Raw genomic sequence first — 49,087 nt, forward strand, 5'->3', positions numbered from 1 at the left:
CCCAATGCCCCATGCCCCATGCCCAGACCTTGCTTTACAATCCTATAAGCAAAATTCGCTCTTTCTTTTTTTTATGGACTGTATTGATGTTACGGGGATTCGTGCTTATGGTTACACTGGGTATCTAGCAGAGGAACAGGTGCTGGGACAATGGTTTGAGGTGGATGTGAAGTTATGGTTGGATTTGACTTCAGCAGCCAAAAGTGATGCGATCGCAGATACTGTAGACTACCGTCAAGTGATTAATTTGGTTCAACATCTGATTAAGACCTCAAAGTTTGCTTTGATTGAAAGATTGGTAGCTGTAATTGCAGATTCTATTTTGCAGGAGTGCGATCGCCTTACGCAAGTTCAAGTCACCCTGACTAAACCCGCTGCACCCATCCCAGATTTTGGTGGCAAAATCAGCATTTGTGTGACTAGAACTAGGTAATACCATTTTGGATTTTGGATTGGGAAACTCTTTGGTGCATAAGAGTTTTGTAAGTCCATCTGTCGCATTCTTTTTTAAAATTGGTATAAGATTATATTTATACCAAAATATGTGTCAAAACAAATCCCTATTTTTCCAAAGAAATTGGGGATTTGTGTGTTTGAAGTTTCATCAATCAAATATGCTCGCTATATTTTATTAGCTTGATATTGAATGCATATGTTGATGATTTCTGGTTAATTAAAAGTTAATATAATGGTAGTTTTACATATTAATAAAAAGAAGAATAACTATTTCAGTTAATTAAGACACAGTAATATAGGCAATTTACTATGATAGGATTACGGTCTTCCAAGCTAATCTATCATCGATAATAAATTCGCTCCAATAGAACTGGTAATTTTAGTATGAACGCCCCAAAAATCCTAGTTATTGAGGACAAAGAAATTATTGCTGTAGATATTAAAAAAAGTTTAATAAAGCTAGGATATCATGTTCATAAGATTGCTAATTTGGTTGAAGACGCTATACAAAGTATTGTAGAAATTAAACCAAATGTAGTATTAATTGATATCTGTTTAGCAGAAGAAATAGACGGTGTACAAGTAGTAGAGATTATTCAAGATAATTTTAAAATTCCAGTACTATATTTAACAGACTGTTTAGACTGTCAAATATTAAATAAAAATAAATTACAAGAGCCTTTTAGCTATATTGCTAAACCTTTTGCTGAGAAAGATTTATATAATGCAATTGAAATGGCTCTTTATAAAGATAAAATTCAAAAACAGTTGCAACGTGAAAATCAAAGACTACTGACGGTGATTAATAGTATGGGCTGTGCAGTAGTAACGACAGATATTAGTGGTTACATCCAAATGATGAATCCGCTAGCAGAAATACTGACTGGTTGGGAGCAAAAAGCAGCGTTAGGAAAATTTTTGAAAGAAGTTTTAAATTTAGTTGATAAAGACACCGGAGAAGATATTGTTCATATTGCAACACAAGCAATAAAAGCAGGTGTAGTTTTGCAGCTACCAGAAAACTGTATTCTTATAACTAGAAATGGAACAAAAATTCCGATTGGGGATACTGTGTCGCCAATTCGTGATCATATGAGCGTGATTACAGGTGCTGTGATTGTTTTTCAAGATATTACTGAACGCAAGCAAAAAGAAGCACAACTAGTTCGCAATGCTTTTTATGATGGACTGACAGCATTACCTAACCGAATATTATTTTTGGATAGGCTAAAACAAGCATCAGAACGTTGCAAAAGACGCCTGAATTATCATTTTGCGGTTTTGTTTTTAGATTTAGATGGCTTTAAAATCATTAACGATCGCTTTGGTCATAAAATAGGTGATGATTTATTGGTAGCGATCGCTCGACGTTTGGAATCATGCTTGCGTAGTGGTGACACTGTTGCTAGATTTGGCGGGGATGAATTTGCAGTGTTGTTAGAGGATATTAAAGACGTTAGCGACGACGCTATCAACATTGCTAAACGCCTTCAAGAAACTTTAAGTTTACCTCTTCACCTCAATGGACAGGAAATATCTACAACAGTTAGCATCGGGATTGCTTTAAGTACTAATGGTTACGAAGAATCAACTAATTTATTACGGGATGCAGATATAGCAATGTATCGCGCCAAAGAAAAAGGAAAGGCTAAATATATTGTTTTTGATAAAAATTTTACAGATTAGATGAGACCCAGATCCCCGACTTCTACAAGAAGTCGGGGATCTTGAATCCTAAATAATAAAAAAGATTACGTTTTTTGTTAATTTTCTCCTAACCACTTAACAATTAATCAAATTACCTGCTTTTTCAGAGTAAAGTGAATACTTGACTGTTTAGCCAACAAAGCTAATGGTAAAAGTTCTCACAAAGTTTAAATGGTTAACAGTAATTTTTGTTTTGGTATTGTTGGGTGTTCTATTTATATCTATTCCTTCTGCTCAAACCCAACAGCCAGTAGTCCTCAATTTGTTGATGACAGCTCCTGATGCTCAACCTTGGAAAGAGGGGATTATCAAAGATTTTGAGAGTAAAAATCCTGGTATTCGCATCAATATAATTGAAGGACCAAACGCCACTAATTTACTTGAAGACCTGTATACATCAGCTTTTATTTTAGGTGATTCTCCATACGACCTCATCAATATGGATGTAATTTGGACACCTAAATTTGCTGCGGCTGGGTGGCTGTTAGATTTAACAGATAAGATTACAAAATCAGAATTGACAGCATTTTCACCCAGAGATGTCGAAGGAGGTCGTTACAAAAGTAGACTGTATCGAATTCCCATGCGGAGTGATGTGGGAATGCTTTATTATCGGGAAGATTTACTCAAGCAAGCGGGGTTTAATCCACCAGAAACTTTTACAGATTTAATCAAGATTTCCCAAAGTTTAAAACAACAAGATCAGGTAAATTGGGGATATGTTTGGCAAGGTCGCCAATATGAAGGTTTAGCGGCGATGTTTGTCGAAGTTCTCGAAGGTTTCGGCGGATTTTGGGTCAATCCTAATAACCTAGAAGTAGGATTAGATAAACCAGAAACCTTAAAAGCGATCGCTTTTCTTAAAGAAACAATTCAAACAGGGATTTCTCCCCCTGGTGTCACCACATACCAAGAAGAAGAAACCAGACGCATTTTTCAAAGTGGACAAGCGGCTTTTTTACGTAGCTGGCCTTATGTTTGGCCTTTAGCTAATGCCAAGGATTCCCCGATTAAAGGTAAAATAGCTATCAAACCAATGGTTAGCACCTCTGCTAAAAGTGGAGGAGCTTGCTTAGGTGGATGGGGTTTAGGAATTTCTAAAACTACCAAGCATCCCCAAGAAGCTTGGAAAGCAATTCAATACTTTACCAGCGAAGAAGCACAGCGTCGATTTATTCTCAAAGCTGGTTTTGTACCCAGCAGACGTTCACTATTTACAGATCCGCAAATCGTCGCCACCTATCCCTACTATCCCCAATTACTAGAAGTAGTAGAACAAGCAGTTTTGCGTCCACCCATCGCCCAATATGCTCAAACATCAGATATTTTGCAACGTTACCTGAGTGCAGCATTAACAAATCGCATGATACCAGAAGCAGCGATGAAAGCAGCAGCACAGGAGACAAGGCGATTGTTGGGAAATGCGTGAGGAGGGACAAGGGAGACAAGGGGGACAAGGGGGACAAGGGAGAAAAACTAATGACAATTGACAATTGACCAATGACAAATGACCATTGACAAATGACCAATTTAAGTAAAATCCGTAGTCGAGAACAGAGAACAGCGTGGCTTTTTTTATTACCTGCGCTGCTGTTGTTGTTGTTAGTATTTGGTTATCCGATTCTGCGGGCTTTTTGGTTGAGTTTGTTTGCTAAGAATTTGGGAACTCAGCTAGAAGCTAATTTTGCTGGTTTGGATAATTATGTGCGGATGGCTGGAGATGGGCGTTTTTGGCAAAGTTTCTGGATTTCATCTGTATTTACAACTGCATCGGTGATTTTTGAGCTGTTGTTAGGGTTGGGAATTGCTTTAGTTCTCAATCAACGATTTTTTGGACGAGGTGCGGTACGTACGATCGCGATCATACCTTGGGCTTTACCCACTGCTTTGATTGGTTTGGCGTGGGCGTGGATTTTTAATGATCAATTTGGGGTGGTAAATGATATCTTGCTAAGGTTGGGTGTGATTCAAACTGGTATAAATTGGCTGGGAGAACCCACTCTAGCAATGGTTGCAGTTGTGTTTGCAGATGTGTGGAAGACTACGCCATTTATTAGTATTTTGTTGCTGGCTGGCTTGCAGTCAATTTCCTCAGATTTGTACGAAGCACATGCAATTGATGGGGCTACGCCTTGGCAAAGTTTTTATAAAATTACCTTACCACTGTTGATGCCGCAAATTTTGATCGCAATGTTGTTTCGGTTTGCCCAAGCTTTTGGGATTTTTGATTTAATTGCTGTGATGACGGGCGGTGGGCCTGGTGGCGCTACGGAAGTTGTATCTATATATATCTACTCGACAATCATGCGTTATTTAGATTTCGGTTATGGAGCGGCGCTAGTAGTAGTGACATTTTTATTATTGATTGCAGCTGTCGCGATCGCAAGTTGGTTGTTGAAAAAATCTCGTTTAACGGTGTAGGGGATTGGGGATCGGGGATCGGGGATCGGGGATCGGGGATCTATTGGCGGAGTAAGTAAGTCGGCGCGAAAAAACCAAACTATGTAAAGATAAGTAAACAGGCAAAATACACCTACCGAGGTTATTGAAATATGGGCGCTCGTTTAAGGGTCTTTCTGACTCGTAAACAAGATCAAACCTTGTTAAACCTGAGAAAAGAAGATGTACCACAGAAAGTCAAAGACCGAGCAGAAGTGATTAGATTAAATGCACATGGCTGGTATGTTGAAAAAATAGCTGCTCACTTTGCCTGGACTTCAGAAACAGTGAGAGAAGTTTTACATAAGTGGCAAAAGCTGGGTATAGAAGGACTTTGGGATAAACCAGGTAGAGGCGGGAAAACAAAGTATAAGGAAGAAGACATAGTTTTTTTGGAAGAATGCCTCAAAAAAGAACCTCGTACATACAACAGTCTTCAACTAGCTCAAAAATTTTATTGCGATCGCAAAATTAAATTGAGTCCCGACAGGTTAAGACGGGTACTCAAAAAAAGGGGGTCATTTGGAAGCGAGCAAGAAAAAGTCACAAAGGTAAGCAAAACCGAAAAACCAGAGAAATAAAGCAAGCAGACTTAGATATGCTGGAATTGTCTGCTGCCACTGGAGAAATAGACCTGAAGTATTTAGATGAATCGGGTTTCTGCATGTGGAGTGAACCAAGTTATACTTATTACCAACGAGGAGAGCAAAAATCCTTAGAACAAACCAAGCGTCGTGGTCGTAGATTAAGTATTATTGGACTTCTTCAACCTTTAATCAGCTTTGTTTACGGTTTAGTGATTGGCGGTGTTAATCGTAAGTCTTATATCCAAATGATGGAGCAAGAAGCGGCTGATGCAGAAAGGATTGGACGTATTAGAGTAATCGTGCAGGATAACGGTCCAATACACCGATGCCACGAAGTTCAACAGCTATGGTCAAAGTGGGAAAGTCAGGGTTTATACATCTTCTTCCTACCTAAATATTGTTCCCAGATGAATCCAATTGAACTGGAGTGGCAGCATCTCAAAAAAAGCGAACTAGCAGGAAAAATGTTTGACGACGAGTTAGACCTAGCCTATTCAGTAATTGGTGGTGTTCAAGCTAGAGGAGAAAGAGGTAACTACAGCACACGGCGTGTTAAATTTAACTCCAATCATTGTTCTTAATTTTTCGTTACATAGTTGGAAATTTTCCTGCCGACTTACTTACTAGATTTTTGGCGTTGCTGAACGCGGTATGAATTTAGTGTAGAGACGCGATATATCGCGTCTAGTACAAAGGTTTTGGAATTACCTAAAATCATTTTCATACATGAAATCAGTAACGCCAGATTTTTGATTAAAAGTAAAAAAAAAGCCAGTGTGAAAAATATCACTGGCGGGAATGAATCCAAGAGCACAAGGTTCGCTGAGCTATAACTAAGAATTCCAGAAAATCATGATTTTTTAAAGGTATATGCAACTTTCATGCAACATTTATAGCCGTTTGTCTTTGGTGAGACGCTTCGGATGCACTTTTGCTTGATCTTTTATGGATCTAGCGAATATTTCATCGCAATTCTAATTGTTGCATTCTTCTTAAGTGGGAAACTTGAGTCTTGAAAATTTGGTATACCAGTTCTGACTGATATTGTTGGATTATTGGAAAGACCAAAACCCTCTTGTGGAATACCTAACAAATCTCTGTTGAGTTTGTAATCTCCATTTTGATCATCTACTGCGGCGACAGCATAAGTTCCAGGTTTTAATCCATAGAATTCTTTTTTGAGAGAATTTCCCTGAATTTGAACGCAACCACTTTGTACTTCACTACTATCACTCAGAGGAAATCCTTGTTCATTATTATAAATTCTCAGGCAAACTTGCCCATTTTGATTACGGATTCCATTGACTACAACAGTTAGGTTGATAGTGGAATTTTGATTTGCGGTAGCCAAGCCTAAGATGACAAAATTAGAGACTAAAAACAGATTAAGTAGACTAATTTTTTGTATGATCATGCCTGTTTACCGTTTACTGTTACCTCTTAAATTAATTGATGAATATCTGTGATTTGCAGCCATTTATGAGTGAGTTGCATTCCTGCTTCAAGGTCAATTTTTGCTTCAAAATTTAACATTCTTTGGGCTTTGGAAATAGAATAAGCGTAGGGACGAGAGAGAAAATCCATAGTTTCTGGTAGCAAATCGGGTTTTTTCCGAAAAAGTTTTTGTCCCTGTTCGCGTATCCGAAGAAATAATTTAGCTTCATCTTTTGATAAAGAAATGGGCACGGGTAAATCTGCTATTTCAGCTAACTTGGTAAAATATTCTTTCCAAGAAGTATTCTTCCCATCAGTGATATTAAAAATTTCTCCGTGTGCTTCTTTTTCCATAGCAAGAAAGATGGCATCAATTAGGTTATCAATGTATAAATGGTTGATAACTCCTTGTCCATCGTTAATCAATGCGAATAATTTTCGCTGCATCATCACTATTGGTCGGACTATCCAGGGAATACTCCCTGGTCCGTAAACATCTCCTGGTCTAATAATGATGATTCCAAAACCTGGTGCAGTTTCCAGTTGTAAAAGTGCTGTTTCGGCTTCTATTTTTGTCTGACAGAAAGGATTATTTTCACCGCACAGTGGTCCATCTTCGGTAACACCATCGGGATAGTTGAAACCGTAAACCATCGCACTAGAGAGATGAGTGAAGGTTTTGACACCAGCATTTTTAGCAGCTTTAGCCATATTTACGGTTCCACCCACATTTACATCACGAAAATGCTTGATTTGTCCAGTTTCTTGGACAACACCAGCCGTATGCAAAACGATGTCTACTCCCTGACAAGCCTTATCAGCAATTGCAGGATCGGTTACACTACCAACTATGACTTCAGCACCTAGTTGTTGGGCTTTTTTGACTTTTTCTGGGGAACGTCCTAGTCCCCGAACTTTCATCCCTCGCGCCATGGCTAGTTCAGTAGTCCGCAAGCCAATAAAACCACCAATTCCTGAAATGAGAAGTGTTTGTCCAGAGAGGTTCATAAGAAAGTCGGTGTAGGGGTGTAGGAGGAATCTGTATTTTCATCAGGACTGTTTCATGAATGGCGACGTTTAGGGACTCGACGAACAATACTCAAAGCAGGATATCGGGGAATTGTAATCATTTGATCAGCAAAAGTGAATTTTTTATTGTTACAAGCTTCAACAATACAAGCAAGGACATTATCGGCGAGAATTTCTGCTGTTTCCTGACTAATTGCAGGCTCAGAAAACATGAAATTCAAATACATTTTTTCTTCAAAAGTGAGAACCGCAACACATAAACCTCTAAATGCTGCATTAGAAGTAACGAAGCTAATTTCTTCAAGTTCAAATACACCATAATTTGAACGAATATTGACTCTACCTATATTTGTGACACCAACTGTTGAAAATACTTGATGAGGGTAAGCGAGAAGAAACTTAATCAACAGCTTGGTTAACAAGGGTAAACAGAAGACGCGATCGCTTTCTAAAGTTTGTTGCATTTGTTGTCTTCTGTTGCGAGCTAAATTCCAAAAGCGTGTATTTAATTTTAGGGTATGACAGGAAATATCACCGGAAACCAAGATACCTAAATTTTCTTCACTGACTTCTAGTTTGAGTCGATGACGCAAATTGATAGGAGACCAACAGCTAACACTCAAATCTGTTTTTTTACCAGCACCGATTTTTCTACCTGTTGCAAACAACATTGCTGCACACAAAGCAGCATGTACTGTTGTCCTGTTCTTTCTACAAACATTGATTAATTGTGTGGTTTGTTCCTCGTCGAGCTTTCTATGAACAATACCAGTACGGCGTGATTCTATGGGTACGAATTTTTCAAAGTTTAAGGTTTTTGGTCGGTATCGAATATCTCTTAATAAAAGTCTCAATATGCCTAAAAAGATATTTAGCGCACCTTTCCATCCCTGCATTGAGTTTGGTAAGAGTTTTTTAATCGGTGGTAATGCAGGTAAAGTGATAACTTCTATTGGTTCTAAAGATATGAGTTTTTGGCAATATCTCAAAAAGTCTGAATGCAATTGCATACATGATAAACCGTCTGCGATCGCATGATGTATTGTTGTGATCACATAATTGACGTTGCTCTCATTTTTCAGACTAACAAAAACAACTCGCATTAAACTTTTGTCACTCTCAATTTTTTGATTGAGTTCTTCTTGAACAACTTCTCGCCACTGTTGTGAGTGCAGCAGTGTCACAACACGTAAAGGAATTTGGATGTCTCCAGTTTCAAAGCGTAAATTATTTAATCTACCGATAATCCGCGATTTCAGACGAGGATGACGCGCCTGTAACAATTCCAGAGCTTGTTTAACAATTTCTTTGCTGAAGATTCCATTAATTCGACAAATCGTAACTATATTGTATGTTGTAGCACGACGATTCAAAATCTCCATCGCTTGCTCGTAAGAAGAAAGTTTTCTGTCATAGAGCATAATTACCTTTCTATTAAAAATTAATTAAAATTGGATAATCAAAATAATTGGTGTTATGTCCAACTACTTATCGCTATTAATAGCGTCCAGAACCTCGACGAGCAACACTCAAAGCAGTAGGAACAGTAGAGGGTAAGTGATGCTGAGGAAGTGCAACAATTTGATCGGAAAAAGTAAATTTTGCGTTGTTGCAAGCTTCAATAATACAAGCAAGAACATTATCGGCGAGAATTTCTGCTGTTTTCTGGCTAATTGCAGGCTCAGAAAACATGAAATTTAAAACCATTTTTTCTTCAAAAGTGAGAACCGCAACACACAAACCCCCAAATGCTCCCCATGCAGGAACGAAGCTAATTTCTTCAAGTTTAAACACATCATAATCTGAAGGAATGTTGACTCTACCTATATTTGTGACACCTACTGTTGCAAACATTTGGCGAGGAAATCTGAGTAGAAAATTGGTTAAAAGCTCAATTAATAAAGCTGAACAAAAGACCCGATTACCTTTTGTACTTGCTTCCATTTGTTGTCTTCTGTTGCGAGCTAAATCCCAAAAGCTTGTATTAATCTTTAAGGTATGACATGAAATATCGCCGGAAACCAACACACCTAAATGCTCATTACTAATTGTTGGATGAAGTCGGTTACGCAAATTGACGCTAGACCAACAGCTAACACCCACATTTGTTTTTTTACCACTATTAATTTTTCTACCAGCTGCAAACAACATCGCCGCACACAAAGCAGCATGTACTGTTGTTTTATTCTTTCTACAAACATTGATTAACTGTGTGGTTTGGTCTTCGTTAAGCTTTCTGTGGACAATACCACTACAGCGTGATTCAATTGGTACGAATTTTTCAAAGTTTAAGGTTTTTGGTCGGTATCGAATTTCTCTGACCACATGTCTGAATATGCTCAACAAGATATTCAGCGCACCTTTCCATCCCTGCATTGAATTTGGTAGAAGTTTTTTCATCGGTGGTAATGCAGGTAAACTGACGACTTCTATTGGTTCTAAAGATATGATTTGTTGGCAATATTTTAAAAGTTCTGAATGCAGTTGTATACATGATAAGCCGTCTGCGATCGCATGATGTATTGTTGTAATTAAATAATGAATGTTGCTGTCATTTTTGAAATGAACCAGGACAACTCGCATTAAACTTTTATCACTCTCAATTTTTTGATTGAGTTCTTCCCAAACAACTTCCTGTGACTGTTGTGAGTGCAACTTTTCAACTACACGTAAAGGAATTTGGATATTTCCAGTTTCAAAACGCAGACTATCTAGCTTATAGACAATTCGAGAGTTAAGGCGAGGATGACGTAGCTGTAGTAATTCTAAAGCTTGTCTGATGGTTTCTTCGTCGAGGAATCCGTTGATTCGACAAATCGTGACTATATTGTAAGCGCTAGCACGACGGTTCACAATTTCTATAATTTGCTCAAAAGGAGAAAGTTTTCTGTCGTAGAGCATAAGTTGTATGTATTGTATTTCATGTTTTGTACTCAGTCTCATTCAATTTAGCGATCGCTCACTTTTGCTTTCAAAGAAGCAAAATGCTTTCCACCAAGTTCAATTTGATTTTGTTGACACCCAGTTTTCAATCTTTCTACTAGATATTCCAAATCATGAGCTATAAAATTTGTGCCATGATCTGGTTCTACCAAACTGACTAAAGCTGTATTTTCTACCTCTTGATTCGCCAAGCTAGAAATACCCAGAAAATTTAGTACTCCTGATTCATAAGTTCCACAAGGAACTGAAGGGTTGTTTACTCCAACATAATATTCATTTGCTTGAAACCAGTCAGATCCTGGATAGCCGTGAAAATGAACGATTGGCGCACCATTTTTAATAATTTCTGGTGTATATAAGGCAGCAGATAAACTAATAGCAAGCATGACATAGATATCATAAGAAGGTTTGATATCTACTAATTCTGGATGAATACCTTCTGGTAATTGCAAAAATAACTTTTCCTTCAAACCAATCCGAATAATATCGCTTTCAAGTTTTAAATCTGTTTTGTTTGAGCCGGAACGAGAACTGACAAGCCATATATCTGGAATTTGTTTAAATCTAAATTCTCCTTTAATCTTAGTTTTAATGTAATATCTACCTTTGTCATTTTGACGAAATTCATCACTACTAAATCCCACAACTGATAATAGATTTTGCCATTCATTTTCAGTTATTTCTGGTTGACCAACATATTGCGGAGGTTCAGCATAAGCAACAAAACCATAAGAGACACCCGTCCTCCCATTCACGATGACGTTAACAATATCTCTATGAGATTTTCTTTTAATAACTTCGCACAGTTTAAAGCCTGGTGGAAATAAACCTGTTGATGCTAGTTCATTACCTAATTTTACCAGTTTTGCAGCATAGTTAGATTCATGAGGATTATACTGTCCTAAAGTAAATCGACTCATTAAAAGTGGATATATTGGTACAAAAACTTTAGGTACTAATGAGTTTAAAATAAAGTGTTCAATCTCATTTTTAGGAAACACAGAATCAGAAAGATTCATATTTAAGATGGAGATTTTTTCATGAGATACCCCAATTACCATCTCTGAAAATGTTCTGATGAGAGTGTTTAAGCCAATATTGATTTTTTCTTGATAAGAAATTAAAGGATTTGTAAAATCTTTATCTATTTCTGTTAAGGTAATTACTTGAGTGTTAGTAGGGTCTTCAATGTATTTTGCTACATGGTCTTCAGCCCAACTACTCAATTTCGCTATTCTAGAAACAGAAATTTCTCGATTTTTCAAGATCAAACGAGAATACATTTGATACAAACTCTCTGCTGCTAATATACCCAATTTTTGGATGCAACGAGGAGATTTTCCCACATCAATTACTGCATCTATTTCCGATTTTACACTCCTGAATTTGAAGCTTTTATTTAATTTAGTTATTGGCAAAGTAATTTCATAGCTTAATTCGGTTGTTGCTTCTTCCCATGGTAAAACTTTTACTCCATAATCCTTAAGTTTTACTGCTAATTCCTCTTGGAATTTAATCACTTCTAGCTGCTTGTAACCTTTTGGTAATGGTCTAAATGTAATTGTTAGCTTTTGAGCCATAACTTTAGGATCAATCACTGGTGGTTTATATTCCACACTTGATTCTTCAATAAATCCTCCAATTAAACGACCAATAGTTTGTAAACTCAGTCCAATACTTAAGGGAACAGAAGCAGCTTTGAGAGCTACATCTCTATCGCGTAGCAAAGTTAAAATTTCGGTTTTATGAGCAGTTAATTCCGCTTGTATTTCTGGTGTCATTACCCCCTTGGGAGAACGAAGATTTAATTTATTATTGTTCACCCACAAATCAATACCGTTTTGAGTCAGATTTTCTAAAAGTTCATGTACGTTCATAGCTTTTGATCTCTTAATATGCTAGTGTTTATGCAATTTTAAAAACAATTTTTCTAGATAAATACAGTTAGCTAAAAATGAAATTGACCTATCATTCCGAGCAGGGTACAAGCCCACCCCCAATTTCGGGGAATGTGGGTCAATTCCATTTTCCAAAATCCCAAATCGAAGGACTTTCCAAAGGGTAAGTTATCTTCAAATCTCAAATGATTCAGAATCTACAAATTCTTCTGCTAAACGCTTGCTTAAGGCTTCAATAGTGGGATAATGCCACAACAGAATTAGAGATATTTTAAATCCAAACAATTTCTCTGCTCTACTAACAATTACCATCCCTTGTGCTGAATCTAAGCCGTAACTATCTAAAGGTTCTCGGATATCTATTTCATCTGGTTCAACTCCTAGCATCTCAGAAATATTAGAGACTAACCAGGCTTGTATTTCTTCTGCTGTATGAGACTGTTTAGCAATAGATTGACTCATTTGTAAACCTCGGAAGTAAAATAAATGGAACGATACTAATATAAATTAGAAAACTATAATAGTTAATTTTTATCAGTATCATTGTCATACTTGCAAGCTTGATTTTTGAAAGTTCATTTAGTTTTTGATTAACTAAAAGCATATTAACTCTTGAAAAAAATACATTATTTGAGAAAATACACAATTATTTCCACATATTTAAAGTTTATTTTTCGGGAGGAATCTCATACAAGAATGGTCTGATATTTTCAGGCTTAGAGTAATATTGCATATTTCTCAAGCTCATCAAACAACGGAAATAACCTGTTACTACTGCATATGGCTGTTCATGCTTCGTAGTTTCAAAAATATCAGGAAGATATCGGTGAGATAGATACGGATATCGATGATGTACTTGCTGATAATTAATATGTCCCCACAGCCAATTCATCAAAGGGTTAGTTAGAATCACCCAACTGTCAACTTGTAATAGATCACCTTGAAGGTTCTGATACTCATCTTCCCTGTCTGCTTCCCGTTCAAGGCTTTTGTGAACAGCAGGTGAAACGGCGGGTGCAAAAGCATAATGATCGCACAAAGCACGGAAAGAATATGCAATTGGTGCTAACAGAAAAGTAGGAATGACTGTATACCATGGGGAAATTTTTACCATTGGCAGAATATAAAAATAGAAAGCTACAGCCAAACTTACAAAGCCAACATCTTTTACACCTCGAAATATCTTATTCCATTTACCTGAAAATAAAGCGATTGTTACTATTTTGTAGTGTTCATAAAGAGCGATTAATCCTCCCAAAGTAAATGCATACCAAAAGGGATGGTTATGCAATTTTTCCTCAGGATCTAGACCAGGTTGATGTGTGTAACGATGATGGGTCAAATGAAACTTTCGATTAGCATAAAAAGGGAGCAGCACGACTAAAGCAGAGAGTATTCCGCCCCAAAGATCATTCCAAAACTTGCTTTTGAATAATACTCCATGGATACCTTCGTGTGCCAATACACCTATACCTGTTAATAACAAGCTATTAAAAACTACGAAAATCGTAATAAATGCCCACTTCACAACCAAATGTGTTGGATGAGGATGAGCAAAGAAGTAGGTATCAATGGCGGTAACACCTATCTGCGCTAAAGTAAAAGAACTGACTAGCAAGCTAATGAAAAAAACTGATTTGAACAGATTTTCTGCCTGAGGAATTACCTGTTCAGCTGGTTTAGGAATTTTAAAGTCTTTCACAAGTCTATTCCTTGTTAGAAAATCAATCTATGGATACTTTCAGATTCTTTCAGTAATAACAGTTTTCAAATATTAAAAGTATTGAAAAAGCTATACTTCAGTTATTGAACAAAAAAATATTTCATTTTTTGCCTAAAAAACTTTATTTTGCTAGGCAATGATCAGCACATTAATTAAACTACTGTTAGGTGCATATAAGCATATGAAAACCTAGCACTTTCGGGAATCAAGCAAAATATTTTATCGCCTTGTTCAAGTTTTCCTGATGACATCAATTCCTCCAACATAACAAAGATAGAAGCAGAGCCTGTGTTACCCTTGCATGTTAGGTTAGTAAACCATTTCTCCAACGGAATCTCAAATCCGATTGCTACTAACTCATCATAGAGTGATTGTTTAAAATGTTCTGATGAGTAATGAGGTAAATACCAATTGATCTCATCTGGTTTTAGGTTATGTTTGTCGCGGATTTGTGCAAAACCTTTTTGTATTCCGTAAGGAACTACATTTTCCCCTAGCAGTTTTGCATCCTGTTTTAAGGCAATATAATTTTCTTTCCAGACTTCATGTGGATTTTCAACATCTCGTAAGCCTTGTAAAGAACCATCCGCTCTCTTCACAGCTCCAGCATACATACAAGTCTCTAGCTCATTGGCAAAAGAGATGATATCAACCCAGTCTACCCTAAGTGAAATACCATTTTGACGAGGTGTATCCGTTATCAACACTGCTGCTGCTGCATCGGACAACATCCACCTCAAAAAATCCTTCTCAAAAGCTATGATCGGTTTTGCATCCAATTCCTGAATTTTAGCTTCTATTTCTGGTTGAAAAAACTTCGCCCTGAATTGGTTTGACACAAGTTCTGAACCTGTAGTTACAGCATTTTTGGTCAACCCACAATAAACACTCATATACCCATACTTAAACGCGGTCATTCCGGAGCAGCAAACTCCACTTGTAGATATAACTTCACAAGGAGGACACCCAAGCTCCCCATGTACCATCAGACCATGGTTAGGAACAATCTGATCTGGAGAAGATGTTCCACAAACTAAACACTCTATTTCCTCTAAAGGAAAATTAGAGTTTGTGGAAAGAGTACGCACTGCTTCGGCTGTTAATTGTGCATTAGTATGAGTTTGCTTACCAGTCTTGGGATCTATTGCATAATATCGAGATTTTATGCCGTTATTTTTTAGGATGCGATTTTTGCACCGTGAGGGCTTTTCGTTGATTAAGCCAAGGACATTTTCGATCTCGTCATTATTCACAGGTTCATTTGGTAGAAAAACTCCTAAACCTGTGATGTATACTGAAGCCATAATTTCCTCCAATTAGACTGACAATACTCAAAAAATTACAGTAACTTTTGTGAGGTTTTCAGTTAGCCTTAAGTTTTAAATAACACCCGATGGTGATTTTAAATTCTCAACATAAGATGCTAATTTTCGATTAATCAAAAAACCAAAAACAAATTGCACGAGTGTAGAAAATAGAAGAACTATCGGAATAGCAAATAGAAGATGAGCTGCAAATATACAGATAATTGGTATTCTTCTCCAGCTTCCCTGCTTACCAAAAAAACGAGCGAACTTGGCCCATGGTCGATATAATACCCGCCCAATTAATTCCGGAATCACATAGCGTTTATTAACTTCAACAGCCCCAAGTCCTTTAAGCCTTGGCTGATGAGAATAATCATTTAACGCCTCGATATTGTTGGCTAAACGCTTGCCAAATCTTGATAGTGCATAGATATCTTCATCTGTAACTCCCGCAGCTGGTAATACTCGCAAAAATCTGTTTTTTTTCCCAGTAAACAATAGTCGGGGAGTGGTAATGAAGGTAGCTAAAGGTGGCCCTTGATGAGTTAAAACTACATTGTCGATATGAATACCTCCGACTTCAGCAATCATTCTCTTCATAATTTCTGAAGCGGAGTGCCACATATTGCGACAAACTATTAAAGTGATAACTTTTGTATTCTTCAAAACTTTTGCATACTTGGATTTTAAAAATCCCTGAATTGGTAAAGATGGTGCTAAAAACCAAACCTGATAAGCAAGAATAACCAAATCGAATTTATCATCTTGGCTAAATTTTGGTGGATAAATTTCTGGGGGTTCCTCGTTCACACACTCTGGAAAAACATCAAAAAACTTATATAATCTCCAAGGATAAGGATAATTATCTCTTGGTTTAATGCATTCCCAGGTAAGCTCGACTTCTGGTATCTTGAGATATTTGGTAAAAGATTCGGCTGCGCGAGTCACATCCCCCGATTGTGAGTAATAAACTATCAATACACGTTTCATGACCACAACTTCTTTGATGGTACAAGCCCCCGGATCAATTCTGGGTGTCAATCCAAAATCTAAAATTGTTTGACTTTGGTAATTTCTATTTTGGCTGATACTGAACGTAATTAACTGGCATTTGCAATCCTTGGATTTGCAAACTGTGCATTCGGAATAAAAATGCAGAACCTTTCATAATATGGTTAGCAACATCAACCACTTTTCGATTATTTGGTTCAGCGAGATAAGTACCTTTTACCCAGTCATTAAAACTACCCATTGCTGGACCACACCAGATTTGATAATCAATTTCTCGACCTTTTTCTCCAGAGTTAGACCAGCGAGAGGACAATCCAAGATACCAACGGAAAATTAAAGCCATCTTCAGTTTAGGATTGTTGGCAGCCTTGATTAATTTATCAGGATTTCTTTGAGATAAATAGGCTGCTGTTTCCTTCCAAACAACTTCCAGATTATTTCTAAAAACTTGTTTTTCTAGTTTATCTTTTTCTTCTGATGGGATATCTTCAATTGCATCATATGTCTTGTATAAATCCAGTAATTTTTGCGCCCGTAGAGGAAAGAAAGTTCCTCTTTTTAAAACTTGAAGTTTTACCCCCATTTCAAACATATCTGCTGCCGGAGCCATCATTACATCAGCCATTTCGGCTTGAGCTAATAATTGTTTTGTATGTTGAGAAGTTCCAGCTTCAATACAAGATTGGTTAATAGAACCAGTAACAACATAAGCAGCACCCATCATAAAAGCGGCTAATGCTGATTGAGGAGTTGCAATTCCTCCTGCTGCTCCGACTCGAACAGGTCTTTCGTAACAGTATTTATTTTGAATTTCATCTCTCAATTCTAAAATTGAAGGTAACAGGCAAACTAGAGAACGATTATCTGTATGACCACCAGAATCAGCTTCTACAGTGATATCATCTGCCATGGGAACTTGTTCGGCTAATTTTGCCTGAAATTCGCTGATTAAACCTTGTTCAACTAATTGCTTGAGAATTTTTATAGGAGCAGGTTGAAGAAATTTGTTTGCAACTTCTCTGCGAGAAATTTTAGCAATGACTTTATTTTTGATTTCGATTTGATTGGCTGCATTTAAACTAAGCCCAGCAGCTCGATAGTAGACGATGTTGTCAGTTAAATCTAGGAAAGCAGAAGCTTCTATTGTTCTGACTTGATATTTGAGATACAAATCAACAGCACTACGTTCAATCGCGGGTTCGCTGGGGCTATGCAGTAAGTTAAAAACGTAAGGGCCTTCTGGTAAAGCTTGTTGAATGCGCTTAATGGCTGCTTCGACACGGGAAGGAGATAGTCCTCCTGCGCCAAATGAGCTTAAAATTCTTTCTTTACCAAGAGCAATGACTAGTTCTTCAGAAGCAATACCATGAGCCATCGCACCAGTCATGTAGGCATATTTAACATTGTAAAAATCCAAGAAATTGCGATCGCCTAACTGTTGAATAGCTAGGGGTGGAACAGCCATGAGCATTTCCACTTTTCCTGTTTGTCCATTGGAATGGTACAAGTAACCTTCATTGGTTACACCAATTTCATCATCTACTCTAATAATGTAACAAGGTTTCTCTAAATTCAGTAGCTTAGTTTTTATACCTTCTTGATCAAAAGAGATAGAATCTAAAGAACCTTGCCAAACTTGATTTGGCTTGTGACAAAATTCTGAAAATTTGAGATTGTTTTGTTTTTTAGGAATTATAGTGTTTAAAATACTCATGTTCTTACCCCTTTGGTTTTTAACATTAGGAAGTAGTGATGCCTAGCTTTATATTTTTTCATAACGAAAATTGAAGCTAGGTTTTTTTGTTTCAGCAATAATCTCTCAGTTATTACATCACTTACTCATTTTCCATTCATCCTCTAAAACTGATGATTTGGCTTTAAAAATATGCTGCAAACAATCTAGTTGAAGCTGAATAATTGCACTTATTTGAAGTAATGATTCTTGTCTAACTTCTAAAAAATTACTGTGAGTTTTTGTGAGTCGAGAAGTGTTTTCAATCAGATTTTGATATAATTGATTTCGGAAATTTATCATCTGCTCTTGCTCTTCATAACTATGAGTGTTTGAACTAGAAACGGATAAAGATTGAGAATTCTCATGCAGTCTCGTATTAAAATTGAAATTTTGTGATTTTTCTGCAAATTCAAAAATTTTTCCAGAATTCTGTTTATAATAATGATCCAAGCGTTCAAATTCCTTAAAATCCAGTAGTTTAGACTGTTGTTTTTCATGACCTGAAATCGGAAGGGTTGAAAATGTATCTTGAAAAATTTTTTTGTCTCTATCGTTTAATCTTGTGATGTTTAAATCATTGCTGTTCCAAGTTATCTTTTTAAGCTTTTGTCGGCTTTTTTTGGTATTTTCTTTGACTTGAGAATACAGTGATGACAAGTCTATTTTTACTCGATGACTGAGAAGCTTTGCTAATGCTTTGACAATACAACTATGCTCGTCTATCCCTCTCTTGTTAAGAGAAACTATTATGTGTTCTTTTTGCCTCAGATTTCCACTAATCCATCTCGAACAGTTACTTCCAGCACCAACTTCAATAAATATTCTGGCGCCGTCTTCCCAGACGCGCTGAATTAGCCGAGGGAAATCAAGCTGTTGAACAAGCATTTTGGCAATGTTGTGTCCAATAGAATCACTGTTGAGGGTTATAGGTTTGTATTCTGCGGCAGAATAAAAAACGGTATTTGGTATGTTTTGGGTAGGTAAGGTATTTAGTTTAAGAAGTGCATCGTATTCAGAACGTATTGGATCACAATGAATTACATGATTGAAAGGAGCGCGAAAAGCATCACAATTTAGGGTTTTAATCACTCTTTGACAAACTTTTGTATCACCAGCGATCGCCACTTCTTCTGGAGTGTTGATGATAGATAAGTAGACATGCTCCTCATGTTTAAGAACTTCTCGAACACGGGAAACTGGACACATGAGAACGTACGTACTCCAAAACTCTTCACCCTTTCCATCATGTATCTGGGGTAATTCCCAATATTTGCGAACTGCATTTTTAGGGCCGGATAACTGGGTTTTGAACAGAGCAGATGAGCTTAAATCTTCACTACCTTCGTGAAAATTTGTCCAGATACCCTGAGAAAGCATCATACTAGTTTCGCCCAGGCTATACCCAAAAGCACATTGGGGCCGTAGTTGGAAATAATTTCTCAGAACAGCAGTCAATAATCCAGCAATACCAACCTCAGATTCGAGCATTGCAACTGGATCATCTATAAATTGCTGTTCAAGCGTTTCTAATTGTCTTGTTGATAATTTCCTCAGGCTTCTGGGATAGAGAATTTTCTCTATATTGTTGACACGAGTGTAAACACTTTTGATGATCGGATCTTCGTAAATTTTGGGAAACAAGCGGAAGAGATTGCGGGCGATACCGAGATAAGAACTGTAAGCACCAGGGTAAACAAAGGCAACATTGCCTTTGTTACCCAGTGGTTTCGGCGTAAAATAACTACCGACAGGTGTTTGCCACTCTTTACCTGTATTGAAAGCATCACCAACACCCTTAAGAGCGCGCTGAATTTCTCGTGTCAATTCTTGTTGATTGCGTCCGAGAATTGCTAGTGCGTAAGTGGCATTTTGACGCTGTTGAAAAGTTCTAAAAGTAAGGCTTGCAGCAGCAGATAGAGAAGAAGAATTGGCAATTGTTTGTTGTAGAGTATGAATCTGTTCTAGTAGCGCCGAACAATCATCCGCTGCTAGAGCAAAAAGATAAAAAGGCATTTGCTCTAAATATCTGCTGCTACGCTGTATCTGAGTTGCTTCCTCTGACAAAATTAAATGTGCGTAACTGCCATCTATCTCCATACTATTAATGGCTGCAATTCTTTTAGTAGCTCCTTTCTCTAAAAACCAAGGCTTTGATTCAGGAGCAACATAAAAGGGACTATCCCGCCAGATATGCGCCATTTTGGGAGCAGACCACTGGGGAACACCAGGAATATAACGGTGATACAAACAGAGTGCTGTTTTAATTAAACTGACTATTCCTGATGCAGCATAGGTATGACCAACATTGGCTTTGACACTACCAATCGCACAACACAGATCAGCCTCAGAAGTCCGATAAGCTCCTATCAAACCTAGCATTTCTGACTCATCTTGCTGGGGAACTCCACTGGCAAAAACTTCTAGATAGCCAATGTCCTTGGGTTTAATACCTGCCAAATCAAAAGCCAGTTGACATACTTGCGTGACTGCTTTTGAGTCAGGGATTGTGTAAGAGGAAGAATTAGGCTTCAAGATATTGAGAGCATCAACTACCGCATAGATGCAGTCATGATCTTGTTGTGCTGTTGTGTGGAGCTTTAATACTACTGCGGCTGCACCTTCACCTAGCATCCAACCGTTAACATTCTGGTCATAACTTAAAGTATTAACGCCTGTGTTGGATTTTGCGGTTTGATTTTGCACTAAAAGACTAAGGCTATTTTCAGCTAGCTCGACAGCACCAATAACAACAGCGTCTACTTCTCCCATAGCAAGTAGCTTTTTTGCAACCTCCAAAGCTTTGAATATAGAATGTTGTTCAGCTACTAGTGTGAATAAAGGACCAGCAAAATTCCAGAGATTGGAAATCGTGTCTTTCGCTTCTGGTTTAAGAATACGAAGAGAAAGTTCTGTTGCGGCAACAATAATAACTGCTACCCTGCTACCTTTGCTTAGTTTTACATCTTTGATAGCATTGTCAGCAACCTTGAGCATTAACAGTTCTTGAGGTTTTAATTTGTCTTCCTCAGATGCTAATTTTAAATCAGACAAATCTATTTCAAAATCTTTAATGTACGCTCCTAAAGGTGGAAAGTTGGTATCAAAATCATTGTTTTTTAGCAAATGTTCTTGAGTTTTAATTTCTTGCCATCGTTGAGAAGGAAAAGTAGTAAAGTGTTGATTTAATTCATAAATGCTGCGTTCCAAAGCATCTAATCCTTGACAACCACCTAAAAAACAATCCATACCAACAATGGCTAGCTGAGGATCTTTAATCTGTTCATATTTTTCCATTACTTCATCTCTGGTTATGTATATTTTGGAGAAAAATTAGGAGTGGGAGGAGACAAGGTAGAATAAATACTACTTGTCATTTATTGAACCTTCTAATCCGGAAATATTTTATGCAAAAGAATTCCCTTTGCTCCAATCATGCGATTATATATTTTCCCTTGATTATCATGTGTAATCACATCAGCAGTCACAAATGATTCTGTTTTTGATTTTATTTCACAAGAAACATAAAAAGATTTATCAAATGGTATAGGTACGAACTGTTCAAAAGTTTTAATTTCTGATGGTAAACAACCTTGTTTATGAAAATATTGAGTCCAGAGCCAAAGTGCATGAACCTGAACATCTGCAATATAGGGATTAAAAGTTTTTACAGGAAATTGTCCTTGTTTTTTTTCCTCAACATTTGACAAAGCACATTCTATAGTTATTTTTTCGGGCCTAGCATTTAAGATAGTTTTTACACCCTGAAAACAAGCTCCATGAAATAAGCTCGATGCCCCGTTTTGATAAAATGATTGACTAGAATTGAAAATTATTTCTTCCTGTGTTAAATTCAGCGAATCATAATGAGGAGAAACAGGAATTTGCTGCTTAATATTTATCTGGCTGCTGAAATGATAACGAATTTTACCTTCTAGATTCTTACTCCATATTTTAGCATCAAAGTATATCTCATCAACATCGTTTTTAGAAATTTCTTGCAAATCTAAAATGTATTCAGTTGGCTGAGTTTCATCAAAAATAATTCCTTTCAAAACTTTGAAGTTTGAGCAAGTAAATGATTTATAACCAGGATAGAGTTGTTCACAGGAATTAGCTATCCACGTGAGAGCGCAAGTAGCAGGTAAAACTGGACGACCAGCAATGACATGATCTTGTAAAAATGGATTAGCTGCTAAGATTAATCGGCGCTCGATACGATATTGTTTCAGATCTGGGTTAGACGACTGGGGTATGTACACTAAGGGACTACCTATTACTACTTGGGTAGTTTGTTGATTTACTGGTGCTAGTTCATCAACTAACATTTGACTTCCAATTTCTATAGGAATAGCCTCTATACCCCTTTCGGCAAAAGCTTTTTTCAATTCTGGTGTTACCATGCCACTATCCCAAGGTCCCCAATTAATCGCAACGACATGACAATTTGGATAGTTGCGTTTAACAAGATGAGCGGACTTGTTGAGAATTTCATTCGCAATTGCATAATCTGACTGACCAATATTCCCGTAAAAACCTGCTACCGAGGAAAACAAGACTAAATAATTGAGTTGGCTAGGTGGCACACAACGCAGCAGGTTTTCTAGACCTGCAACTTTGGCAGTATAAACAATTTCAAAGTCCCGTTCTGATTTATTTTCAATCCGCTTATCTGCTAGATTACCAGCTCCGTGAATAATTCCCGTGACTGCACCCAAACGCTCAACTGCTGTAGCAACTTGCTCTTGGAGTTGTGTTGCATCGGTGATATCCACGCTCAGATATTCCGCTTGTCCACCAGCTTCCTCAATTGCTCGCAGGGTTGCTTGAATTTCTCGTCTAGATGAAATAGCCTTGTACTTTTTCTGCACCATTAGAGGTGTAGGCTTTTCTCCTCTGGCGATAAAATCGTCCATAATCCGCTTTTTCAATTCCCCTTCAGTCGAACAGCCTTCAGCCCATACAGGTTCAGGCTCTACAGGCGAACGACCCAGCAAAATGAATTTGCATTGATAACGCTGCGCCAACTGGATCACACATTGAGCGGTGATTCCTTTTGCACCACCACTAACCAGAAAAACTTGAGATTGGGAAGAAGACACGGTCAGTGGAAGACGCGATGACCCAGAGAGTATTTCATCTGTATTCCCCTCGTCTCCCTTGTCTCCATGTCCCCGTGTCTTTGGCTTGCATACTAACGTTGTTCGTCCTTGTGAGCTATATCCAACTTCAGCAATTAACCGATTGGGATCATGAAGTTCGTTAAGGATATACCGTACTGATGTTTGAGTATCTATATCAGGACTCAGATCAATTGCACGGCAAAATACAGCTTCCCATTCCTGATTCAGGGTTTTGGTTAATCCAAATAATCCGCTACTGATGACACCAAAGTTGGTTTTGCAGCCTAGTCCAAACTGACCATCAAGACGAGCTATGGTAACAAAGCAACTGCGTCCTTGAGATGCTGCTTGATTGAGTGATGCTTTGAGGTGTTTGGCGATGAGAAAAACGTGACGCAGGAGTGCTTTCTCGGTTTCCAAGTAACGGACGTGATTACTTAGATCATCATGGCTATCGGGATTGAGATGGATAAAAGCAGCAATTTGACCATACTGAGAAGCGATCGCTTCTAACTGATTTTGCAAATGCTCCTCGCTCAAATTTGCTAGCACAACTCGATTAATTCCTTCTGGTAAAGGTAATTGATCTGCAATTAAAGTTTTAGGAAAACTCAATACAACTACTTTCCAGTCACGCTGCAAAAGAGCTAGAGCTAATTCTGAAGTCGTGGGGGTGCCATCATCAGTAAGCAAAGCAATATGCTTCTCAGGTAAGGAAAAATCCAATATATCTGGTTCAGGAAGGAATTTGAGATGAACTGAACTGCGGAGAATATTATGATTGACTTCAGATTGCTGGTTGTAAGGCTCGGCTAGAAGTGTTTTTTTTTCCAGCACATTAGCCTGTTGTGTCATATAGTCAACGATTTGACCAAGGGTACGTAATTCTCCCAGTTCTTCAGGATTGGGCTTAGGCAAATCTGGGCATAACTCCAGTAGTCCTCCCAAAATCTCAACTCGTTTAATGGAATCAATACCTAAATCCGCCTCCATATCCATTGATAGCTCCAACATCTCAACTGGATAGCCCGTCTTGTCACTGACTACATTTAGCAGAATTTGACTGAGGTCAGTGAAATCAAGGGATGGAACAGAGGAAGTTGATTCTTCTGAATTAGCAAGAGTAACGGGAACTACGGAGGAAGAAGTTATCTGTAGATCTTCACTCTCCGTGTGCGTCACCGCCTCACTCTCCTGATTCAAAGCAACTTCTTGTGCTGTCTTTGCAGGTGCAGATTCAACATTAGTATTTCCTGGGATCAGACTCCGCAAATATTCTACGATTTGACCAAGACTACGTCGTTTTTCTAGTTCTTCGAGATTGGGTTTGGACAAATCCGGGTACAATTCCAGTAATGCTCCGAGAATTTCAACTCTTTTAACGGGATCGATTCCCAAGTCCACTTCTATATCCATCGACAGTTCCAGCATTTCTACCGGATAGCTCGTCTTTTCACTAACTATCTTTAGTAGAGTCTGAATGAAGCTGGATTCATCAATGGTTATAGGTAATGACGGTACATATGAAGATGGAATGACAAGAGTATCACAGGTAGTTATGGAAACTGGTTTGGTGTCATGACTAGTGCTATTGTAAGTACCATTACTTACACCATTGCTAGTACCATTACTTACACCATTGCTAGCACCATTACCCCCACCATGGCTGACACCATTGGTTGTGCCATTGATTAAAACAGGCTCAAAATTAGTTATAAAGCTGTGAGTGGGTACAGTAACAGATGCGGTAGTTCTACCATTAACTGCGATTGGAGCAGCAGAAGTCTGTTCATCGCTAAATACAGCAGGCTGTTTCATGTTTATGGTAGCAAGCAGCTGACTGTAATGCTGCTGGAGCAATTGGAAATACTTTTTGGTATGTTCTGTTTGATCGTTTAGATATTGCTCGTGGACGCGCAGTGTCTCACCATGATGTTCGTGAAAGCGCATAATGCTGCGCTCAGAGTAGGAGAGGGCTATTTGTTTTGTTTCCGCATCTTGATGAGGAAATTTATCATTTACCAGCAAAGAATTCTGTTGCTGCATCAGTTGGAAAAAGGTTTTGGTATATTCCGTTTGATGCTTTAAAGATTGTTCATGAACACGCAAGGTATCACGTTGATTACGATTGAATTCTATCAGGCTGTATTCTAAACTATCTAAAAGTAGTTGATAATTTTCAGTCACTTCTGAACTTGTTTGCATTTGTGTTTTAGGATTTGCTTGAGGATATTTCTTCAGATCAGAAGGTTTTTCTGGTTGATTACCGTTTGCAACTGGTGTGGACAGGCTACGGTGTGTATTATCAGGTTGGGAGATGGGTGTCTGATCTATCTTTTGAGTCGGGGGAGTAGATAGGGTATTTACCTCACAAGAGTTATCTTTTGTATGTGGGAGACTAACTTTATGCCCGTTTTGCAAAGCTTTTTCAAAAGCCTGTTTTCTTTTTTCTGAGACGTAGTTAGAACCATTTAGCTGGACAATCAGCTGCTTATTGTGTTTGACTTCTGGTGTTTTCTGCTCAAGTTGATAGGAATCAGGGTTTTTTAAAGATAAGCCAGCGACACGTAACTGTATAACAGCTTCTCGAAAATAGCGATCGCTATCTTTTTGATAACTACCATTCAAAGCCACAGCTAAATGAGGTTGATCACGCAGGATATCTTTCACTAAGTTGGTCAGAATGCCTTTAGGGCCAAACTCTATAAAACAATACCCACCTTGAGCGTAAATATTTTCAATCTCTTGCTTAAAATGTACCTGATTAATCAGGTGTTGTTTGAGAATTTTTTGAATCGCTTGTGGTTCTTTCGGGTAACATTCTCCTGTCACATTAGTGTACACAGGGATTCTTGGCTCGTTGAAATGAACTCCCTCAATTGCTTGGGCAAAAGGTTTTTGAGCATGAGCTACCAATGGTGTATGAAAAGCTGCTGAAACAGGTAGCAAAACGGTAGAAAAAGCTTTAGCTTTCAGTTGTTCCTGTACTTGGGTGATCTCAGCTTTCGCCCCTGCCAAAACTACTTGAGTTGAAGAATTCAAGTTAGCAATGGTCACTAGAGGAAAATTCTTAATAATTTCTTCAACTTGACTGACATCACCTTTAACTGCTAGCATGGCTCCTGCATCAAACTGAGGATCGTTTGGTGCAGACATAGCTTGACCCCTAGCTTTAACCAGGAAAAAGTAATCTTGCTCATTGAGAACACCAGCAGCCCACAGAGCTGTCAATTCTCCAAAGCTGTGTCCGACAAGAAAATCTGGCTTGAATCCTCCCTGTTGTAATAGCTTATACAGACCAACGCTGAAAGCTCCAATTGCTGCTTGTGCATATTCTGTCTTTTGCAATGCTTCAACCTGTGACTGCTTTTGAGCTTGATCAAAAACAGGTGGAGGGAAAACTATTTCAGAAACCGGTTTGAGACCATCTTTGCAGAAAAGGTTATCTATCTCGCTATAGGTCTGTCGCAAGCAAGGAAAGTTGATGACAAGTTCTCGACCCATTTCCAGGTATTGAGAACCTTGACCAGAAAACAAAGCAACTACTTTGCTTTCAGTTGGCAAACTCGTTTTGCGGTAATAAATTCCTTGGGGATGCTCCCAAGATTCCGCGTGTGAATTATTAGTGAGCAAGTCAATACTGATCTGCAATAATTTGCAAGCTTCAGTCAAAGATTCGGCGACAAATCCAACTCTCGCATTTGTGACAGGAATTTCTGATGATTGACACGTCGCAATTAGTTGTGAATAATGCTGTTCTTTTTCTGAGGATTGCAACTGATCCAAAATTTCTTGACAGCGTGATTTTAACTGCTCAGGTGTTGATGCAAATAAGAGTACTGATTGGGGGGTATTATGTAAACGATAAGGGCGATCGTGTTCACCAGAGTACTCTTCTAAGACTATGTGGTAATTTGTGCCACCAAAACCAAAGGAACTCACTCCTGCACGTCTTGGTAGTTCTCCTTGAGAGCGCATCCAAGGCCTAGTTTTTGTATTCAAATACAAGGGCGAGTTTTCAAGACCTAGTTTAGGATGTGGTTGAGTGATGTTGATGGTTGCTGGCAATACTTTGTGGTGTAGAGCTAACGCTGTTTTGATCAGGCTTGCAGCACCCGCAGCAGCTTTTGCATGTCCAATCTGTGATTTAACACTTCCAAGTGCAATATGTTGTGTTCGGGAATTGTTTTTGCTAAAAACTTCTTTGAGAGCTGTAAATTCAGCGGGATCTCCAACCATAGTACCTGTACCGTGTGCTTCAATCAAACCAACACTGGTAGGTGAAAATCCTGCATCTTCATAAGCATGATGCAAAGCTCTGACTTGACCTTCTGGACGAGGTGCATAAATGCTTTTATAGCGACCATCACTAGAAGCACCAATACCTTTGATCACTGCATAGATCCGGTCATTATCCCTAATCGCGTCTTCCAGTCGTTTTAACACCAACATGCCAATACCTTCAGCCAGCATCATGCCATCCGATTGAGCATCAAAAGGCTTGGTGTTCTGGCTTGGGGAAACAGCAGGTGTTTTGCTGAAACACATATAGGCAACAATTGAGTTGTCAGTGTCAACTCCACCAGTGAGCATCATGTCGGCTCGATGATCGACTAGTTCACTGATTGACATTGCTAATGCTCCTAATGAACTCGCACAAGCAGCATCGACTACACAGTTCATTCCTCCTAAATCTAAGCGATTAGCAATTCGCCCAGAAACTATGTTTGCTAACATACCGGGAAAAGCGTTCTCTTCCCATGGTACATATGCACTTTTGATTTTCTCGATAATTTTTTGCGTATCTTCGTCAGATAAGCCACTACTTTGTAAGACTTTTTCCCATATGGGATACTCTAATCTAGTAGCCAATGGCATTGCTAATTGTCTTGCTAGGGCTACACCCAAAATTACCCCAGTACGCTCTCGGTTAAATTGTTTTGTTTCCCCATAACCTGCATCTTCGATAGCTGCTTTTGCAACAACTAAACCTAGCAACTGAGAAACATCTGTGACTTCCAAAAGATTTGGAGGAAGTCCAAATTCCATTGGATTGAATTCGATTTCGGGGATGAACCCACCACGTTTGCAGTAAGTTTTATCAGGGGCTTTGGGGTTAGGATCGTAGTAATCATCAATATTCCAGCGCGATGGAGGAACATCGGTAATACAATCAACTTGGCGAATAATTTTTTCCCAATATTCCTGTAAATTTTTAGATTGCGGGAAAATAGAAGCCATTCCAATAATAGCAACAGGATTTTGTTGCAATTTTTTATTGATATTATGAGTTGGCGTTGCATTTGCAGACATCATTTTTTTTACCTTTATCAATTTGTGCAAAGCTTGTTCACAATTGCTAACTTCTTTTTGTAATTGTGCAAAGTCAACTTCAATTCTAGAAGCAGCCATGGCTTAATTTTCATTATTTACTTGGAGAATGTAGGGAAATAGCCAAGATTTGTAGGCTCTATACAAAATAATCTTGAAGTAGTAATTAGGAGATAAATCATTGATTATTTTTACAGAGCGAGTTAGAATTCATATCTTTTAGGCTGCTACATAAGTTTTGAGATAGCTTTATGTTGGATTACTTCATAGAAATAAATTAATTTGATTAATTTATTTCTGTACGTAATATAATCCATGACTCTTGCTGCTTATTCTAGACTCCTTGCTTCTGTGTAGCAACTTATATGCAACAAACCAACTATTGTGATATAAAATTCTAAAGAAGTGTTTTTTATCAGGTAAGTGTCAATTCATATATCGGATTCCTATTTAATTTTTGAAAGTAAATAATTACAATTTATGTTTCATGTTTAGAGTTAAGTTCTCCCTACCTCAACTACTAAATTTATCAAACAGATAGGATTCCTATAACTACATTATTGGTCATTGATTCGTTGTTGATAATTTGATACATAATTGAGGAATTATGTCACAATTTCAACGTAGTTCATTCTGATTCAGTATCACTACTTTTCTTTCTAGATTCTGTCTGTTCTTGAGCAGCGGTTAATAGTCTTCGTTCAAGTTCGCTAATACTAATTCCAAGCTCAGAAGCGGTTTTGGTTTTCCATTCTTCCAGTTCAGAATCATGTTGATTGAGCCATTCATGCACTGCGATACGTGCCATTTCAGCTTTACGAGCCGTTTGGCGGGCTGCATGAAAAATTAGCCGCTGGTGATCAAATCTAGTTAATGAGAGCATGAATCGCTGTAATTTCATTCTCTTGAGGACGCGAATAACTTTAGCCACATCACCTATGTCCAACTTTTAATAACACTATCTCATCTACCAAGAGTTTATCTTCCAAAATTGCATATAAATTGTATATTCCCAGTCTTTCATGTCATGTTAATGCCATGAAAATCCGAGAATAAGACAAAAAATAACAGAAAATAAGTTAATATTCATCCTTGATTATTAAATCAGCTTACATTATTTATTCTGAAAATATCTAATCTATGAGTTTTGATTCCAAATTTATGTACTATTTATTACTATTTATTTATGCTGTTTAAGGATCTACTTCTAACTTGTTTTATTCAAGGATGGCGACATGAGATAGTTATACGCAGATTAATGTATAAACATCTACGAACAAAATTTGATATTTTAAAAATAGATTGTACAAGTCTAGATTTTAGAGAAAATTTATATTGTTATTTCCATTACAAATAAATGATACAAATTATTCTGCTTGATGATAGATGAATTAATTACAGTTTTCACTAAATTCTATTAATATATTTGCTTGCGAAAAGATGCTTGTTACTATTCATGCTAATAAATTACTTGCAATTATTTTTTGATTTTAAAGTTGTTGCATAGGAGTTGCATTTGAGTATCAAAAAGACTATGGTTAGTGATTAAATTGAATAAAGATAAAACTCCGTGTAGGAGGTAATGAGATTGCACATATTATCTACTTTAATAACTCTATTTCTTCATCTACCATTAGATATGATTACCACCTTGTGACATTCAGCTTTTACTTGATTAAAATTCCACTAGACTAAACGGAGTTGCTGGCATGAGACTATCTGAGCTAGATCCACTCATACCACTATCTAATTTAAGAGAAGAACTCCTCAAATTGCCAAAAGGCTACTGTTTTTATGAACAAGAACTTATAGAGTTTTTATCGAGACGACGATGGCCTGAAAACAATCGCCGTATTGATCGAACAACTTTTTGGCGATGGAGAAATGATAATGGAATTGAGCATCAGAAAGTTTTTAGTCGATTAGATCTTTTAAAACTCTGTCAGATTTGCGATCACTATCGTATAGATGGAACTCGCAGCGAGTACTTAGACATCATGAAAAGGAAAAAAGAGGTGTGCTAAATAAATAAGTAAAAATTTGAAGACAGAAATTCCTGATTGGCTGCTACTGCTACAGAGTGATGGATATTTTTCTGTAATCCATCCTCTGATAGCAACAAAAAAATCCGAAATGATCAGCCAATTTGATCTGGTTTACTTTCTACTATCAATATGACTGTAGAGGAGAGCTATTGCTATTCATCTCTCTTAAATTACATGAATAATTGCAAGAGAGTAGTATCCTTAACTAGGAAAACATAAATCATGGTGCAAAAACAAAAGCAGCCAGTTACGATACCTATAAATCAGTTGCCTATAATTTTGGCAATTGCTATGGCTCTAGGTATCAGTGCAATTTCTCTCTACGGCCTTTCTAGATTTAGACCACAGTCTGCAAATAATACTTCAGCTACCCCAATTAATTCCCCTGCGATTACTAATGTTGCTGCTCTTGGACGTTTAGAGCCTCAAGGAGAAGTGATTAATTTGTCTGCTCCTAATTCCCAAGGTGGTGTCCAAGTGGCAAAACTCCTTGTAAATAAAGGGGATAAAGTACGTAAAGGACAAGCAGTTGCACTGCTTGACAATTTCTATGTCCGTCTTGCAGCTTTAGAAAACGCTAAACAGCAAGTTCTAGTATCTCAAGCTAGTCTCAATCAGGTAAAAGCAGGGGCGAAAGCAGGAGATTTAGCTGCCCAAAAGGCGACTATTGCTCGTACAGAAGCTGAGTTAGATGGAGAAATGTCTACACAAAAAGCAACCATAGCTCGCTTACAGGCAGAATTACGTAATGCCAAAAGTGAAAATCAACGATATCAGATGTTGTACAAACAGGGAGCCATTTCAGCATCCGATGCGGATACTAAACGCTTGAGAATGGATACTGTCCAACAACAGCTCAATGAGGCAAAAGCTAACCGAAGCCGTATAGTAGACACTCTTCAAAAACAGTTAAGCGAAGCCAGAGCTAGGCTGGAAAGTATTGCTGAAGTTCGTCCTACCGATGTCCAAGCAGCTCAAACTGAGGTTGAAAAGGCAAAAACAGCAGTAGCACAAGCTCGTGCTGATCTGGATTTAAGTGTAGTGCGATCGCCTGTAGATGGGCAAATCATCAAAATTTATACTTGGCCTGGAGAAATTATTGGTAATCAAGGAATTGCTCAGATAGGTTACACAGACCAGATGTATGTGGTAGCAGAAGTCTATGAAACTGATATTAAAAAAGTGCATCTAGGTCAGTCAGCAATTATCACTAGCGATGCTTTTTCCGGCAAAATACAAGGAACAGTAACAGATATAGGCTTACAAGTTACCCAACAAAATATCTTTAGCAACAATCCAGGAGCAGATACAGATAACAAAGTAATTGATGTCAAAATTCGTATCAATAATCCAGAAGATAATCAACGAGTTGCAGCCCTTACTAACCTACAAGTAGAAGTGCTTATTAATCTTGTAAAATCTCAATGATACATACTTTTTGAGCAGATAAATCCTTCAGAAATATTTTGAGGATTTTCTTAAAAAAATTGCATTTTTAATCTCAGTTTTGAGGTTTACAAGATGATTAACAATATACCTGTAGCTTGGTTACAACTGGCTCGACAAAAACTTCGGTTTGTAGTAGCTTTGGCTGGTATTACGTTTGTTGCTGTTTTGATGTTCATGCAAATTGGCTTTCAAGATGCTCTCTATGACAGTGCTACACAAGTGCAGAAAAACTTAGCAGGAGATTTATTTATAATTAGTTCTCAATATAAATCTTTGACCTCAAATCAAAGTTTTCCACGTGTTCGTTTATATCAAGCATTAGGGTTAGATGATATCAAGTCAGTCATTCCTGTATATGTCCAATTTGCTAAACTCAAAAACCCAATTAATGGTCGTAAATTCCCTATATACGTGCTGGGTTTTGACCCAGCAGAATCTGTTTTTAGATTACCAGAAGTCGAGATTAATAAAAATCTTCTCAAACGTCCGAATGTAGTTTTATTTGATCGTGGTTCTCGATCAGAGTTTGGACCAATTGCAGAGAAATTTGAGCAACAAGAACCTGTCAGAATTGAAATATTTGGATATAATTCAACAATTGGCTACAAAGTTAAAGTTGGTGGCTTGTTTAAGCTTGGGCCTTCCTTTGGAGTTGATGGAAATTTAATGATTAGTTATTCAACTTTCATCAAGGTATTTGGAGACCGGACTGCTGATTATATAGATATAGGATTACTTACTCTCAAACCTGGTGCTGATCGCCAAAAAGTTTTAGCAAGTTTATCAGATCACTTACCCCAAGATGTAAAAGTGTTTACACGTCAGGGTTTTATTGATTTTGAAAAAAGCTATTGGAGCCTAAGAACACCTATTGGATTTGTATTTAATCTAATGGTAATTATGGCATTTATTGTTGGTGTAGTTGTTGTTTATCAAATACTTTATAGTAATATATCTAGCCACTTAGCCGAATATGCAACATTAAAAGCCATGGGATTTAAAAATAAATATTTGCTAGCTGTAGTTTTTCAACAGGCTGTAATTTTAGCAATCATAGGCTATATCCCTGGCATTTTTATATCTATGAGTCTATACGATTTGGCTAGTAATGCTACTAAATTACCAGTATTTATGAGTTATGACAAGGCATTAATCATTTTATTCTCTACACTTTTAATGTGTTTAACTTCAGCATTTTTATCAACAAATAAATTGCGGGCTGTAGATCCGGCGGACATTTTTTAATTTCATCACATAACAGAATAAATTCATGTTTCAACAAGAAATTGTTGTTTCCGTTAGAAATATCAATCACTATTTTGGTCAAAAAACATTACGAAGCCAGATTTTATTTGACATTAATTTGGTGATAAAATCTGGAGAAATTGTAATTATGTCTGGTCCATCTGGCTCAGGAAAAACCACTTTACTAACTTTGATTGGCGGTTTACGATCTGTTCAAGAAGGGAGCCTTAAATTTCTAGATTGGGAATTGCATGGGGCCAGTAATGAAAAGTTAGTGCAAGTACGACGCCAGATTGGCTATATTTTCCAAGCTCACAACTTACTGGATTTCTTAACAGCCCGCCAGAATGTACAAATGTCACTTGAACTACAAAAAAATCTTTCTTACCGACAGGCTCGTTTGAAATCAGAAGCAATGCTTCACGCTGTTAAATTGGGACATCGAGTTAATTACTATCCTACCCATCTTTCGGGAGGACAAAAGCAACGGGTAGCTATTGCTCGTGCTTTAGTCAGTCAGCCCAAATTAGTCTTAGCTGATGAACCGACTGCTGCTTTAGATAGTAAATCAGGTCGAGAAGTTGTAGAAATAATGCAGCTACTAGCTAAGGAACAGCGATGTGCTATTTTAATGGTTACTCATGACAACCGAGTTCTAGACATAGCAGATAAAATCATCCATATAGAAGATGGTCGGATAATTAAAGAAGAATTGTTTTAAACCAATCCGCCGGAATTCCCTATCCTTCTTGCTTGGATAAGATCAGGACTTACGCAAGATGTGACCGAAAACCTTATTCTTGCGTAGCGGTAATTCATGAATTACCGCAAATGCGCGTTATGTTTTGCGTAAGTCCTGAAGATAAATCAATTGACATTTAAATCATGTAGAAACGCGATATATCGCGTCTGGTACAACCCCAAAAATATGACGAAAAATCCTATTCCTTGCAGTATTGGGGATGGGAGCATCCTTCTACAGTAGAGTTAAAGTATTCATTTCTTAACTAAAATATATGCCGTGGCATATTCAGGTAATTGACTAATGTACTTGGTAAAATCTTTATTAGTCTTAAAAATACCTGCCAAAAAATCGAGCTGATAAAGATTTGGTAAAAATGCTCCGCCTGTATCGGCTATTACTCCCATTTTTAATTGTTTACTTTTACCTTGACCATACTCAATCACAATTACCCGACCTAAACCGATATTCAATACATCGCCTGCGAAAGTTACTCCTGGCTTAATGGAAATTTTTGCGTCAATCTTATATCCATAGCCTTTAATTGCATTCACTTTTCTAAAATACCAATAGCGCTTTTGTGCTGTTGGTTTCACACCTCGCACATAAGACATGCCGTTGTTTCTATCAACATTAAAAAACTCTCTCGTACCATCTGTAAAATTAATTAATATAGTTCCTTGCATCAAGGCTTCTTCTAAACCTTTGCGAGTCAAATAAGCAAGAGGTTCAACTTTACCATATTCTCTTCCACCAGGTTCATATATACCTGATAAAACATCCTGCTTGGTATATCTAGTATAAAATTTATCGCTCGTCAAATTATCTTTTAAACTGTAAATTGGTATATTATAAGTAGAAGTTTTTTTATGAGATCCTGTATGGGTGAAAACAGCATACTTAGTAATTCTGAGCCGTTTTTGCTGAGGGTTCTGTGGCTTATAAGCAGACCATTTAATTACTTTAAAATTAGTATTAATAAAATTAGGATCTTGTAAGCGAGTCGTACGATTATTAGCGATATCTTCTTTTAATACCGCAATCATAAAATCTAGGGTTTTCAGTGTGTCTTGGACACTAACACCCGTAGTTCCTAGTAATCCTGTTCGGAGAATATCTGGATCTTGATTAGCGTGGTCTTGATAATATTTTCTCGTGTTAGTAAGGACAAATAATAAATCTTTTTGATTGAAATTAACTTTATTCTTTGGTAAGTTGGCAGCAGAAATAATTTTATTACCGTTAACGCTATATTTATACTTTTTAAATTCATCAATAACCTTATATGGTGCAGAAGCTGAAATCAATTCTGCTCTTGATAGAAAATCATTTTGTTTACCTAGATTATTTCCTGGCAATTTTGTAGTAGTTATAGGTTTTGGTGGAACAGAAGCTAGAGAAATTTGCTGTTGAGTGTTGGACTGAGTATGTAAACAGTCACCGACCAAACCAGCAGATAATAAAGTAGCAAAAGCAATAAGCAGACGAAATGTTTGATTAAATAAAATACTCATAACTATAAAAATTTAATTTCGGAGAAAGTTTTGTGTTCTAAATTGTAATTTTAAATTATAATTTAACTGTAATTTCACATTAAAACTTAAAATATTAATAGTTATCTTATATCTTGCACCTAGCCCTAAATTAAAATTTGGGCTGAAAGCTAAAGTCGGTTCAAGACCGACTGGCTCAGGTTTTAAGTCATTCAGGATGGTTTCATTTATCCGCTTTCTTGTACCCTGCTCGGAATTATCGGTCATGTTGAGGTACTACTTCGCCACGCAAATTTTGACAGGTTGCGAGGGGTTAGATCCCCGACTTTTTAAAAAAGTCGGGGATCTGGCCAACTTGTCAAAATCAATATGGTGAACTAGTACTTCAAACTCGTGTTGAGGTACTTCAAAGTCGTGTTGAGGTACTTCAAACTTGTGTTGAGGTACTTCAAACTTGTGTTGAGGTACTTCAAACTTGTGTTGAGGTACTTCAAACTTGTGTTGCTGTACTACTAGCTCAAATTGCTTTATGACTACTTCAAAAAATCAAAAGATCTCCTTGAAACATGCTTTAGCTTGCANGGTACTTCAAACTCGTGTTGAGGTACTTCAAACTCGTGTTGAGGTACTTCAAACTCGTGTTGAGGTACTTCAAACTCGTGTTGAGGTACTTCAAAGTCGTGTTGAGGGGGAGCATCCCAAATGTTTAATACCATTTCACGTTAATAGCGATACATATGAATTTTGTCCCAGACGCGATATATCGCGTCTCTACAGGGTCTGTATTTGTATCAAGATTTTTGTGAAATGGTATAACAACCCGCCTGCGATTTCAATCGCAGTCTCATAGTTCAAGTCTGCTGAAGCAGACTAAGTAAGTCGGTAGGAATAAACCAAACTATATTACAGAAAGTAAATAACCCTAAAATCCTTACCAATGACCAATAACCAATGACCAATGACGACCTCAACAAGTTAGCTTTATTTATGCCGACTTACTTAATTTATGAAGCAGTATTGACTGTTGAGGTACTTTCAAATCGTGTAATTAATTTTGTCTAAGTACTTATTGGTTGTTACGATCGCAAACAGCAAACATAATTTAAAAAGGGTTAACTCAATGCGATCGCCTGACTTAACATCACCAAATTTAGCAGATTTTACAACCATACTTGATCAAGCTGTGTCTGCATATCGCAAAGAAATAGGCGATCGCCCCAAGGCTTCAGCAGTGGTAAATGCCTTATTACAAGCAGAAAAAGCGACTAAACAACAAAAAATTCAGTATTCTTTTACATCTTTACTCGGTCAATGGCGACTATATTTTATCACAGGCACTCGTAAATTTAAAAAGCGGGGAGGAATTGAATTAGGTAGAGGTTTTTATCTACCAAAATTAGCATCAGCACACATTTGTTTTGCTCCTACAGATATAGCCGATGGTAAAGGCGAAATTGGCAATCAGGTACAACTTGGCCCCTTGTTGTTAAAACTCACAGGCCCAGCCAAATATTTAGGCAAGAAAAACTTGTTGACTTTTGATTTTACTCAAATGCACATCAGTTTGTTTGGTCGTGTTGTTTATAAACAACAGATTCGAGGTGGTGAGAGTCAAACAGAGGATTTTTACAATCAAACTATTGCCAAACTTCCGTTTTTTAGCTTCTTTTTGATCACAGAAAATTTGATTGCAGCGCGTGGACGTGGAGGTGGTCTAGCGATTTGGATTAGAGATAAAATATTCTGAGTCTTGGGGATTGGGAGGAGCGAGTCGTGGAAAAAACCACGATGAAGGGGCAAAATATGCAAACACAACAGGATGGTATTTCTTTAAAAGATTGGTCTTGGGCTTTTTGGCCTATTTTACCACTCTACCCTTTTGGCAAACGACGCACACTCCGCCAAGAAGTAGTTAAGGATACGATCTGGACTTTTGATCAGATACAAGGCATTTTCTATGTTGTTGTGCCAATTCGCATGACTGTTGTGAAGCTAGAAACAGGTGGACTTCTCGTTTATGCACCGATCGCACCAACTCCAGAGTGTATACGTTTAGTTGAAGAATTAGTTGCAGAACACGGGGATGTTAAATATATTATCCTGCCTACTATTTCTGGTTTAGAACATAAAGTCTTTGTCGGCCCTTTTGCGAGACGCTTTCCCCAAGCACAAGTGTTTGTAGCCCCGAAACAGTGGAGTTTTCCTCTCAATTTACCCCTGAGTTGGCTGGGTTTACCTTTGGGACGTACTCATGTACTCCCAGCAAATAGTAGTGATGTACCCTTTGGTAATGAGTTTGACTATGCAATTCTTGGCCCTATCGAGTTGGGACCAGGACGATTTGCGGAAGTTGCATTTTTCCACAAGCGATCGCGAACACTCCTAGTTACAGATATAGTCTTGTCTATTCCCTCTGAACCACCACCAATAGTTCAACTTGATCCCTATCCTCTACTATTTCATGCTAAAGACGATGCTTTCCACATTGTTTTTGATACTGAGGCTAACCGTTGTAAGGGATGGCAAAGAATTGTATTATTTGCTTTTTACTTCCGACCAAGTGCGCTAGAAGTAATTGGCACGGGGCAAGTTTTTCGTCATGCATTGGGCGCTCCAGATCGTTCCAAGAAAGCCTATTTTGGTTTGTTTCCCTTTAAGTGGAATAATTGGCAACAATCTTTTCATACCCTACGCGGGGATGGACGTTTGTTTGTAGCGCCAATCCTACAAACTCTGATTCTGAACCGAGATCCACAGGAAACTATCAAATGGGCTAACCAAGTCGCTAGTTGGGATTTTTTGCGGATTATTCCTTGTCATCTCGACTCACCCATTGACGCAACCCCAAGTCAATTTCGACAAGCTTTTAGTTTTCTTGAAAAAACAGAAAATCCTCTTCAGTCTTTACCGGGAGAAGATTTAAAATTTTTAAATGAACTTTCACAAGGATTAAGCGATCGCGGGATTACGCCAGCAGCCAAAGAAAGAGTATAGATATAGATATAGTTGTAGATTTATGGCAATAGTTTTGAAATAGATATTGGATAATGAGAAAACACAAAGACATATATAGCAATCCTAAATCATTCATGAGAGGCGAGATCCCCGACTTCTTAGAGAAGTCGGGGATCTGGGATTCCGTGTTTTCTCACAACTCAATTAGGACTCCTATAGAATCTGTCAGCATAAACGAAGCATGTGCAGTAGTATAAAAAGATGCGAAAAAAGCTAAAAACCACTGAAAATAACCATTTTGAGCATTTAATCAGCACCTTTTTGATTTTTAAACTCAAAACCCTTATACAGTAATGATTATGAGAACTCGCAGTCAAGAGCGGATTCTGAATCTTCTCAAAACCGTCAAACAAAGCATTTCCGCCCAAGATATTTATGTGGAATTGCGTAACCGCGACCAAAGTATGGGTCTGGCAACAGTTTACCGCTCTTTAGAAGCCTTAAAACTCGAAGGTATGGTACAATTGCGGACATTGGCTAACGGCGAAGCCCTCTATAGCTTAGTGCAGCAAGATAAGCATCATCTCACCTGTCTGCAATGTGGTACTTCGATTCCAATTAATCAGTGTCCAGCCCATGAACTAGAAGCACAATTACAAGTTACCCATAATTTTAAAATTTTTTACCATACCTTAGAGTTTTTTGGATTATGTAATAAATGTTACATGAGCCAAGCTGCTGTGGATTGATATTTATCGGTGTTCAAGTAGACATGATATCAGTTGCTAACCAAGCCCGTAGTACTTCCGCTACTGTCCAAGCTTGAGCAATGCAACCCCGTGCTGTCATCGGAGGATCGCCATCAAAGATTTCGCTCAGACTACCAAGTCCATGGGCGTGTAGGTGATTTGCCATTGGCTCAAGAAATTGCCGTGCTTGGGCAGGATCTTTGTAAACTCGTAGATGTGCCTGTACAAAGGGGCCAATTAACCATCCCCATACTGTTCCCTGATGATAAGCACTATCCCGTTGCAGTTGATCGCCGCCATAATGTCCTTGATATTGAGAATGTTCAGTTGTAAGCGATCGCAATCCGTGGGAAGTCAGCAACATTCTTGCACAAGCGTCAACAACACCTTTTTGTTGAGTCGGATTAAGGGGACTTTCAGGTAAACAGACAGCAAAAATTTGGTTGGGACGTAAGGAAAGATCATCACCATCAGGCCCATCAAGAACATCGTAGCAGTAACCTGTTTCTTGATTCCAAAAGCGCGAGAATCTGACCAAAGCTCGCTCCGCGATCGCGTCATACTCTTGGTGGGGTTTACGAATATGGCGAGCAAAGTTAGCCATTGTGCGTAATGCATTATACCAGAGGGCATTGACTTCAATCGGTTTGCCAATCCGGGGCGTCACAACCCAATCACCGACTTTAGCATCCATCCAAGTCAACTGCACTCCCGCTTCCCCAGCATAAAGCAGCCCGTCTGCTGCATCTAAATGGATATTGTAGCGAGTACCACGACAGTGCCAATCGATGATATCTGCCAGGATGGGAAACATGTCTTCTAAGAAGTCATCATCTTCTGTGGCGTTGTAGTAAGCGCGTAAAGCTTCAAAATACCAGAGAGTAGCATCCACGGTGTTGTATTCTGGTGTTTCGCCTGCATCTGGGAAACGATTGGGAAGCATTCCCTGGTTGACATACTTGGCAAAAGTGCGGAGAATGTAACGGGCAATTTCCGGGCGACCTGTAGAGATGGTCAGTCCAGGTAAACTAATCATGGTATCTCGTCCCCAATCACTAAACCAGTGATAGCCTGCGATGATCGTTTTGCCATGCATGTCATCGGGCAAGGAACGATCTACAATAAATTGATCAGCAGCTAAAACTAGATGGCTTACCCAAGCAGGAGTTTCTTTAGCGTGAGAGGGACGGTTAATTTTCCAAAGATTGATTAACTTTTGTTCTTGAGCATGGCGAAGTCTGAGAGTTGTTTCACCATGCAAATCTGGTTGCTTGTCTGTGCTAGCAACAAAGGTCAAGGCTTCACCAGGGTTGAGAGTAATTTGGAAAGTTGCGGCGTGTAAATGATCTTCGCTATCACTCAATCCCCGGTAACGTTCTACAGCCAAGTTAAATCCATAATACCAATTATGTGCTGGAATAGTGCTAGCATGATCGCAGAGCAAATAAAGCGGTACAGCAGTTGGGTAGGCTGTTACACAAATTCCTTGGGAAACAGGTTCCACACTCATTTGCCAGTTGTTGCTTTGGGTACTGCCATGATAATCTCGGTAGTTGACTAATGCTTTGAGTGTTAGCTGTAATGGTGCAGAAGCACGACGTAATACATAGCGTACATAGGTAGTGTTCGCGCCCTGTTGCATCCAAACTCGCTTTTCTAAGAGCGCATCAGCACAAGCAAAGTGCCATACGGGAATAGTTCCTTCTAAAGAAAAACGTTCTATGTGCTGGTAACCTTGAGGACTGACAATTTCATCCGCCCAACGATTTGTGTGTAAAGGGTAAAGACGATCAACATACAAAGCCGTTTCATCTAACTTGGCTAACATGAGAGTACGAGCCAAAGGCGGCTTGAGGGCTGCTATGAGTAACCCATGATAGCGACGACTGAGCAAACCTGCTACTGTACCAGAGGCGTATCCACCGATACCATTAGTGACTAGCCATTCTCGTGACTCTGCTAAATCGAGAGTACCGCAAATTTCCCTGCCAAAATCAATGCACATATCACTGCATACCTGTTTGGAATCGCTATTTTGATTATCCGTCGCGATTTTTACATCAGACGGAGAAGTTAATTAAGAGTTGCTAAGAAATATAGAGAGTAAAACTCTCCGTTCGCGTAATCAAGAATAAATTTGATGAAATAAAGGATATTTCAGAAGGCAGAAGGGAACCCACCCTTAAAAGAATGGGATTGAAACAATGATGTTTTATACCTCAATGCAATCAGTTTCAGTATAATTATTGATCTAAACTCGGCTTTAGACCCAGAACTAAAGTTTCAATTAACACTTCCAAACCTTCTGCCTTCTGCCTACCTACACGCCCGCTGCTCTGCGTCTACGATCCTCTCCTCTGCCTTTCTATGTAAGCGCTCCTCACAATGTTTGAAATTGTACCTAGTTTATGGTATTAAAAAGTTAATCTTTGTAAGAGTGTCTAACTCATGATATCTGAACTACTAAAGAAAAAATTGGCAGTTCTTTTCCAAGGCTTAGATGTCGATAAAAACGGATTTGTAGAGCGAGAAGACTTTGATCAAATTACTAGTAATTTGGCGCGGATACGTGGTTGGGAACCCGGTTCACCCGATTATGAAAATCTGCATAATCAGCTGCTGTTAATGTGGGAACAGTACTGGATTGATGCCGATCTTGATAAAGACAACAAAGTTTCTTTAGATGAATTCGTTGAAAGTTACAGCAAGCAATTCGCTATAGATAGTGACTCTTCAGTAGCAGCTTGGGAACAGCCGATGGCGACTTTGTTTGACGTAATAGACATCAATGGTGACAATAAAATTGGTTTAGAAGAATACAAGCAGTTGCTCACGGCGTTTGGTTTTAATGCGAGTGGGTACGAAGAAATTTTTCAACAACTCGATACCAACGGTGACGGTTATATTTCCAAACAAGAGTATTTACAGCTTATAAAAGAATTCTGTGGGGAGAACCCAGAAGCTACTGGAAATTTGTTTTATGGTTATTACTGAACTCACCCTTTGTGTCATCAAGAATGAATTTAATTAAATAAGGGAACATCTATCACCACTTGGTCGATAATTTCTCTTAGTTCTAGTTGATTACACAAATGGTGAGGTAAAAGGATAATGAATTGTAGAAAAAATTTAGCCCAGATTATTTTACGGGCAATATCACAGTAAATATACTACCTTCACCTAAGCGCGATCGCACTGATACTTTCCCACCCATACCTTCTACTAATGTCTTTACAATTGATAATCCCAAACCTGTACCACCAGTAGCTTGATTCCGAGATTCATCTATGCGATAAAACCTCTCAAAAATTCGAGATTGATGTTGTAAAGGAATACCATAACCTTGATCACACACTTGCATAATCACCTCTTTTTCTTGTTGATTTGCATTTAGAAATATGGGTGTATTCGGTTCAGAATACTTAACAGCATTATCAATTAGATTTAGCAATACTTGTTTCAGGCGATTATAATCTGCTTTCACCTGTAATGATTCAGCATTGACAACATATTTAATTTCTCGACCACTGTAACTTTCTGACATTTCTACGAGTTCAATTAACAAGTCATTTAATACAAAAGACTCAAGATGTAAATGTAGATGACCACTATCTGCTCGTGCTAAATCTAGTAAATCTTCTAATAGATGAATAATACGTTTTGCTTCTGAAGCAGCAGTTTCTAATGCTTCTTGTTGAACTTCTGTTAAATTATCTTGTCGTCGTAAAACACTTTGTAAATAACCATATACTATTGTTAAAGGTGTACGTAACTCATGAGAAACATTACTCACAAATTGTCGCTCTTGTTCCCAAGATTGAGACAAACGTGATAAAATCATGTTGAAAGCTTGAGCTAATTCTCTCACTTCCCTTGGTGCATGATTTACAGATAATTGTGCTTGTGATAAATCTACAACAGAAATCACTGCTGTCATTTGACTCAAATCACGCAAGGGTTGTAAAGAATACCGCACGTAAAATGCGATTACCACAGATATAACTACAACGATCAAAAAACTCGCGATACTCAAACTATGTACTATTTCCAAAAACATTGTTTGCTCACGAGTAATATCTTGTACTACAAATAATTTTCCCAGCACTTTTCCCTGTACCCGTAAAGCTTCACTAGATAACACAAAATAACGTTGGTTAATTTGATGAACTTGTGGAGTAATTGGCATTTCAGCTATAGACATTAACTCAGATAATATCGCACTAGATAAATTATCTGAAGTTCTAGATTGTGCTAAAAATTTTTCTTCAGGACTTTTAACCCATAAAAATATATTCTTAGTTGTCAAATTGTTAATAGTTTTTTGTAAACCCACTTCTGGAGGCATCATTTCACTATACAATTCCACATCATGTGGAAAACGTACAGCAAGATTTTCTATATTTTGCTTATGACTATTAATTAAAAGTTGCTGCATTTTCCAGGTTGTCCAGATAGCAATACCACCATTACCCAAAGCAGAAAGTACAGCAATACCAATTGTGAGCCGTAACCTTAATGAAAAAGTATCTATTTTTCTAGCAATTGCATTGATTATATTCACTATGATCTAAGAGTCTTTTATGAGAAAAGGTTAAAGGTGAAGGGAAAAGAGAAATTGCATTTCTTTAACCCTCTCACCTTTCCCATTTCCCGACTAATTCCACTAATTATACTAAATTCATATACCTAAAGGCGCATAACCAAAAGTTGCATTGAACTGACGACACCAAATTGCTACAGATTTATAATCTACTAAATTTACATTATTAGGAAGAATATAGCGTTGATTACCGCTTGTTTTTTGTAAAGCAGCAATTTTGAGATAATCTTTTTCTTGAATTCCAGATATCGGTACTGTTTCGTTTCGGTACAAAATTACAAATAAGTCAGGGCCTTTGCTTGTTTTAAAACTTTCATTTAATTCTAGATAGCGTTTACCATTCTCTGTGACAACTTTAACGTTTCCTTGAGTAGGATGTTCCGCAGCAACAAAGGTTCCTGATTGAGATACCTCAGCGCTAGCTACAGCTTGGGTTTCATTCACTGGTTGCTTGGAGTCTACATTCTTTGTACAACTAAAAGTCAAGAAAGTAAAAATACTTACAATTGCTAATATTTCGACTTTCATAATTACAGTACCCTCTGAATTTATTAATAATTCCAATCTAATGTCTGAGATGACTGAAAAAATTAATTTAAGCTGAGAGTTTGTTAAAAAATATAATTAAGTAAGTTGGCGCTAATATTTATAGCTATGTTAAGAAATTTAAATGTAGGGTGCGTTATGCTGTAAGCTAACGCACAGTCAAACAACTAAATCCTCGACTTTATAAAAAGTGGGGGATCTGAGCTTTTCGATTATTACAAATAATAAGAAATAAAATCTATGCAAGAATTACAAAAATGGAAATTATTACAATCAAAATTGGTATTAAACCATCCTTGGTGTCAAGTTAGGCAAGATGAAATTCTCCTACCAACTGGCAAAATTATAGATGATTATTTTGTCCATATTAAACCAGAAGTAGCGATAATTTTAGCTATCACTACCAACCAAGAAGTTGTCTTTGTCCGTCAATATAGACACGCAGTAGAAGATTTTTTTATAGAACTACCAGCAGGTAGTTTTGATCCTAATCAAGAAAGTGCTGAAATAGCAGCTAAAAGAGAACTACAGGAAGAAACTGGCTATACAGCGACAGAAATTAAAAAAGTAGCTACTTTATATGATCGACCTAGTAAAGATACCAATCAATTACATTTATTTTTAGCAAAAGATGTCATCAAAACAAGTGAACAAGAATTGGATGTTACAGAAGAAATCGAAGTTATTTTAATACCTGTTGAATCGGTTTTAGAAAAAATTATCCAAGGAGAAATTCGTGTAGCTGGTAGTATTGCTGCTCTCTTCTTAGGTTTAAATTTAAGTAAATAGAAGATCGCATTTGCTATTTTCGCTCTAAAAAATTAGTGATCAGTTATAAATTTTACTACTTACTGTTAACTACTTCCTAACTAATTTTAAGTTTTAAGGGCGCAAGTCCTTGCGCCACTACTAAACAATTTAAATCAACATTATATTTATTCACATCAATTTACAAATCTAAAATTTTGGTTGAGGAATATATAGTTGCATCAGTCCTAGTAATAGTAACACAAAGCCAATTTGTACTAGTGAGGGAGCCAATATTAACCCCATCGTGAAAAGCATTCCTCCACTAAACACGATCGCAATGCGATAGACTTCCTCGCGTATTTTTACTCCCAGAACAATAGCACTTAAACCAATCATTAATAAGAACAAATAGCTTGCTAGCATACTTATCTCCTTCAATAGAGCGTTCGCTATCCATCGCACTTACACAATAGCAGTATTTTTAGTCTTAGAGATATCGAACAATTTCGATATAAGATAATAAAAACAAATTCCGACTAAGTATAGTTTTTTATTTATATATCAGTTGCAACATGAGTCACAAACACAGAAAAAGCTTCTTCATTGCGACGATAGTAAGTACACTGTCCTACTCTGGTTGAGACAACTAATCCCGTATCTTCTAGCATGGACAAGTAATGAGAAATTGTAGACTGAGCCAAACCAGTTTTTTTCTGGATACTACTTACACAGACTCCAACGTTACGAGGATCTACATCCTGACAGGGAAAATTTACCTCCGGTTCCTTTAACCAGTGCAAAATTTGTAGCCTAGTTTCATTCGCCAGGACTTTAAAAATATCAGTATCTTTGCTATCCATATTCCAAAATTATATCGATTTTTGTCGATATATCAATTTTATTTGATAATTAGTGAGTCAATGAGCAATAGTAAACCGGGTGGACTCTGGACAATTGACCAATTTCTAATTCACCACTTGACTACCATGACTACGAGGGTCATCTTGACTACCTGATAATGGTACTGATTTAACAACTTTGGATACTTGTCCACTAGCTTGAGCATAGGGTAGGGGTGAACCAACTACCAAGGCTTCTAAATTACTTGCCATAATAGTGGTGGGTTGATTCCCGATCGCTTGTGCAACAGGTTCTCCCTTGTCACTTAAAAACACAAAGTGGGGAATACCATCAATTCGATACTTTAACATCTCTGGTAGCCACTTGCTATTATCCACATTCAGCATCACAAAATTAACTTTTTCTGTATACTGCTTTTCTAATGTGGCGATCGCTGGTGCCATTTTCTGGCATACAGCACACCAGTCAGCATAAAATTCCACTAGCGATGGCTTACCATTTGTCAAAGCTACTTCTAAAGGAGTAGATTCTTCACCCAACTGAGTCAGAGAAACTGTGTTAGTCTGGGATTTCAATCCCAAAACTAGTATGACACTAAGAGCGATCGCCACTATTGCGACTAAAAAGTTTCTGATCCGCGTCCCGGTGTTTAATTCTGACTTAGTTGGAGATTTCCCAGAAGTATCTATACTCATAACAGATTATTAAAACTTATTAAGTAGTGTTATTTTCAGTTTACCGTTTTATTTTAAAAGGCAAAGTCCAATTCGGAATTCAAAATTATTTCCCAATCCTCAATCTCTATTTCCAGAACCGTGAAAAAACGAGTTACCCTCACCTTTCCTAAACGTGCCATCCAAATGCCAGTTACCTACCGACTAGCAAAAGAATTTAATGTGGCTGCGAATATTATCCGCGCTCAAGTAGCACCAAATCAAATTGGTAAATTGGTAGTAGAACTTTCTGGGGATATAGATCAATTAGATGCTGCGATAGAGTGGATGCGATCGCAAAACATCAGTGTCTCTCATACCTTGGGAGAAATAGTCATAGACGAAGAGGTTTGTGTTCACTGTGGTTTGTGTACAGGAGTTTGTCCTACCGAAGCTTTAACCCTGAATCCGCAAACCAGCAAATTGACATTTACGCGATCGCGCTGCATTGTCTGTGAACAGTGTATACCAACCTGTCCAGTCCAAGCCATTTCCACAAATATTTAATTAGTAGTTAGTAGTTAGTTGTTACTAGTTAGCTGTTAACCATCCCCCTTCCCTTGTCCCAACTCAAACACATCTGCAATCACACCACCATCACCCACTAATCTAGTTTTGGCTGGAGAATCGTAAATTACCAGTAGCGAAGGTGTTCCAGTTATATCTTCAAACAAAGCTATTCCTTCTGCATGATCATCTTGCTTACCAAAGGGAATATCTAGTACATGTTCAGGGTAGTGTATGACATCATTTTGCAAGTTAACACCAACTTGCAAACGATAAACTTGCACTGGTCCATCTAAATCCATCGTCGGTCCTGCTAGGATCAGTAAATCTTCGCCAGCTAAATGTAAGTCTCTAATTCCCAAACCATATAAAAATACAAAATGCTTTTTGTAGCATTGATTTTTTTCTGCTATTGGCTTTAATGTTAATACTTCTGTTTGAGAAAGTTCTACCTCTATTTCCAAGATTACAGCCCAACCCCGCAATACCGGACCGCGCAAACCCAGAAAAATTCGATTTTGATAAACTGCGATACCTTCTATATCAAAGCCATTTTCTTTACCAGGAATTTTAGCAGTGATAAAAAAACCTAGATGAGGATCATCTTTCAAAACTTCCATCAAGACATTTTCAAACTCAGTTAATTGCAACTTAGCAGCAGTTAACTGCACATTTGATTTTTTGGGATGGGGACAAGATCTATGTAATTCTCCTTTAACTAGGGGAATGCGTGCTAAAGTGTACCTGTTTGGTTCCGATTTAATTTCAGCTAGTCTCTGAATATTTTCAATATCTAATTTATCTGGTTTAGTTTTCTTGCGTTTCCAGCTATGGGAACCAACAATCCACAGATAACAGTCGTCCTCACTATATTCAATACCCTCAATATCAATTTCTTCGTCTTCTGGTCCAGGTAAATCAATAAAATTTGCTACACGAAACTGTTTATGTTCACCAAAATTATTAGCATCAATATAAGATAGACGTTCAATAGTTGAAGTCTCATCAGAACCAAGCCATAAATGCTTATCAGGTGTTAGCATTACTGCCGATAAGTCTTTTCGGTATTTTTTAAAGCTATCGGTAAATGTGAGTAAAACTTTGTTTAACAAAATAAATTTCGCCTGTAATTTATTTACCTATTTCCTATTTTATCATGTGTTATTAAATGTATGATTTGATACTAATTAATGATTGATTTTAACGCCAGTGACTTATCATCTTTAAATTTTCGCTGAACTGCAACATAAAGATATAGTATGAGCGTAGCAGCATTCAGCAAAAGTCAGTGCAAAGGAAGTATCGAGCCAAAATTTTTGTCACACTCCGTCCTTCAGTTTTAGACCCTGCTGGTGTAGCAGTGCAATCTGGGCTGAAGCAAATGGGATACAATAACGTAGAACAAGTGCGGATTGGCAAGTATATAGAGGTCACCTTGATCTCACCAGATGAAAACTCTGCGCGTCGAAATCTGGATCAGATCTGTGACCAGATGTTAGCAAATCCAGTAATTGAAAATTATCGGTTTGATTTAATTGAAGTGGAATCACAGACTGGAGTGATCTAGGGGATCGGGGATCGGGGACACGGGGATCGGGGATCGGGGATCGGGGATTGGGGGGACAAATGACAAATGACCAATGACCAATGACCAATGACCAATGACCAATGACCAATGACAAATGACAAATGACAAATGACAAATCGTAACT

General features: G+C 37.8%; 37 protein-coding genes. 16 read left to right on the forward strand and 21 right to left on the reverse strand.

Annotated elements, in window-relative coordinates:
• Nucleotides 1–73: 73 nt before the first annotated feature.
• The 5 genes from folB to B4U84_RS14275 all read left to right on the forward strand — a co-directional run bounded on the left by folB (nucleotide 74) and on the right by B4U84_RS14275 (nucleotide 5,770).
• A complete protein-coding gene (folB, locus tag B4U84_RS14255) occupies nucleotides 74–433 on the forward strand; it encodes a dihydroneopterin aldolase (RefSeq protein WP_131118987.1) in 360 nt (119 codons plus the stop codon).
• 407 nt (nucleotides 434–840) lie between these two features.
• Nucleotides 841–2,142 (forward strand): diguanylate cyclase domain-containing protein, encoded by a 1,302-nt coding sequence (locus B4U84_RS14260; RefSeq protein ID WP_131118989.1) that lies wholly within the window; start codon nucleotides 841–843, stop codon nucleotides 2,140–2,142.
• A gap of 166 nt (nucleotides 2,143–2,308) precedes the next feature.
• On the forward strand, nucleotides 2,309–3,592 hold the full coding sequence (locus tag B4U84_RS14265) for an ABC transporter substrate-binding protein (protein WP_131118991.1): 1,284 nt from the start codon (nucleotides 2,309–2,311) through the stop codon (nucleotides 3,590–3,592).
• Between the two features lie 92 nt (nucleotides 3,593–3,684).
• Nucleotides 3,685–4,584 carry a carbohydrate ABC transporter permease gene (locus B4U84_RS14270; RefSeq protein ID WP_131118993.1) on the forward strand — a complete coding sequence of 300 codons (900 nt, stop codon included), beginning with the start codon at nucleotides 3,685–3,687 and terminating at the stop codon, nucleotides 4,582–4,584.
• A gap of 131 nt (nucleotides 4,585–4,715) precedes the next feature.
• Nucleotides 4,716–5,770, forward strand: a protein-coding gene (locus tag B4U84_RS14275; protein WP_242677622.1) for an IS630 family transposase whose coding sequence is annotated in 2 segments (ribosomal slippage) — nucleotides 4,716–5,108 and nucleotides 5,111–5,770 — 1,053 coding nt in all. Because the reading frame shifts where the segments join, the coding sequence is not laid out codon by codon here.
• A 362-nt stretch (nucleotides 5,771–6,132) separates the two neighbouring features.
• Here the strand turns inward: B4U84_RS14275 and B4U84_RS14280 are convergent.
• The 13 genes from B4U84_RS14280 to B4U84_RS14340 form a co-directional block, all read right to left on the reverse strand.
• Complete coding sequence (locus B4U84_RS14280; protein ID WP_207390952.1) at nucleotides 6,133–6,603, reverse strand: DUF2141 domain-containing protein; 471 nt, start codon at nucleotides 6,601–6,603, stop codon at nucleotides 6,133–6,135.
• Between the two features lie 26 nt (nucleotides 6,604–6,629).
• Complete coding sequence (locus tag B4U84_RS14285) at nucleotides 6,630–7,631, reverse strand: NAD-dependent epimerase/dehydratase family protein (protein ID WP_131118995.1); 1,002 nt, start codon at nucleotides 7,629–7,631, stop codon at nucleotides 6,630–6,632.
• A gap of 53 nt (nucleotides 7,632–7,684) precedes the next feature.
• Nucleotides 7,685–9,073 carry a phthiocerol/phthiodiolone dimycocerosyl transferase family protein gene (locus tag B4U84_RS14290; RefSeq protein ID WP_131118997.1) on the reverse strand — a complete coding sequence of 463 codons (1,389 nt, stop codon included), beginning with the start codon at nucleotides 9,071–9,073 and terminating at the stop codon, nucleotides 7,685–7,687.
• A 76-nt stretch (nucleotides 9,074–9,149) separates the two neighbouring features.
• Nucleotides 9,150–10,553 (reverse strand): phthiocerol/phthiodiolone dimycocerosyl transferase family protein, encoded by a 1,404-nt coding sequence (locus tag B4U84_RS14295; RefSeq protein WP_131118999.1) that lies wholly within the window; start codon nucleotides 10,551–10,553, stop codon nucleotides 9,150–9,152.
• A 47-nt stretch (nucleotides 10,554–10,600) separates the two neighbouring features.
• On the reverse strand, nucleotides 10,601–12,472 hold the full coding sequence (locus B4U84_RS14300) for a TubC N-terminal docking domain-related protein (protein WP_131119001.1): 1,872 nt from the start codon (nucleotides 12,470–12,472) through the stop codon (nucleotides 10,601–10,603).
• Between the two features lie 195 nt (nucleotides 12,473–12,667).
• Nucleotides 12,668–12,955 carry a phosphopantetheine-binding protein gene (locus B4U84_RS14305; RefSeq protein WP_017309777.1) on the reverse strand — a complete coding sequence of 96 codons (288 nt, stop codon included), beginning with the start codon at nucleotides 12,953–12,955 and terminating at the stop codon, nucleotides 12,668–12,670.
• A gap of 205 nt (nucleotides 12,956–13,160) precedes the next feature.
• A complete protein-coding gene (locus tag B4U84_RS14310; protein WP_017309778.1) occupies nucleotides 13,161–14,195 on the reverse strand; it encodes a fatty acid desaturase family protein in 1,035 nt (344 codons plus the stop codon).
• A 173-nt stretch (nucleotides 14,196–14,368) separates the two neighbouring features.
• Nucleotides 14,369–15,520, reverse strand: a complete 1,152-nt coding sequence (locus tag B4U84_RS14315; RefSeq protein ID WP_131119003.1) for a beta-ketoacyl-ACP synthase III — start codon at nucleotides 15,518–15,520, stop codon at nucleotides 14,369–14,371.
• 75 nt (nucleotides 15,521–15,595) lie between these two features.
• A complete protein-coding gene (locus tag B4U84_RS14320) occupies nucleotides 15,596–16,513 on the reverse strand; it encodes a hypothetical protein (protein ID WP_131119005.1) in 918 nt (305 codons plus the stop codon).
• An 85-nt stretch (nucleotides 16,514–16,598) separates the two neighbouring features.
• Nucleotides 16,599–18,248, reverse strand: a complete 1,650-nt coding sequence (locus B4U84_RS14325) for a PfaD family polyunsaturated fatty acid/polyketide biosynthesis protein (RefSeq protein WP_017309781.1) — start codon at nucleotides 18,246–18,248, stop codon at nucleotides 16,599–16,601.
• Between the two features lie 117 nt (nucleotides 18,249–18,365).
• Nucleotides 18,366–21,563, reverse strand: a complete 3,198-nt coding sequence (locus B4U84_RS14330; protein WP_131119007.1) for a PfaB family protein — start codon at nucleotides 21,561–21,563, stop codon at nucleotides 18,366–18,368.
• A 92-nt stretch (nucleotides 21,564–21,655) separates the two neighbouring features.
• A complete protein-coding gene (locus B4U84_RS14335) occupies nucleotides 21,656–28,801 on the reverse strand; it encodes a type I polyketide synthase (protein ID WP_131119009.1) in 7,146 nt (2,381 codons plus the stop codon).
• 547 nt (nucleotides 28,802–29,348) lie between these two features.
• A complete protein-coding gene (locus B4U84_RS14340) occupies nucleotides 29,349–29,603 on the reverse strand; it encodes a hypothetical protein (protein WP_017309784.1) in 255 nt (84 codons plus the stop codon).
• Nucleotides 29,604–30,429: 826 nt separating this feature from the next.
• Here B4U84_RS14340 and B4U84_RS14345 point away from each other — a divergent pair.
• The 4 genes from B4U84_RS14345 (at nucleotide 30,430) to B4U84_RS14360 (ending at nucleotide 34,180) form a co-directional block, all read left to right on the forward strand.
• Nucleotides 30,430–30,744, forward strand: coding sequence for a hypothetical protein (locus B4U84_RS14345; protein ID WP_016864395.1), 315 nt, complete (start codon nucleotides 30,430–30,432; stop codon nucleotides 30,742–30,744).
• Between the two features lie 243 nt (nucleotides 30,745–30,987).
• Nucleotides 30,988–32,193 (forward strand): ABC exporter membrane fusion protein, encoded by a 1,206-nt coding sequence (locus B4U84_RS14350; RefSeq protein WP_131119011.1) that lies wholly within the window; start codon nucleotides 30,988–30,990, stop codon nucleotides 32,191–32,193.
• A gap of 93 nt (nucleotides 32,194–32,286) precedes the next feature.
• Nucleotides 32,287–33,459, forward strand: coding sequence for an ABC transporter permease DevC (gene devC, locus B4U84_RS14355; protein WP_131119014.1), 1,173 nt, complete (start codon nucleotides 32,287–32,289; stop codon nucleotides 33,457–33,459).
• A gap of 25 nt (nucleotides 33,460–33,484) precedes the next feature.
• On the forward strand, nucleotides 33,485–34,180 hold the full coding sequence (locus tag B4U84_RS14360; protein WP_131119016.1) for a DevA family ABC transporter ATP-binding protein: 696 nt from the start codon (nucleotides 33,485–33,487) through the stop codon (nucleotides 34,178–34,180).
• Nucleotides 34,181–34,455: 275 nt separating this feature from the next.
• Here B4U84_RS14360 and B4U84_RS14365 read toward each other — a convergent pair whose 3' ends face one another.
• Entirely contained in the window at nucleotides 34,456–35,715 is a 1,260-nt protein-coding gene (locus B4U84_RS14365) for a hypothetical protein (RefSeq protein ID WP_131119018.1), read from the reverse strand.
• A gap of 1,099 nt (nucleotides 35,716–36,814) precedes the next feature.
• Between B4U84_RS14365 and B4U84_RS14370 the strand changes: the two genes are divergently transcribed.
• The 3 genes from B4U84_RS14370 (at nucleotide 36,815) to B4U84_RS14380 (ending at nucleotide 39,398) form a co-directional block, all read left to right on the forward strand.
• Nucleotides 36,815–37,441, forward strand: a complete 627-nt coding sequence (locus tag B4U84_RS14370) for a hypothetical protein (RefSeq protein WP_131120973.1) — start codon at nucleotides 36,815–36,817, stop codon at nucleotides 37,439–37,441.
• Nucleotides 37,442–37,482: 41 nt separating this feature from the next.
• Complete coding sequence (locus B4U84_RS14375; protein WP_131119020.1) at nucleotides 37,483–38,688, forward strand: DUF4336 domain-containing protein; 1,206 nt, start codon at nucleotides 37,483–37,485, stop codon at nucleotides 38,686–38,688.
• A 320-nt stretch (nucleotides 38,689–39,008) separates the two neighbouring features.
• Nucleotides 39,009–39,398, forward strand: a complete 390-nt coding sequence (locus B4U84_RS14380) for a Fur family transcriptional regulator (RefSeq protein WP_131119022.1) — start codon at nucleotides 39,009–39,011, stop codon at nucleotides 39,396–39,398.
• A gap of 13 nt (nucleotides 39,399–39,411) precedes the next feature.
• Here B4U84_RS14380 and B4U84_RS14385 read toward each other — a convergent pair whose 3' ends face one another.
• On the reverse strand, nucleotides 39,412–41,403 hold the full coding sequence (locus tag B4U84_RS14385; RefSeq protein ID WP_131119024.1) for an amylo-alpha-1,6-glucosidase: 1,992 nt from the start codon (nucleotides 41,401–41,403) through the stop codon (nucleotides 39,412–39,414).
• 443 nt (nucleotides 41,404–41,846) lie between these two features.
• Here B4U84_RS14385 and B4U84_RS14390 point away from each other — a divergent pair, with 443 nt between their 5' ends.
• Nucleotides 41,847–42,392 (forward strand): EF-hand domain-containing protein, encoded by a 546-nt coding sequence (locus B4U84_RS14390; RefSeq protein WP_131119026.1) that lies wholly within the window; start codon nucleotides 41,847–41,849, stop codon nucleotides 42,390–42,392.
• Between the two features lie 145 nt (nucleotides 42,393–42,537).
• Here B4U84_RS14390 and B4U84_RS14395 read toward each other — a convergent pair whose 3' ends face one another.
• Nucleotides 42,538–43,959, reverse strand: a complete 1,422-nt coding sequence (locus B4U84_RS14395; protein WP_131119028.1) for a sensor histidine kinase — start codon at nucleotides 43,957–43,959, stop codon at nucleotides 42,538–42,540.
• 117 nt (nucleotides 43,960–44,076) lie between these two features.
• Entirely contained in the window at nucleotides 44,077–44,526 is a 450-nt protein-coding gene (locus B4U84_RS14400) for a DM13 domain-containing protein (RefSeq protein ID WP_131119030.1), read from the reverse strand.
• A 258-nt stretch (nucleotides 44,527–44,784) separates the two neighbouring features.
• Here B4U84_RS14400 and B4U84_RS14405 point away from each other — a divergent pair, with 258 nt between their 5' ends.
• Nucleotides 44,785–45,333, forward strand: coding sequence for an NUDIX hydrolase (locus B4U84_RS14405; RefSeq protein WP_131119032.1), 549 nt, complete (start codon nucleotides 44,785–44,787; stop codon nucleotides 45,331–45,333).
• A gap of 168 nt (nucleotides 45,334–45,501) precedes the next feature.
• Here B4U84_RS14405 and B4U84_RS14410 read toward each other — a convergent pair whose 3' ends face one another.
• The 3 genes from B4U84_RS14410 to B4U84_RS14420 form a co-directional block, all read right to left on the reverse strand.
• Nucleotides 45,502–45,717 (reverse strand): hypothetical protein, encoded by a 216-nt coding sequence (locus tag B4U84_RS14410; RefSeq protein ID WP_017309798.1) that lies wholly within the window; start codon nucleotides 45,715–45,717, stop codon nucleotides 45,502–45,504.
• 131 nt (nucleotides 45,718–45,848) lie between these two features.
• On the reverse strand, nucleotides 45,849–46,154 hold the full coding sequence (locus tag B4U84_RS14415; RefSeq protein ID WP_131119034.1) for an ArsR/SmtB family transcription factor: 306 nt from the start codon (nucleotides 46,152–46,154) through the stop codon (nucleotides 45,849–45,851).
• A 105-nt stretch (nucleotides 46,155–46,259) separates the two neighbouring features.
• Complete coding sequence (locus B4U84_RS14420) at nucleotides 46,260–46,850, reverse strand: thioredoxin family protein (RefSeq protein WP_131119036.1); 591 nt, start codon at nucleotides 46,848–46,850, stop codon at nucleotides 46,260–46,262.
• Nucleotides 46,851–46,970: 120 nt separating this feature from the next.
• Here B4U84_RS14420 and B4U84_RS14425 point away from each other — a divergent pair, with 120 nt between their 5' ends.
• The gene (locus B4U84_RS14425) at nucleotides 46,971–47,375 is read left to right on the forward strand and encodes an NIL domain-containing protein (RefSeq protein WP_017309801.1); all 405 of its coding nucleotides are present in this window, start codon (nucleotides 46,971–46,973) and stop codon (nucleotides 47,373–47,375) included.
• A 35-nt stretch (nucleotides 47,376–47,410) separates the two neighbouring features.
• Here the strand turns inward: B4U84_RS14425 and B4U84_RS14430 are convergent, their stop codons facing one another.
• Nucleotides 47,411–48,490, reverse strand: coding sequence for a DUF3616 domain-containing protein (locus B4U84_RS14430; RefSeq protein WP_131119038.1), 1,080 nt, complete (start codon nucleotides 48,488–48,490; stop codon nucleotides 47,411–47,413).
• 173 nt (nucleotides 48,491–48,663) lie between these two features.
• Here B4U84_RS14430 and purS point away from each other — a divergent pair, with 173 nt between their 5' ends.
• The gene (purS, locus tag B4U84_RS14435; protein ID WP_017309803.1) at nucleotides 48,664–48,942 is read left to right on the forward strand and encodes a phosphoribosylformylglycinamidine synthase subunit PurS; all 279 of its coding nucleotides are present in this window, start codon (nucleotides 48,664–48,666) and stop codon (nucleotides 48,940–48,942) included.
• Nucleotides 48,943–49,087: the final 145 nt, after the last annotated feature.

Origin of the sequence: Westiellopsis prolifica IICB1, from assembly GCF_004323185.1 — a bacterium.
Classification (GTDB): Bacteria; Cyanobacteriota; Cyanobacteriia; order Cyanobacteriales; family Nostocaceae; genus Pelatocladus; species Pelatocladus prolificus_A.

What these genes read in the sequence shown, in the direction of transcription:
- folB (WP_131118987.1), top strand. Translation starts at nt 74, where the DNA reads ATGGACTGTATTGATGTTACGGGGATTCGTGCTTATGGTTACACTGGG.
- B4U84_RS14260 (WP_131118989.1), top strand. Translation starts at nt 841, where the DNA reads ATGAACGCCCCAAAAATCCTAGTTATTGAGGACAAAGAAATTATTGCT.
- B4U84_RS14265 (WP_131118991.1), top strand. Translation starts at nt 2,309, where the DNA reads ATGGTAAAAGTTCTCACAAAGTTTAAATGGTTAACAGTAATTTTTGTT.
- B4U84_RS14270 (WP_131118993.1), top strand. Translation starts at nt 3,685, where the DNA reads ATGACCAATTTAAGTAAAATCCGTAGTCGAGAACAGAGAACAGCGTGG.
- B4U84_RS14280 (WP_207390952.1), bottom strand. Translation starts at nt 6,603, where the DNA reads ATGATCATACAAAAAATTAGTCTACTTAATCTGTTTTTAGTCTCTAAT.
- B4U84_RS14285 (WP_131118995.1), bottom strand. Translation starts at nt 7,631, where the DNA reads ATGAACCTCTCTGGACAAACACTTCTCATTTCAGGAATTGGTGGTTTT.
- B4U84_RS14290 (WP_131118997.1), bottom strand. Translation starts at nt 9,073, where the DNA reads ATGCTCTATGACAGAAAACTTTCTTCTTACGAGCAAGCGATGGAGATT.
- B4U84_RS14295 (WP_131118999.1), bottom strand. Translation starts at nt 10,553, where the DNA reads ATGCTCTACGACAGAAAACTTTCTCCTTTTGAGCAAATTATAGAAATT.
- B4U84_RS14300 (WP_131119001.1), bottom strand. Translation starts at nt 12,472, where the DNA reads ATGAACGTACATGAACTTTTAGAAAATCTGACTCAAAACGGTATTGAT.
- B4U84_RS14305 (WP_017309777.1), bottom strand. Translation starts at nt 12,955, where the DNA reads ATGAGTCAATCTATTGCTAAACAGTCTCATACAGCAGAAGAAATACAA.
- B4U84_RS14315 (WP_131119003.1), bottom strand. Translation starts at nt 15,520, where the DNA reads ATGGCTTCAGTATACATCACAGGTTTAGGAGTTTTTCTACCAAATGAA.
- B4U84_RS14320 (WP_131119005.1), bottom strand. Translation starts at nt 16,513, where the DNA reads ATGAAACGTGTATTGATAGTTTATTACTCACAATCGGGGGATGTGACT.
- B4U84_RS14325 (WP_017309781.1), bottom strand. Translation starts at nt 18,248, where the DNA reads ATGAGTATTTTAAACACTATAATTCCTAAAAAACAAAACAATCTCAAA.
- B4U84_RS14330 (WP_131119007.1), bottom strand. Translation starts at nt 21,563, where the DNA reads ATGGAAAAATATGAACAGATTAAAGATCCTCAGCTAGCCATTGTTGGT.
- B4U84_RS14335 (WP_131119009.1), bottom strand. Translation starts at nt 28,801, where the DNA reads ATGGCTGCTTCTAGAATTGAAGTTGACTTTGCACAATTACAAAAAGAA.
- B4U84_RS14340 (WP_017309784.1), bottom strand. Translation starts at nt 29,603, where the DNA reads ATGCTCTCATTAACTAGATTTGATCACCAGCGGCTAATTTTTCATGCA.
- B4U84_RS14345 (WP_016864395.1), top strand. Translation starts at nt 30,430, where the DNA reads ATGAGACTATCTGAGCTAGATCCACTCATACCACTATCTAATTTAAGA.
- B4U84_RS14350 (WP_131119011.1), top strand. Translation starts at nt 30,988, where the DNA reads ATGGTGCAAAAACAAAAGCAGCCAGTTACGATACCTATAAATCAGTTG.
- devC (WP_131119014.1), top strand. Translation starts at nt 32,287, where the DNA reads ATGATTAACAATATACCTGTAGCTTGGTTACAACTGGCTCGACAAAAA.
- B4U84_RS14360 (WP_131119016.1), top strand. Translation starts at nt 33,485, where the DNA reads ATGTTTCAACAAGAAATTGTTGTTTCCGTTAGAAATATCAATCACTAT.
- B4U84_RS14365 (WP_131119018.1), bottom strand. Translation starts at nt 35,715, where the DNA reads ATGAGTATTTTATTTAATCAAACATTTCGTCTGCTTATTGCTTTTGCT.
- B4U84_RS14370 (WP_131120973.1), top strand. Translation starts at nt 36,815, where the DNA reads ATGCGATCGCCTGACTTAACATCACCAAATTTAGCAGATTTTACAACC.
- B4U84_RS14375 (WP_131119020.1), top strand. Translation starts at nt 37,483, where the DNA reads ATGAAGGGGCAAAATATGCAAACACAACAGGATGGTATTTCTTTAAAA.
- B4U84_RS14380 (WP_131119022.1), top strand. Translation starts at nt 39,009, where the DNA reads ATGAGAACTCGCAGTCAAGAGCGGATTCTGAATCTTCTCAAAACCGTC.
- B4U84_RS14385 (WP_131119024.1), bottom strand. Translation starts at nt 41,403, where the DNA reads ATGTGCATTGATTTTGGCAGGGAAATTTGCGGTACTCTCGATTTAGCA.
- B4U84_RS14390 (WP_131119026.1), top strand. Translation starts at nt 41,847, where the DNA reads ATGATATCTGAACTACTAAAGAAAAAATTGGCAGTTCTTTTCCAAGGC.
- B4U84_RS14400 (WP_131119030.1), bottom strand. Translation starts at nt 44,526, where the DNA reads ATGAAAGTCGAAATATTAGCAATTGTAAGTATTTTTACTTTCTTGACT.
- B4U84_RS14405 (WP_131119032.1), top strand. Translation starts at nt 44,785, where the DNA reads ATGCAAGAATTACAAAAATGGAAATTATTACAATCAAAATTGGTATTA.
- B4U84_RS14410 (WP_017309798.1), bottom strand. Translation starts at nt 45,717, where the DNA reads ATGCTAGCAAGCTATTTGTTCTTATTAATGATTGGTTTAAGTGCTATT.
- B4U84_RS14415 (WP_131119034.1), bottom strand. Translation starts at nt 46,154, where the DNA reads ATGGATAGCAAAGATACTGATATTTTTAAAGTCCTGGCGAATGAAACT.
- B4U84_RS14420 (WP_131119036.1), bottom strand. Translation starts at nt 46,850, where the DNA reads ATGAGTATAGATACTTCTGGGAAATCTCCAACTAAGTCAGAATTAAAC.